52 protein-coding genes, 3 tRNA genes and 1 pseudogene are annotated in these 48,247 nt (G+C 50.7%); 28 read left to right on the plus strand and 28 right to left on the minus strand.

Annotated features, from left to right (window positions below):
• The first annotated feature begins 314 nt into the window (after positions 1–314).
• Positions 315–1,058 carry a hypothetical protein gene (locus tag AAIG39_RS22105; protein WP_343194752.1) on the plus strand — a complete coding sequence of 248 codons (744 nt, stop codon included), beginning with the start codon at positions 315–317 and terminating at the stop codon, positions 1,056–1,058.
• A gap of 233 nt (positions 1,059–1,291) precedes the next feature.
• On the opposite strand, the gene AAIG39_RS22110 is transcribed toward AAIG39_RS22105, so the two are convergent.
• The 6 genes from AAIG39_RS22110 to uvrY all read right to left on the minus strand — a co-directional run bounded on the left by AAIG39_RS22110 (position 1,292) and on the right by uvrY (position 4,832).
• A tRNA-Leu gene (locus tag AAIG39_RS22110) sits at positions 1,292–1,378 on the minus strand.
• 12 nt (positions 1,379–1,390) lie between these two features.
• Positions 1,391–1,464, minus strand: a tRNA-Cys gene (locus AAIG39_RS22115).
• Between the two features lie 52 nt (positions 1,465–1,516).
• Positions 1,517–1,592: transfer RNA gene (locus tag AAIG39_RS22120), tRNA-Gly, on the minus strand.
• A 149-nt stretch (positions 1,593–1,741) separates the two neighbouring features.
• Positions 1,742–2,290: a CDP-diacylglycerol--glycerol-3-phosphate 3-phosphatidyltransferase gene (gene pgsA, locus AAIG39_RS22125; RefSeq protein ID WP_047369806.1), complete on the minus strand. Its 549-nt coding sequence runs from the start codon at positions 2,288–2,290 to the stop codon at positions 1,742–1,744.
• A gap of 56 nt (positions 2,291–2,346) precedes the next feature.
• Positions 2,347–4,179 carry an excinuclease ABC subunit UvrC gene (uvrC, locus tag AAIG39_RS22130; protein WP_249572999.1) on the minus strand — a complete coding sequence of 611 codons (1,833 nt, stop codon included), beginning with the start codon at positions 4,177–4,179 and terminating at the stop codon, positions 2,347–2,349.
• Complete coding sequence (uvrY, locus tag AAIG39_RS22135; RefSeq protein WP_090087183.1) at positions 4,176–4,832, minus strand: UvrY/SirA/GacA family response regulator transcription factor; 657 nt, start codon at positions 4,830–4,832, stop codon at positions 4,176–4,178. The genes uvrC and uvrY overlap by 4 nt, the downstream gene beginning before the upstream one ends.
• Before the next feature lie 356 nt (positions 4,833–5,188).
• On the opposite strand from uvrY, the pseudogene AAIG39_RS25775 reads away from it, so the two are divergent.
• Positions 5,189–5,278, plus strand: a pseudogene (locus AAIG39_RS25775) (hypothetical protein); the annotation flags it as partial.
• A 12-nt stretch (positions 5,279–5,290) separates the two neighbouring features.
• Positions 5,291–5,515: a DUF2594 family protein gene (locus AAIG39_RS22140; protein ID WP_090087188.1), complete on the plus strand. Its 225-nt coding sequence runs from the start codon at positions 5,291–5,293 to the stop codon at positions 5,513–5,515.
• Positions 5,516–5,582: 67 nt separating this feature from the next.
• Here the strand turns inward: AAIG39_RS22140 and sdiA are convergent, their stop codons facing one another.
• The 7 genes from sdiA to AAIG39_RS22175 form a co-directional block, all read right to left on the minus strand.
• A complete protein-coding gene (gene sdiA, locus AAIG39_RS22145) occupies positions 5,583–6,305 on the minus strand; it encodes a quorum-sensing transcriptional regulator SdiA (protein WP_090087192.1) in 723 nt (240 codons plus the stop codon).
• A gap of 296 nt (positions 6,306–6,601) precedes the next feature.
• Positions 6,602–7,354, minus strand: a complete 753-nt coding sequence (tcyN, locus tag AAIG39_RS22150) for an L-cystine ABC transporter ATP-binding protein TcyN (RefSeq protein ID WP_090087194.1) — start codon at positions 7,352–7,354, stop codon at positions 6,602–6,604.
• Entirely contained in the window at positions 7,351–8,019 is a 669-nt protein-coding gene (tcyL, locus tag AAIG39_RS22155) for a cystine ABC transporter permease (protein ID WP_090087196.1), read from the minus strand. The genes tcyN and tcyL overlap by 4 nt, the downstream gene beginning before the upstream one ends.
• A 21-nt stretch (positions 8,020–8,040) precedes the next feature.
• Positions 8,041–9,027 carry a D-cysteine desulfhydrase gene (gene dcyD, locus AAIG39_RS22160; RefSeq protein ID WP_090087198.1) on the minus strand — a complete coding sequence of 329 codons (987 nt, stop codon included), beginning with the start codon at positions 9,025–9,027 and terminating at the stop codon, positions 8,041–8,043.
• Between the two features lie 100 nt (positions 9,028–9,127).
• Entirely contained in the window at positions 9,128–9,928 is an 801-nt protein-coding gene (tcyJ, locus tag AAIG39_RS22165) for a cystine ABC transporter substrate-binding protein (protein WP_090087527.1), read from the minus strand.
• 84 nt (positions 9,929–10,012) lie between these two features.
• Complete coding sequence (fliZ, locus tag AAIG39_RS22170) at positions 10,013–10,564, minus strand: flagella biosynthesis regulatory protein FliZ (protein ID WP_090087200.1); 552 nt, start codon at positions 10,562–10,564, stop codon at positions 10,013–10,015.
• 71 nt (positions 10,565–10,635) lie between these two features.
• Positions 10,636–11,355, minus strand: a complete 720-nt coding sequence (locus AAIG39_RS22175) for an RNA polymerase sigma factor FliA (protein WP_090087530.1) — start codon at positions 11,353–11,355, stop codon at positions 10,636–10,638.
• A gap of 162 nt (positions 11,356–11,517) precedes the next feature.
• Here AAIG39_RS22175 and AAIG39_RS22180 point away from each other — a divergent pair, with 162 nt between their 5' ends.
• On the plus strand, positions 11,518–12,336 hold the full coding sequence (locus tag AAIG39_RS22180; protein WP_343194753.1) for a hypothetical protein: 819 nt from the start codon (positions 11,518–11,520) through the stop codon (positions 12,334–12,336).
• 77 nt (positions 12,337–12,413) lie between these two features.
• Positions 12,414–13,613 carry a sulfatase-like hydrolase/transferase gene (locus AAIG39_RS22185; protein WP_249573002.1) on the plus strand — a complete coding sequence of 400 codons (1,200 nt, stop codon included), beginning with the start codon at positions 12,414–12,416 and terminating at the stop codon, positions 13,611–13,613.
• A 43-nt stretch (positions 13,614–13,656) separates the two neighbouring features.
• On the opposite strand, the gene AAIG39_RS22190 is transcribed toward AAIG39_RS22185, so the two are convergent.
• The 7 genes from AAIG39_RS22190 to AAIG39_RS22220 all read right to left on the minus strand — a co-directional run bounded on the left by AAIG39_RS22190 (position 13,657) and on the right by AAIG39_RS22220 (position 22,896).
• Complete coding sequence (locus AAIG39_RS22190; protein ID WP_041851812.1) at positions 13,657–14,049, minus strand: FAD synthase family protein; 393 nt, start codon at positions 14,047–14,049, stop codon at positions 13,657–13,659.
• Between the two features lies 1 nt (position 14,050).
• Positions 14,051–15,217: a DegT/DnrJ/EryC1/StrS family aminotransferase gene (locus tag AAIG39_RS22195; RefSeq protein WP_343194754.1), complete on the minus strand. Its 1,167-nt coding sequence runs from the start codon at positions 15,215–15,217 to the stop codon at positions 14,051–14,053.
• A gap of 4 nt (positions 15,218–15,221) precedes the next feature.
• Positions 15,222–18,659 carry an O-linked N-acetylglucosamine transferase family protein gene (locus AAIG39_RS22200; protein ID WP_343194755.1) on the minus strand — a complete coding sequence of 1,146 codons (3,438 nt, stop codon included), beginning with the start codon at positions 18,657–18,659 and terminating at the stop codon, positions 15,222–15,224.
• Positions 18,660–18,872: 213 nt separating this feature from the next.
• The gene (locus AAIG39_RS22205) at positions 18,873–20,150 is read right to left on the minus strand and encodes an ATP-grasp domain-containing protein (protein ID WP_343194756.1); all 1,278 of its coding nucleotides are present in this window, start codon (positions 20,148–20,150) and stop codon (positions 18,873–18,875) included.
• A 4-nt stretch (positions 20,151–20,154) separates the two neighbouring features.
• Positions 20,155–21,141, minus strand: coding sequence for a hypothetical protein (locus AAIG39_RS22210; RefSeq protein WP_343194757.1), 987 nt, complete (start codon positions 21,139–21,141; stop codon positions 20,155–20,157).
• Between the two features lie 7 nt (positions 21,142–21,148).
• The gene (locus AAIG39_RS22215) at positions 21,149–21,841 is read right to left on the minus strand and encodes a WbqC family protein (protein WP_249573007.1); all 693 of its coding nucleotides are present in this window, start codon (positions 21,839–21,841) and stop codon (positions 21,149–21,151) included.
• Between the two features lie 182 nt (positions 21,842–22,023).
• Entirely contained in the window at positions 22,024–22,896 is an 873-nt protein-coding gene (locus AAIG39_RS22220) for a flagellin N-terminal helical domain-containing protein (protein WP_343194758.1), read from the minus strand.
• A 334-nt stretch (positions 22,897–23,230) separates the two neighbouring features.
• Here AAIG39_RS22220 and fliD point away from each other — a divergent pair, with 334 nt between their 5' ends.
• The 4 genes from fliD to amyA all read left to right on the plus strand — a co-directional run bounded on the left by fliD (position 23,231) and on the right by amyA (position 27,000).
• Positions 23,231–24,664, plus strand: a complete 1,434-nt coding sequence (gene fliD / locus AAIG39_RS22225; protein ID WP_090087212.1) for a flagellar filament capping protein FliD — start codon at positions 23,231–23,233, stop codon at positions 24,662–24,664.
• A gap of 9 nt (positions 24,665–24,673) precedes the next feature.
• Positions 24,674–25,084 carry a flagellar export chaperone FliS gene (gene fliS / locus AAIG39_RS22230; RefSeq protein WP_085007045.1) on the plus strand — a complete coding sequence of 137 codons (411 nt, stop codon included), beginning with the start codon at positions 24,674–24,676 and terminating at the stop codon, positions 25,082–25,084.
• Positions 25,084–25,446 (plus strand): flagella biosynthesis regulatory protein FliT, encoded by a 363-nt coding sequence (gene fliT, locus AAIG39_RS22235; protein WP_343194759.1) that lies wholly within the window; start codon positions 25,084–25,086, stop codon positions 25,444–25,446. Before fliS ends, fliT begins: the two co-directional genes overlap by 1 nt.
• Before the next feature lie 66 nt (positions 25,447–25,512).
• Positions 25,513–27,000: an alpha-amylase gene (amyA, locus tag AAIG39_RS22240; protein ID WP_090087216.1), complete on the plus strand. Its 1,488-nt coding sequence runs from the start codon at positions 25,513–25,515 to the stop codon at positions 26,998–27,000.
• Between the two features lie 39 nt (positions 27,001–27,039).
• Here amyA and yedD read toward each other — a convergent pair whose 3' ends face one another.
• Positions 27,040–27,453: a lipoprotein YedD gene (yedD, locus tag AAIG39_RS22245; protein WP_041851821.1), complete on the minus strand. Its 414-nt coding sequence runs from the start codon at positions 27,451–27,453 to the stop codon at positions 27,040–27,042.
• 123 nt (positions 27,454–27,576) lie between these two features.
• On the opposite strand from yedD, the gene yedE reads away from it, so the two are divergent.
• Both yedE and yedF read left to right on the plus strand, forming a co-directional pair.
• The gene (gene yedE / locus AAIG39_RS22250) at positions 27,577–28,848 is read left to right on the plus strand and encodes a selenium metabolism membrane protein YedE/FdhT (protein WP_343194760.1); all 1,272 of its coding nucleotides are present in this window, start codon (positions 27,577–27,579) and stop codon (positions 28,846–28,848) included.
• Positions 28,845–29,075, plus strand: coding sequence for a sulfurtransferase-like selenium metabolism protein YedF (gene yedF / locus AAIG39_RS22255; RefSeq protein WP_343194761.1), 231 nt, complete (start codon positions 28,845–28,847; stop codon positions 29,073–29,075). The genes yedE and yedF overlap by 4 nt, the downstream gene beginning before the upstream one ends.
• Positions 29,076–29,158: 83 nt before the next feature.
• Here the strand turns inward: yedF and fliE are convergent, their stop codons facing one another.
• Positions 29,159–29,479 carry a flagellar hook-basal body complex protein FliE gene (gene fliE, locus AAIG39_RS22260; protein WP_090087220.1) on the minus strand — a complete coding sequence of 107 codons (321 nt, stop codon included), beginning with the start codon at positions 29,477–29,479 and terminating at the stop codon, positions 29,159–29,161.
• Positions 29,480–29,706: 227 nt separating this feature from the next.
• Between fliE and fliF the strand changes: the two genes are divergently transcribed.
• The 14 genes from fliF (at position 29,707) to rcsA (ending at position 41,307) form a co-directional block, all read left to right on the plus strand.
• Positions 29,707–31,398, plus strand: coding sequence for a flagellar basal-body MS-ring/collar protein FliF (gene fliF, locus AAIG39_RS22265; protein ID WP_090087222.1), 1,692 nt, complete (start codon positions 29,707–29,709; stop codon positions 31,396–31,398).
• Positions 31,388–32,395, plus strand: coding sequence for a flagellar motor switch protein FliG (gene fliG / locus AAIG39_RS22270; protein ID WP_090087224.1), 1,008 nt, complete (start codon positions 31,388–31,390; stop codon positions 32,393–32,395). The genes fliF and fliG overlap by 11 nt, the downstream gene beginning before the upstream one ends.
• Complete coding sequence (gene fliH, locus AAIG39_RS22275; RefSeq protein WP_090087226.1) at positions 32,388–33,092, plus strand: flagellar assembly protein FliH; 705 nt, start codon at positions 32,388–32,390, stop codon at positions 33,090–33,092. Before fliG ends, fliH begins: the two co-directional genes overlap by 8 nt.
• Complete coding sequence (fliI, locus tag AAIG39_RS22280) at positions 33,092–34,462, plus strand: flagellar protein export ATPase FliI (protein ID WP_085007043.1); 1,371 nt, start codon at positions 33,092–33,094, stop codon at positions 34,460–34,462. Before fliH ends, fliI begins: the two co-directional genes overlap by 1 nt.
• A gap of 21 nt (positions 34,463–34,483) precedes the next feature.
• Complete coding sequence (fliJ, locus tag AAIG39_RS22285) at positions 34,484–34,927, plus strand: flagellar export protein FliJ (protein ID WP_343194762.1); 444 nt, start codon at positions 34,484–34,486, stop codon at positions 34,925–34,927.
• Complete coding sequence (gene fliK, locus AAIG39_RS22290; protein ID WP_090087230.1) at positions 34,924–36,207, plus strand: flagellar hook length control protein FliK; 1,284 nt, start codon at positions 34,924–34,926, stop codon at positions 36,205–36,207. Before fliJ ends, fliK begins: the two co-directional genes overlap by 4 nt.
• 104 nt (positions 36,208–36,311) lie before the next feature.
• Positions 36,312–36,791, plus strand: a complete 480-nt coding sequence (gene fliL / locus AAIG39_RS22295) for a flagellar basal body-associated protein FliL (RefSeq protein ID WP_085007041.1) — start codon at positions 36,312–36,314, stop codon at positions 36,789–36,791.
• 4 nt (positions 36,792–36,795) lie between these two features.
• Complete coding sequence (gene fliM, locus AAIG39_RS22300) at positions 36,796–37,800, plus strand: flagellar motor switch protein FliM (RefSeq protein ID WP_047369776.1); 1,005 nt, start codon at positions 36,796–36,798, stop codon at positions 37,798–37,800.
• Positions 37,797–38,210, plus strand: a complete 414-nt coding sequence (fliN, locus tag AAIG39_RS22305) for a flagellar motor switch protein FliN (RefSeq protein ID WP_047369775.1) — start codon at positions 37,797–37,799, stop codon at positions 38,208–38,210. The genes fliM and fliN overlap by 4 nt, the downstream gene beginning before the upstream one ends.
• An 8-nt stretch (positions 38,211–38,218) precedes the next feature.
• A complete protein-coding gene (gene fliO / locus AAIG39_RS22310) occupies positions 38,219–38,593 on the plus strand; it encodes a flagellar biosynthetic protein FliO (protein ID WP_343194763.1) in 375 nt (124 codons plus the stop codon).
• Positions 38,593–39,330, plus strand: coding sequence for a flagellar type III secretion system pore protein FliP (gene fliP, locus AAIG39_RS22315; protein ID WP_343194764.1), 738 nt, complete (start codon positions 38,593–38,595; stop codon positions 39,328–39,330). The genes fliO and fliP overlap by 1 nt, the downstream gene beginning before the upstream one ends.
• A 9-nt stretch (positions 39,331–39,339) precedes the next feature.
• The gene (gene fliQ, locus AAIG39_RS22320; RefSeq protein ID WP_090087234.1) at positions 39,340–39,609 is read left to right on the plus strand and encodes a flagellar biosynthesis protein FliQ; all 270 of its coding nucleotides are present in this window, start codon (positions 39,340–39,342) and stop codon (positions 39,607–39,609) included.
• A gap of 7 nt (positions 39,610–39,616) precedes the next feature.
• Positions 39,617–40,402, plus strand: a complete 786-nt coding sequence (gene fliR, locus AAIG39_RS22325) for a flagellar biosynthetic protein FliR (protein ID WP_090087236.1) — start codon at positions 39,617–39,619, stop codon at positions 40,400–40,402.
• A gap of 281 nt (positions 40,403–40,683) precedes the next feature.
• Entirely contained in the window at positions 40,684–41,307 is a 624-nt protein-coding gene (rcsA, locus tag AAIG39_RS22330; RefSeq protein ID WP_343194765.1) for a transcriptional regulator RcsA, read from the plus strand.
• Between the two features lie 41 nt (positions 41,308–41,348).
• Here the strand turns inward: rcsA and dsrB are convergent, their stop codons facing one another.
• On the minus strand, positions 41,349–41,537 hold the full coding sequence (gene dsrB, locus AAIG39_RS22335) for a protein DsrB (protein WP_090087239.1): 189 nt from the start codon (positions 41,535–41,537) through the stop codon (positions 41,349–41,351).
• Between the two features lie 128 nt (positions 41,538–41,665).
• On the opposite strand from dsrB, the gene yodD reads away from it, so the two are divergent.
• Together yodD and AAIG39_RS22345 are read left to right on the plus strand one after the other, a co-directional pair.
• A complete protein-coding gene (yodD, locus tag AAIG39_RS22340; RefSeq protein WP_090087242.1) occupies positions 41,666–41,896 on the plus strand; it encodes a YodD family peroxide/acid resistance protein in 231 nt (76 codons plus the stop codon).
• A gap of 289 nt (positions 41,897–42,185) precedes the next feature.
• The gene (locus AAIG39_RS22345; protein ID WP_090087244.1) at positions 42,186–43,025 is read left to right on the plus strand and encodes a mannosyl-3-phosphoglycerate phosphatase-related protein; all 840 of its coding nucleotides are present in this window, start codon (positions 42,186–42,188) and stop codon (positions 43,023–43,025) included.
• Here the strand turns inward: AAIG39_RS22345 and dgcQ are convergent.
• From dgcQ to AAIG39_RS22360, 3 genes are all read right to left on the minus strand, one after another.
• On the minus strand, positions 42,980–44,692 hold the full coding sequence (dgcQ, locus tag AAIG39_RS22350; RefSeq protein ID WP_343194766.1) for a cellulose biosynthesis regulator diguanylate cyclase DgcQ: 1,713 nt from the start codon (positions 44,690–44,692) through the stop codon (positions 42,980–42,982). The genes AAIG39_RS22345 and dgcQ overlap by 46 nt on opposite strands.
• A 103-nt stretch (positions 44,693–44,795) precedes the next feature.
• Positions 44,796–44,978, minus strand: a complete 183-nt coding sequence (locus AAIG39_RS22355; RefSeq protein ID WP_090087249.1) for a YodC family protein — start codon at positions 44,976–44,978, stop codon at positions 44,796–44,798.
• A 79-nt stretch (positions 44,979–45,057) separates the two neighbouring features.
• Complete coding sequence (locus AAIG39_RS22360; protein WP_343194767.1) at positions 45,058–45,969, minus strand: DUF808 family protein; 912 nt, start codon at positions 45,967–45,969, stop codon at positions 45,058–45,060.
• A 192-nt stretch (positions 45,970–46,161) separates the two neighbouring features.
• Here AAIG39_RS22360 and yedA point away from each other — a divergent pair, with 192 nt between their 5' ends.
• Positions 46,162–47,073, plus strand: a complete 912-nt coding sequence (gene yedA / locus AAIG39_RS22365) for a drug/metabolite exporter YedA (protein ID WP_343194768.1) — start codon at positions 46,162–46,164, stop codon at positions 47,071–47,073.
• Between the two features lie 3 nt (positions 47,074–47,076).
• On the opposite strand, the gene AAIG39_RS22370 is transcribed toward yedA, so the two are convergent.
• A complete protein-coding gene (locus tag AAIG39_RS22370; RefSeq protein ID WP_090087256.1) occupies positions 47,077–47,541 on the minus strand; it encodes a very short patch repair endonuclease in 465 nt (154 codons plus the stop codon).
• An 18-nt stretch (positions 47,542–47,559) separates the two neighbouring features.
• On the minus strand, positions 47,560–48,247 hold a 688-nt coding region (locus tag AAIG39_RS22375), incomplete at its 5' end, for a phosphohydrolase (RefSeq protein ID WP_343194769.1).

The raw sequence follows: 48,247 nt of genomic DNA on the forward strand, positions 1-48,247 counted from the left end.
ATACTCTCCCGAACCGGGGGGATGAGAACCCCCGACCGGGGGTCGACAACCGGCGCAGCCGGTTGGACAGATGACGAGCCCGCGAGGAATCTGCCCGCAGGGCGAGCGAAGCGAGTCAATCCCCCCCTCACCGCCATCATTTCAGATAAGAGCCTGTACGAAAGTACGGGCTTTTTTCTTTTATACTCTCCCGAACCGGGAGGATGAGAATCCCCGACCGGGGTCGACAACCGGCGCAGCCATTATTATCCTCATGTATCTGCAATAATACATATGAAGCTTTAATCATTTCGGGATGTGGGCCAGGGTAAAGAATGGAGAGGCTGTTCGACGCATACAGGCAGATATTACAGGAACTTGATGTCCGGTCATTTGACCTGCAAGAGGATCAATACTCAGGCGTGTTTTTACCTGCCCCTTTTGAAGAGTACTGGCATTCGCCGGTAAAAATCATGCTGGTTGGGCGCGAAACCGCTGGCTGGAATACGATGAATGGTAAGAACAGGATGTCACGGGTGCTGGGGCTTATACCTGGAATCACCATTGAGCAGGTGATTCAAGAGGCTGTAGACCGTTACAGGCAGCATCTTTCACTTAATAACGATGGAACCCTCAACCTCAAATCACGTAGCCGCTTCACTCAGTATTATTTCCGCCTTGCCCGTGAGTTGAATATCCCCCCTCAGTCTATCGTCTATGCCAATCTACTCGCGTGGGATTACGACAGACTAACCCCACTCACTCGCCCTGAGAATGAAGTAAAGGAAGTGATATCGGCCTCACTGCAATTGCTGGCGGTACAGATTAAACATCTGAAGCCCAATTTCATTATTTTTGCATCCGGTGCAAGGAGAACAGATTGCATCATCAAACGTTTACTGACTGAGTATTTGGATGGTTATGAGACTGTGTCCGTCACGCCCGGGAGGCTATGGGAATTTAAAACGGGTAATGCGGTAGGTTTCAGAATAGCTCATCCGAGGGCTATGCGCGGGCATCAGAAATACAGAGAGCAGGTGATTGAACGCATTAAGCAACTTTGTACTACGGACTGCTAGTGCATTACAGATAATCCAACAGGCATTCTGAGCTTATCTTCCTGGAGAAGTACCAGAAAGCAGGCGAGGTGCCCCATTCTGTTACTGGTGATAGGGACTTATCGACATTGCAGGCCAGAGATCGCACTTTATTGCTCCCCGTGAGCACAGGGCGTGAATTTCAGGCACAAAAAAACCACCCGGAGGTGGTTTCACGACACTGCTTATTGCTTTGATTATTCTTATCTTTCCCATGGTACCCGGGGCGGGACTTGAACCCGCACAGCGCGAACGCCGAGGGATTTTAAATCCCTTGTGTCTACCGATTCCACCACCCGGGCTCGGGAAGAAATTGGAGGCGCGTTCCGGAGTCGAACCGGACTAGACGGATTTGCAATCCGCTACATAACCGCTTTGCTAACGCGCCAGATTCTTCGGGCCTTGCAGCCAACACCCGCAACATGCCGGTGCTTTTAAACTGGAGCGGGAAACGAGACTCGAACTCGCGACCCCGACCTTGGCAAGGTCGTGCTCTACCAACTGAGCTATTCCCGCAATATCAAGTTTTGTTCTAATCACTTGATTTTCTTATCTTCTGGCGAGCTACGCTGCCGTCCGATGCGATGCATTCTACTTACCTGACGCACTGAGTCAACGATATTTTTCAAAACCCGGATCGTTTGCTGAAAATTAACGCGAAACGATCACTGTTCAAGCAAATCTCCACGAGCAGCGTTCAAATATTGCAGCATCGACCACAGTGTCAGTACCGCAGCAATCAGGAAAAGGCCAATTCCCGCCCACTCTACCCATTCGTTTGGACGCCAGAGCATCCAGACCAGTGCGGTCATTTGTGCGGTTGTTTTCACTTTACCGATCCATGAGACGGCAACACTGTTGCGTTTACCCAGCTCCGCCATCCATTCGCGCAGGGCTGAAATAATAATCTCACGGGCAATCATGGTCGCCGCCGGCAACGTCACCCACCAGGTGTGGTAATGCTCTGCTACCAGCACCATTGCGATAGCGACCATCACTTTATCTGCCACCGGGTCCAGAAATGCGCCAAAACGCGTGCTCTGGTTCCAGCGGCGCGCAAGGAAGCCGTCAAACCAGTCTGTTACTGCGGCAACCAGAAAAATCAACGCGCATGCGAACGAAGCCCATTGAAAAGGCAAGTAAAATGCCAGAACAAAAAACGGGATTAGGATGACGCGAAACAGGGTAAGCAACGTAGGGATATTAAATCGCATAATGACGGTAACTATCTGTTGTCAGTAAATTTTGACCCTATGTTGCTACAGAGCCCTTAATGTTTCAACGAGTAGTAGATCTTTTCTGCCAGACCTTGCGAGATACCCGGCACTTTTGCAATTTCCTCGATACTCGCATTCAGCAAGCCCTGCAGCCCTCCCATGTACTTTAACAGTACCTGGCGACGCTTTGGACCAACGCCTTCGATAGTTTCCAGGGTGCTGGTATTCTTCACCTTTGCCCGCTTTTTACGATGCCCACTGATTGCATGATCGTGCGACTCGTCGCGAATATGCTGGATCACATGCAGCGCCGGTGAATCTGGCGGCAGACTGAACCCTTCGCCTTCGGGCTCAAAAAACAACGTCTCAAGCCCCGCTTTGCGGTCAGTACCTTTTGCCACACCCAATAGCAATGGATGATGTTTATCCCACGGGACGTCGAGTTCAGCAAAAACCGTTTTGGCCTGCCCTAACTGCCCTTTCCCGCCGTCGATCAAAATCACATCCGGAATTTTATTCTCATCAATCGCCTTCCCGTAACGACGACGCAGTACCTGATTCATTGCTGCGTAATCATCGCCGGGTGTGATACCAGTAATGTTATAGCGGCGGTATTCCGCTCGCACGGGCCCGTTGGCGTCAAATACCACACAGGAGGCCACGGTCTGCTCACCCATGGTATGGCTAATATCAAAACACTCCATGCGCTTCACTTCAGGCAGTTTCAGCAAGGCTGCCAGTGCCGTCAGGCGTTGATTGACAGTCGACTGCTGCGATAATTTCGTGCTGAGCGCCGTCGCGGCATTAGTACGCGCCAGTTTCAGATAGCGTGCACGATCGCCACGCGGTTTGGTCTGGACATTAACTTTGCGTCCGGCAAGCACCGACAATGAATCCGCTAACAGCGTTTTGTCATTGAGGTTGAAATCAAGCAGGATCTCACCCGGCAGAGTGCGCATCTGGCTCCCCTGCAAGTAAAACTGCCCGACGAAGGTTTCCACCACCTCACCAAGCTCAGTACCATTCGGCACTTTAGGGAAATAACTGCGGCTACCTAATACCTTGCCCTGCCGAATAAAGAGCACATGCACGCAGGCCATACCCGCATCGAATGCCACCCCGATCACGTCCAGATCGTCTCCGGTGTTTGAGACAAACTGTTTTTCGGTTACCCGGCGTACGGCCTGGATTTGATCGCGAATACGCGCCGCCTCTTCAAATTCCAGCGCCTGGCTGGCTTTTTCCATTCTGGCAATCAGTTTCGTGAGCACTTGGTCATCTTTACCGGCCAGGAACAGACGCACGTAATCCACTTGCTGTGCATACTCCTCTTCGCTGACGAGGCCTGCCACGCAGGGGCCGAGGCAGCGGCCAATCTGGTATTGCAGACACGGGCGAGAGCGGTTGCGATAGACGCTATTTTCGCACTGGCGAACGGGGAAAATTTTTTGCAACAGTGCCAGCGTTTCCCGCACCGCATAACCGTTTGGAAACGGGCCAAAGTACTCCCCTTTGGCATGCTTCGCACCACGGTGCATCGCCAGACGCGGATGCGTATCACCGCTCAGGAAGATAAAAGGATAGGATTTATCATCGCGCAGCAATACGTTGTAACGCGGCTGATAAAGCTTGATGTAGTTGTGTTCCAGCAATAGCGCTTCCGTCTCGGTATGCGTTACCGTGACATCAATCTGCTGGATCTGCGCAACCAGCGCCTCTGTTTTTCGCGAGGCGAGATTGCTGCGAAAATAGCTGGAAAGGCGCTTTTTAAGATCTTTTGCTTTGCCAACATAGATAACCGTGCCACCGGTGTCATACATACGGTAGACACCCGGTTTGCTGGTCACTGTTTTGAGAAAGGCTTTTGAATCGAAAACTTCATTCACTGACTTGCTAACGTCTCCGCATTGCACAGACCATGGCGAATCGCCAGGTGAGTCAGCTCCACGTCACCATGAATGTTCAATTTACTGAACATGCGATAGCGATAGCTGTTCACCGTTTTGGGGCTGAGATTCAGTTGTTCAGAGATCTCATTGACCTTCTGACCTTTAGTGATCATCAGCATAATCTGCAATTCGCGTTCAGACAAACTATCAAACGGAGAGTCAGTTTTTTCCGGTTCAATCTGGCTGAGAGCCATCTGCTGAGCGATATCAGACGCAATGTATCGCTGTCCGGAATGGACGGAGCGAATCGCATTGACAACTTCCTGCGGGGCAGCGCCTTTGCTGAGATAACCTGACGCGCCAGCTTGCATCACTTTCGCCGGAAGCGGGTTTTCTGTATGGATGGTAAGCATGATGACTTTGGTGTCGATATTCGCGCGCGCAATCTTGCGTGTGGCTTCAAGGCCGCCGATACCCGGCATGTTCATGTCCATCAACACAACGTCGACGGCATGTGCCCGGCACCATTTTACGGCATCCTCGCCGCAACAAACTTCGCCAGAAATTTTTATGCCTTTAATATCTTCGAGAATGCGTCGTATCCCTGCGCGCACCAGTTCGTGGTCATCAACAAGAAGTACGTTGATCAATGGAATATCTCCAGAAAAGGGATGACGCTGCTGCAAGCTAATTTTCACATACTAACGGTTTTTGCTGCGTTATTGAAAGTTAAAAAATGCCACTCATTCGATTTCGGTCTCGTTTTTGGAAATTAACCTGTACATTTTGTGGAAACTTCCCCAGCCCGCGCCGCATCTGGTTTATGTGTTTAAAAGTGCTTTTCGGAAAGTTGACGGAACGCACTTTTTTATTCTGAAGGGGAAATAGAAGCGGCGCTTTGTAACAATAATTAACCATCGCTCTACCTCTATTAAACATATATTTTGCCTGCATTATTAAAAATAAATATTCGGCTAATGTTTAATTTAATAAACCAGACAGCTCGCGCACAAAACAACCACTGCTATTTTTCCCCTGCCTTGTGGTATACTCCGCCGCTTTGACATTCACCGTCACGCTAAGCACGGTAACATAACGAGGTAAATAAATGAGCACACCTGATTTTTCCACTGCTGATAATAGCCAGGAACTGGCTCAGGAAGTCTCATGCCTGAAAACGATGATCACGCTGATGCTACAGGCTATGGGGCAGGCTGATGCAGGCCGCGTCATCATTAAAATGGAAAAACAGATCGCGACGCTGGAAGATGAAGCACAGGCGGCGGTGTTCGCCAACACGGTGAAGCAGATCAAACAGGCTTATCGCCAGTAAGTGAATCGGCTGGCAGCACAAAAGCTGGCAGCCGGTATATGTCTGTCACGCAGAACGAAGATGCCGATCAGATGATTCCCGTCGCCGCCGCATAACAGGCAATCTGCGTTTTATTCGGCGCGTTGAATTTTTTCTGCATGTTCTTTTGGTGAAAATTCACCGTATTCTCTGAGATGGACAAAATCATAGCGATTTCGGCCGATGTCTTACCTTCCGCTGTCCATTTCAGAATTTCTTTCTCGCGCTTACTGAATTTCATTTCCGGCGCAATGACCATATTGTCTCCCAGTCGGGAAAGCGTGATCAGGCTCTGTTGAATCAGTGTCTGCAGGCGCAGCTCAATCTCTTCATCATGCTGTGGATGATGGAGAATACTCGAGCGAGATACGGACAAGAATCCCAGCGCATGGTTTGGCAGCATCAAACACTGCGTAATCCCTTTGCGTAATCCAAAATCCCGTGCGGTATTCCATAATTCCGGTGTCTCGTGAAATAATTTGTCATTCCACGGCAAATGCCCATGAAGGAAATTTTCGGGTTTAAGCACCGGGTCAACAGCGAAATAATTTTCGGCCTGATAATGCGCCATCCAGGCATCCGGATACGTAGTGTGTACATTGATTTTCGGGCGCGTAAACGGCACCGGATGACGGACACACAGTGCAAAAAAATCAAATTCAAGCAGCTGCGTTTGCTGCTCTAACATTGAATATACATCTTCCTTGTCCGTTATCTCCTGAAAACGTAGCAGCATATCCCTGCGCCACGAGAAAAAGTCATTATCCCGCATACTGACCGATATCACCCCTGACAATAATAATCATTATTATGGATACATTAAATTAACACATAAATCTTTTTTATAAGTGTAAAATATCGGTATTAGCGGAAATCAGTAAAAATTTTCGTGGGTTATGGAGAGCAGCCAGGGCAGAAGGTACTGTTTTTGGCGGGAAAATGCGAAGACGATTGGTGCCAAATATCATTATCGGCAATGCATATGATTAAATGTGCACAAATAAATTTAACTTAAGTTGATGTTAATCACCGATCCGGACAGCGAGCTGCTGCCGAATCGGTAAGTCACTACTGCATCAGAAATTTTTCCAGAAATTGCTGTGTGCGTGGTTGCTGCGGATTCGCGAATAACGACTTCGCTGGCCCCTGTTCGACAATGCGCCCCTGGTCCATAAAGATAGCCCGGTCTGCCACATCGCGCGCAAAGCTCATTTCATGGGTGACAATCACCATCGTCCGTTTTTCCTGCGCCAGTTGCCTGATGGTGTTAAGCACCTCTCCTACCAGCTCAGGATCCAACGCCGAGGTCGGTTCATCGAACAGGATGACATCCGGGCGCATCGCCAGCGCACGGGCAATCGCGACACGCTGTTGTTGTCCGCCGGATAAACGCCGCGGATAACTGGTCTCTTTACCACTTAATCCGACTTTGGCCAGCAGCTCTCGTGCACGCGCTGTCGCGTCATCTTTCGCTTCCCCTTTCACAATGACCGGGCCTTCGATGATGTTTTCCAGGACCGTACGATGTGGAAAAAGGTTGAAGTTCTGAAACACAAAACCTACATGCTGGCGCAACTGGCGAATCAGGTTTTTTTGTTGTCCCAACGGTCTTGCCGTATCGATGGTCATATTACCCACCCGTATCGTACCGCTTTCAGGCTGTTCCAGCAGATTGATACTACGTAATAACGTGGTTTTACCGGAACCGCTGGGGCCGATAATTGCCACGACTTCCCCTTGCGCCACATCAAGGTCGATGCCGTGGAGCACCGTCTGACCGTGGAATTGTTTTACCAGGTTTCTCACTTCGATGGCACTCATTTCGGATCACGCTCCTGACGGTTCAACTGGTTTTCAAAATAGTTCTGCAACGCAGAAAGCACCGTCGCCATCACCCAGTAAATCAGCGAAGCAGCCAGATACATCGTGAACACTTCCAGCGTACGCGAAGTGATCAGCTGCGCCTGACGGAACAGTTCCGGTACCTGGATCGTCGCAGCCAGCGAGGTATCTTTCACCAGACTAATAAAGCTGTTAGAGAGTGGCGGCAGGGCCACACGGGCAGCCTGCGGCAGTATTGCGCGACGTAACGTTTGCCAGGGTGTCATGCCGATACTGGCGGCGGCTTCCCACTGCCCTTTATCAATAGACGAGATCGCCGCACGCAATGTTTCCGAGGCATAGGCGGCCGTATTGAGCGATAAACCGATCATCGCCGCCGGAATCGGATCCAGTTCAATCCCAAATTGCGGCAAGCCGTAGTAGATCATGAAAAGTTGGGCAATAAGCGGCGTACCGCGAAAAATCGAGATATAGATGCGCGCCAGCCAGCGCACAGGCAGCAGTGGAGAGAGGCGCATTAACGCCAGTATAAACCCCAGCAACAGTCCAAAGAACATGCCGCCGATACTCAGTTGCAGCGTAAATACCGCTCCTTTAAGCAGGAACGGTGCAGAGTCGATCACCAGTTGTAGACTTTCTTGCATTATGGTTGTTCTGCCCGGTAATTAAACATGTGGGTGATAGGCAAACAGCGCCGGAGCGCCACCGGTGTGGACAAATAATATCGGGCCATCATCTTTAAAACGCTTCCGCTCTATCCCATCGAGCAGCCCTGCCATCGCCTTGCCGGTATACACCGGGTCGAGAAGAATGCCTTCCAGCCGCGCAAGCAGTTTAATAGCCTCGTTTCCTTCATCGCAAGGCTGGCCGTAGCCCGGCGCAAAATAGTCATCCCAGAGGGTAATCTCTGCGCTGGCTTTTATGTCCAGCCGTTGCGCAATCTCCTGTTGCAAGGCCACGACTTTGGGCTTTTGGTCGGCAACAGTGCGTGATACCGTCACGCCGATGAGCTCTACATCCGGGAGCAGTTGCTCCAGACCAATCGCCAGCCCGGCATGTGTTCCGGCACTGCCAGACGCTACCACGACAGAAGAGAGTCCTACCGCCCCTTCACACTGCCGGGCGATTTCAAGCGCGCTCTCTACATAACCCAGCGCACCCAGTGCGTTTGAACCACCAACAGGAATCACGTAAGGGCGGAAACCCTGCGCTTCAAGACGCGTTGCCAGCTCGTCCAGTTGGCGTGTGGGATCGGTCAGCGCGTCGCACATTTCGATTTGCGCATTGAACAGGTCCAGCAGCAGACGGTTTCCGTTGGTCAGATAGTTTTCTGCGGTTGTGCCAATCGGGTTTTCCAGCAGCGCCACACAGTGCAGCCCCAGTTTAGCGGCCACCGCCGCCGTCTGGCGCACGTGGTTAGACTGAATAGCTCCAGCGGTAATCAGGGTATCAGCCCCTTCGCGCAGCGCATCTGCGGCGAGAAATTCCAGCTTACGCAGCTTGTTACCGCCCATCGCCATGGGGGTAACATCATCGCGCTTGATAAAAATGTCACGACCGAGGAAATCAGAAAAACGCGGCAGGTATTCCAGCGGCGTCGGCGCGCCGATAAATTCCAGACGGGGAAAACGGGTGAGATTTTGTAAGGACATCGATCCTCCGGTAGCGAGATATGAATTTTTTTTATTATGCACGTATACCGCGCGTAAATAAAAAAGGCGCTAAATTTAGCGCCTTTTTCTTACGGAGAGATTACTTCGTTACATCTGCGCCGAACCATTTTTCCGATAGCGCTTTCAACGTGCCATCTTTCTGCATCTCGGCAATCGCGCCATCAATGGCTTTCAGCAGGTCTTCGTTACCTTTACGCAGTGCGACACCCGCTTCCTGACGTGAGAAGGCATCACCCGCAACGGCCAACGTATTGTTGGTTTTTTTCACCAGATCAAGCGCGGCAAGACGGTCCACCAGAATGGCGTCAATGCGGCCTACGCGCAGATCCTGATATTTTGTCGGGTCATCATCGTAAGTCCGGATATCAACACCCTGCACGTTGGCGCGCAGCCACTCTTCATAGTTGGTGCCCAGGCCCACACCCACTTTTTTACCTTTCAGATCGGCAGAGGATTTGATGCTCTCTTCATTGCCTTTCTTCACAAGCGCCTGAATACCAGAGACGGTGTAAGGGGTGGAGAAATCATATTTTTTCTTACGTTCATCAGAGATCGTGACCTGGTTAATCACCACATCGATACGTTTTGAATCCAGCGATGCCAGCATGCCATCCCATTTGGTGGGTTTCAGGGCCGCTTTCACACCCAGATGTTTCGCCAGCGCATCGGCAAATTCAACTTCAAAACCGGTAAGCTTGCCATCATCCCCCTGAAAGCTGAACGGCGGATAGGTGCCTTCCAGCCCAACCAGCAGGGTGCCGCGCTCTTTAACTTTATTCAGTAAATTTTCAGCGGCGAACGTTTTGACGCTCATTCCCGCAACCAGCGCGACAGCCATAACCCCCATCAGCGCCTGACGACCCAAAAGTGCAAGTTTCATAGTGTCTCCGACCAGAAAATGAAGAGCATAACGAACGGTACCTGAATCATTTTCAGGCACCTGTGCGTTACATTTTATTCATTTTCAATATATATCAGATCGAGCACCGACAGCGATCTTTTGCGCAACGTTAAAGCGTGATTGTGCTTTAAATTGTGCGTACTTACGCAAGGCGATACGGTAATTATTGGTACTGGTGGTGGGTAACCAGGGCTCCAGATTCTCATCAGGATACCCTTCATCAAGAAGATCACGGGAGATATTAAGCTCACTTAAATGATTTCCGAGGCGGCGAAGACGAACGACGTATTCGCGCACCGTGCCATGGCTCATTTCAGTGTGATCGAACAGGAATTGTTTAAATCCAATGATATCGAAGAAATCACTTTGCTCTTTGCAATGCAGGTCACCGCAGAATCGGCAGAGCGCTACCCATTCTTTTTGCTCCTGCTGCCAGGCAGCCTCATCCAGAAGCATGTCCAGGCGTGATATTGCAATTTTGTTCACAATTTCGCCTCGACGCACCAGGGTGATGCGGTCGAGTAATTTGTGACAATGTGCGCAATGCGTTTGGCTGTGTTTAAAGTCTTTTAAATAGCGGCTTAATGGCCGTCTTTTAGGTTGCTGCACCGTCATGATAACTCCTGGTTGTCAATGCGTTGTGCGGCATCTTTCAGGGGCGATCCAGTACAGATAGTCTCACCAACCTATAACTTACCCAGCTTTGTACGTAAACGCTTAATAGCCTGACTATGCAATTGGCTAACCCGAGACTCTCCGACGTCAAGAACAGCGCCAATCTCTTTAAGATTAAGCTCTTCCTGATAATAAAGCGTCAGAACCAGTTGTTCGCGCTCCGGTAAGGATTCAATCGCTTCCATTACACGGTGACGCAAATTACTTTCCATTAACTGGAATAACGGGTTTTCCTGTTGATGATCGTCAGTCACCACTTCGATACTGTCACCATGCTCTTCTCGCCATTCGTCATAGGAGAAAAGCTGGCTATTATTGGTATCAAGCAGCATCTGACGGTATTCTTCAACCGGAACACCGAGGCGTTGTGCGACTTCTGTTTCGGTCGCATTACGTCCCAGCTCTTGCTCAAGTTGCCCTATAGCCTGTGCTACTTCGCGAGCGTTACGCCGGACACTGCGCGGTACCCAATCACGGCTGCGCAATTCATCCAGCATAGCCCCACGAATGCGTTGCACTGCGTAAGTGGTAAATGCCGTTCCTTGCAGAGCGTCGTATCGGTCAACTGCATTCAGTAACCCGATCCCGCCCGCCTGTAGCAGATCGTCCAGTTCCACACTCGCCGGTAAACGCACCTGCAGGCGCAATGCTTCGTGACGCACCAGAGGTACATAACGCTGCCACAGCGAGTGTTTATCCATTACACCTTCAGCGGTATACAGTGAATTCACGATAAACAGCCCTGCGTTAGTTTGAGTTATCGGCATGATTATCCGATTCTGTAGCACTTTTAATCGGATGAATAGTGGGTGAAATGGGGGGTTATTTGCAGGGTTGTGTATCAGAGTTCATCTCATACTGTAAATGTACACTCCCATCCGCCCGGGCGCCGCATGATCAATGTATTAATTTCACCTGCTGGTACAGAAATCGGTCGTGAGATTTGGCTATCGCTTCGTTATGAAAAAACGGTGAAGCTATTTCTCGCAGGCTCCTGTTGTAACACCCCTGCCCGTAATAATATTCGGTGGCCTTTTATATTGCCAAAGGCCAGAAATGCAGACTGGCAACAGACATGTCGGGCGCTAAATGTATTATACGACATCCAGTTTTACTTTCCTGCGTATGGCACAAACCAAGTAGCTGACGCAGAGCATCTGACTGAAAAAACAGCAAAAAAATCAGTTTCAGATAGAGGTTATGGCACACCCTTTTTTTATAAATTTCAACCCCTGGTTAATACCCCGGCTATCATTTTCTCATCTGCTAACGATAACCCTGCGGAAGTGACTGAATGTCGGCTGCAATTTATTAAACCAGACGGTAAAAGCTACCATCGCGCCGTGCAGACAATTAAGGGCAAAGCCGCTTTAGAAATACAATTATGTGACAAGCATGCTTTGTCGATTCGGGTGTACTGCTGCGGTTATGAATATCGGGTTAGTAGTTTTGTTCATGAAAAATATGGCAATACTTTCCGTCAGCGTTCTTTTCAAAAAAGTATTCAAAACGGATTATCCCTTTATCCACCTTTTAGATACGAACATCACAAAACGCCGGTTACCGTTATGCGCAGGTCGACCGTTAAAGGTCAGCTCGTTAAGCGGCGACGCAGTGATTCTTTTTTTGGCAGAGCCAACCATTTAAGCCGCAATGATAAGATTACGGTGCATCGACATACAAACGTCATCTCAAAAGGGTGGCATTTATGAACGATCCGGAAGGCTTTCAACAACAGGTATTTATACCTTGATGTCACTATGACAGACCTTATTCTCAAGGAATAATCATGAAAAAAAACGTCGTTTTCATTCACCTCGAAAGCCTTAATCAGGCGATATACAGCCGTCGCCAGTGGTTTCCATGTCTGAACAGCCTGACGCCGCATACATTACGCTTGAATAATTTTATCTCATCAGCGACGTCCTCGTTTATGGCCGTCAGTGACTTACTGCACGGTGATGACGACATCCTTGAGCATAATGTGAATTTTGAGATAGGGTTGGTGCCGCGCCGTAAGTCGCCGTCTATGTTTGATGATCTGCATAACGCCGGTTACCGTACTGCCGGGCTGGGTTTCCCACAAAACGTGGTGAGTTTTGACATGATCTGGAGCGAGCGTGATCGCTTCAAATGGTATGACACGTCCAGCGAGATGCTGCATACCGCCGAGTCAATTATTGCTGACCATTCTCAGCCTTTCGCGCTGTATATCTGGAATCTGTGTAGTCACCTGTGCTACCAGGACGGTTACAAAGGCGCCAGCGATAATAGCTTCATCCGCTGGCAACGCGGTTATGAGAGTATGGATAATACCGTTGGCGATATCCTGCGCCTGCTGATGAACCATAAACAGATGGAAAATACCACGCTGGTTATCTTTGGCGATCATGGTGACGATTTCTGGAACCACGGCCTTAATGGTGGATTTGCTCACGCCATAGAACCCTATACCTCTTTGGTTCATACACCAGCATTTATCTACGACAGCAACTATAAAGCACGTGATATCAATCATCTGGTTAGCATGATTGATCTGAAAAAAACGGTCTTTGAAATGTTGAACATTCCGGTGACGGGTGAAGATAACCCTGCAAGCTTCTCTGCGCTTTCTGGTGACAGGAAATACAGTTATAGCCGTAACCTGTTTGCGGCCCAGACCGGTGAAACGCGCCATACCCCGCTGCGTAAAGGTTACTCCATCACCTCTGAACTTTTCCATCTGCTGTATGTGAATGGCGAGTACAAGATGTATGCATGGCAAGCGGACAGTGCAAACCAGTTCAACTTACTGGATTACCTGAAAACCGAAAATGGTAAAGCTTCTATCGATTATGAACGCCTTGGAGCAGGCAGAGCCGCAGGTGCGCATCCGCATGTTCAGTACTTCTTATATCCGGGTTGCGAAACGGTAATTGTGGAGGCGTTTGAAGAGATGTCATCCCTGTTACAACAGTGGATTGCGGACAAAAACAATCTGGTTGATTAACAGCGGAAATAAAAAACCCATCGTAATGATGGGTTTTTTATTATTAGCGCAGACGGGCAATCTCAATAATTTCGGTTGTCGAGATCGACGGGGTTCTCGGCAGGTAAACAACCTCGCACCACGGTTTAACCCAATCAAAACGCCCTTCCCAGTCATCGCCCATCACCAGTAAATCGGCGTTTTTCATCTCGATATATCGGGCCTTATCTTCCAGTGATTCTTCAATGAACACTTCATCCACGCAGCGCATTGAGCTGATAATTTTAACGCGGTCATCCTGGCTATAGAGCGGGTAGCGCTGCTTTTTTTTAAAGCTCAGCGCGTCAGAGGAAACACCCACAATAAGATAATCGCCAAGCTGAGCTGCGCGCTCAAGAATGTTCACATGTCCAATATGAAAGACGTCAAAAGTACCGAAAGTGATCACTCTTTTCATATCATATACCCGGCAATACTAATTTAAAGTCACAGTGGTCTGGAGAGATAGAGTGTCCCAAACTTTTCTCGCGAATAAGATCGGTAATCATATCGACTTCATCCAGCGTCAACGTGGGATAAATCGGTAAACAAAGCACCGAAGCAGATACTTTTTCAGCCACAGGCATCAGACCCGGCTGCGCGCTGGGTAATCCACGGTACATCGGGAATTCAGAAATCAGCGGGTAGAAATAGCGTCGGGTAAAAATATTATGCGGCTTGAGACTTTCATAAAGTTCATCTCGTGAGCAGGCAAAGATCTCATCGATAAATATCGGCGTATAAGCGTAATTCCACTCGATATTTTGCGGTTTATCCAGAATCCGTAATCCTTTAATGCCAGCGAGTTTTTCGACATAGCGCTTATAGATTACTTCACGGTTGAGTAAAGCCTGATCGATATGTTGCAACTGAAGCATACCAAAAGCGGCCTGAACTTCGTTCATTTTGCCGTTGATACCCGTCGCAACAACGGTAGTTTCATTTGCGAAGCCAAAGTTTTTCAGATCGTCGATGCGTTTTTTCATTTTCGCATCCTGACAAATAATGGCTCCCCCTTCGACTGTATTAAAGACTTTCGTCGCGTGGAAACTGAGGATCGACAGATCCCCATGAGTCAGAATGCTACTGCCATTTTCTTTTACGCCAAAAGCATGGGCCGCATCATAGATAACACGCAGATCGTACATATCAGCAATGCGCTGAATCTCATCCACATTACACGGAATTCCGTAGCAGTGGACTGGCAAAATCGCTGTTGTTTCCGGGGTGATCGCCGCTTCGATCTTACGCGGATCCATATTGCAGGTTTTTGGATCGATATCCACGAAAACCGGTTTTAACGAGTTCCAGAGGATGGTATGCGCCGTTGCCACGAAAGAGTACGGGGTGGTAATCACCTCCCCCTTTACTCTTAATGCCTGCAGTGCCGTTAACAACGCCAGCGTACCGTTTGAAAATAACGACAGGTACTCAACACCTAAATATTTCGCCAGCGCCGCTTCAAATTGCTGATGAAACGGACCAGAGTTGGTCAGATGTTTGCTTTGCCAGATCTGCTCCAGATAAGGAATAAACTCCTCAAGCGGCGGCAATAACGGGCTGGTTACATAAATATTATCGCGCATGGATTTACTCCTGGCTCGCCTCGATATCACTGATATCGAGGACAAAACTTTGCGGCTTCTTACCATCGCAGTAATTCTGCCAGATGGTACGGAGCAATTTTTCAAAGGTTCTCGAAGGAGAGACAACCTCGTTTTTCCGTTGCACAAAACGTTCACGCATATTTAAGCGGATAGCGTTCAACTCTTCTTTTTTATCTATCCATGCCAGAGCATGCTCGATATAAGCTTCCTCGTCTTTAACAAGGAATTGTTCAAGCTGATAGGCTTTGATTATCTCGTTACCCTGGCGACCGGCCATCGTTTTTCCGCTCAGGGTGAGCATCGGTACCCCCATCCAGACGGCGTTATTACTGGTAGTACCGCCGTCATACGGGAAGGTATCAAGCATAAGATCAATCTCAAGGTGCATGCGCATATATTCCGCAAAATGCGTTTTTGCACGGAAAATAAGCTGCTCGGACTTAACGCCCAGTGCCTCAAATTTTTCCCGCAAACGTGCGGAAACGTCTTCTGAGGGCATATAACCAATTAACATTCTGGCATCAGGCGCAGCAGTCAATATTTTGGCCCATGTGGCAACCACACCGTCGCTGATTTTTTTCGGTCGGTTAAGGCTACCGAAGGTAAATACGCCATTAGAAAGAGCGGGCAACGGATTCACATCCGGCACATTTTTCGGCGGCTCATACTGAACCGGCATTGGCATAAAGATCAGTTTTTCGGTGAACTGATCATCAAGTTCTCCCGGTTTCGCCATACCCGTGCCACAAATATGGTAATCCATAGCGATAAGGCCAGACGTACAGGGATAACCAATCCAGCCAAGCGTGACCGGTGCGGGTTTCAGTGCAAATGTCGCAAGGCGGTTGTAACCGGTATGGCCGGAAAGATCGATAAGAATATCCACGGCATCTTCATTAACGATGCGGGCGAGTTCCAGCGCGCTTTTCGTAAAGACATTGCGCCATTTTGTTGATGTTTTTTCGAAATATTCACTCACATCGTCATAAATTGGCGAGGTGTTGTAGATGTATAATTCATACTGTTCACGATTGAAATTTGCCCAGTATGGCTTAAGGAACCAGGTCACCGGGTGATGGCAAAGATCGCCGGATACAAACCCAATACGCAACGGGCGTTTCGGATCTTTACTGCCTGACCAGTTGAAGCGAGTTTTCTGCTCTTTAGCCCATTTCTCCGTCAACCGACCATATACGCGATGTTCTTCAAACAGGGCGGCGGGCTCTATATTTGCGCTATGGGACAACGCAAAATTCAGACGGCTGTAATTACCCTGATCTGATGGCATCAGTTTAATGGCTTTGCGAAGTAAGCTAATAGACTCTTCTACCCGCAGATTTTCCGCTACTAATACCGCGAGGTTAGCGACCATCCCTGCATTATTTGGCGTAATGGATAGCGCTTTTTTATAGCAATATTCAGCACTGGCAACCGCTTCATAATCAGAATACAGACGCCCCAGCGCATCCCAGGCAAGTGCATTACGCGGGTCTGCGCGCAGGATGGCGCGCACCACGCGGCCTGTCAGCCAGTCTTGCTGCAAATGCCACAGCGCCACAGCCAGTTCGAAATAGATGTCCCAACTGACAGAGGTAATACTCAGCGTGCGGTTAATCGCACCAATCGCTTTGCCGTATTCAGAAGTGCGGCTGTAAACACGTGAAAGTTCCAGCCAGGCATTCGGATTCGCTTCCATCTTACTGACCACATCCAGCGCCAGCTCTCTCGCTTTGTCAAACTCACTGTTGAGAATAAGCGAATCGAGACGATCAACGGTTTTATGGTCGACTGGCTGCATATCCTTTTTATCAAGCGGGAGAGTGTCCGCACGCAGATTTGCCCCTTCGAAGCCCCCATTCTGCGGCGCGCTGGAGAACAGAATGAGAGGCAGGATCGTGCCAGCCATTTCTTGTAACGTAGCGACTTTAATTAACGACTGATAATGTGCAATCCAGCTGGCAACGCTACCGGTCAACACCCCTTTACGACGCAAACCGTCTACCAGTTTAATGTCAGCGAACGCCAGATTATCTTTTTCCAGCACCGACACTTCCTGCGCGGTCAGCTCAACGGCTTCGTTCCAGAAGTTAAAGCCCGATTTTAATTGCTGGAAAGCCTGGCCAAAGATGGTGGTCAAACGCGGCGTTTTTTGTTCGTTGTAAACAGAAGGGATGCGCTGGAAATATAACCCCGCAGCACCCTGCATGAATAAGGCGCCCAAAGATAGCAACAGTTTTTCTTCATGCTCTGCTTTTTCGGTTTCAGGGGAGCGTGTGTGGAAGGCTAACTGCTCAAAGCTCATGCTAAGCGGCCATGCTTCACCCAAAGCATCCAGCACAGACAATGTGACCACATCATCGGTCGCAATAAAAGCACCGGACTCAGAACGCAGGCGATTATAAATCTTGCCGTTACCATCAATTTCGCGACGGAAGCTCGCCGCCCAGTGGAAATCCTGCAAACGGGTAAGATCGGGCTGAGCTGAAATTACCTGTGACTTAGCGGCGGTAAGCAAGCTAAAGCGTGAACGACGGTTAACAGAAAAATCGAGGTATTGCTGAACAAGTAGTTTATCCTTGTGAGGACACACGGCCTCGGAAAGTTCTGCCACCTTGTCGCCGTAATGCGCCGGACACTCTTTCCATGGGAAAAGGTCGCCAACATAGCATAGCCCGGAACGTGTAACGCTCTCATGGAAATCGACAAAGTAGCTGGCGTTGTTCATGCCGTGTAAATAACGCAAGGCGAAGGTTTCATCATCCATCGCCTCGGCTTCACTGATTAACTCTTGCAGCGCTTCGCGAGCCGGGTGTTGACTCATGCCCAACGAAAGCCATGTTAATGCCGCACGAGCGCTGCTTAAACGCAGTTCATCACTGTTAGCGTCGCGCGCATGCAGGGCGATTGCGTCCTGAATAATCTGGCTTACACCAGCACCAGGCTGGGTAAGCCACTCGGTCGCAACCACCCCCTGGGGGGTCAGATGCTGTTGGCAAAAGGCGAACAACGCTTCGCGCGTCTGGCTATCAAGCAGCGAGAAAATATTGTGAATGATGATGTAATCAAACTGAACACCAAGACCTGCCAGCAAATTTTCCAGGTCAGAGCAAAACAGCTGAGTATTTTTGATTCCCGCTAATTTGAACTGCAACTGCCCGGCATCAATTTTCTCCGGCGACAGGTCGATACCAATAATTTCGGCCTGCGGATAGGCGAGAGCAAAAGGCATAAGATGCGAAGCATCGCCGCAGCCAATATCCAGGATACGCGCGCGATCTGGCGCAGCGCCGTCAATACCATATAGCCAGGCGCTAGCCTGAATACGTGTTGCGCTGAGATAAGGAGCAACAGTGGTCGACTTAGGTATAGCGGAATTAACTGACGCTAAATTGAAACTTTGCGGTAAATCTAAAGAGAACACAGCGCTATCCTTTACAGTTTGGAAACCATTTTCCTCATCCTACCAGCGCGCTGTAGTGTCCATTGGCAGAGTAAACGTCAATAATAGGGGTAATTCTATCTATCAAAAAATGTGGCAAAGGGGCGCAACAAACACGCTGCGCCGCCAAAGTTCATGAAGAAAACTTACCAAATAAAATCAACAATATAGTTTAATTCGTGAAATGTAATTTTATTACTCCAGATAAAAATCGACGGCATCAACGTCCAGCACCAGAACATCATCCAGTTGTGCAACGTCCAGGCGCTCCGGAAAATAGTTATCAATGAAAATTGCCGGACCTTTTATATGCGTTGATTTTTTAACTGTGTCTTGCAAATGGATGATTTCATCAAATAACAGCGGTGAAATCGCCGCCTGTTTTAATGTCTCGAGCGGTTTTTTCTCGTGGCGGGTAATTAAATGCAGTGATTTACCATGGGCGCGACTTTGATACAAAAAAGCCAGTAGCACAGGGTTAGGTTGCTGACGAATAATCAGCGTATCATCCAGATCGACATAGACGCGCTGATATTGCAGCGTCGTGGCTGCGCGGGTGCGGATAGATCGCTCAATAAGCGTCACATGCGGCGTGACCAGCGGAATCACATCTCTTCCCATAAAATCATGCAATGCCATAAGCGGTAAATTAACACCGAGAGCGCGTTGGGCCACCATCGTCCCGGCGATGCGACACGATACTTCAAGTAATTTCCAGCGCTGCTCTCTGTCTTGTTTCAGCTGGAAAAACCAGGGACCTCTTAAAGTTAATCCGGCGTTAATTTCGCGTGCAATAGTGGCGATCTCGTCGTCAGGGGCGACACTTTGCGAACGCATCGTGATGCCCGCCCTTACCCGCTCACGCGTACGCGGCCCCACCCAGACGAGTTCGCCGCGCCGGTTGGTAAAACAATCCACCGTCAGCTCGCGGCCAGGCAAATATTCGACCACTACGGGCAGATCGCGACTGGCAATAGCTTGCGCCAGTTGCTCCTCATTCTCTGCAAGTGCGATGCCATTGCCCCCCTGGCCACAGTCAGGTTTAACGATAACCGGCCAGCTTTTCGGCATTTCTCCGATGGCGTAGACATGCGGAATCCAGCTTGCGCCAGCAAATCGCTTATACGTCAGGCTTTTACGACGAGCAATGCGCGTGGTTTCCCGATTGCCGTTAACGAGATAGCAACCGGATAAATCCCCCATTTCCGCCAGTTTTTCGCATACCGTATCGTGGGTAGCAAAAATGACGTCAATCTCATGGGTAATCAGCATCTCTCTGAAATAAGAATCAAATTCCGGTGCGTTGATAAAGGGAACATCACCAATATAATCCGCAAAATGAAAACGCCCGTGATCTTCGCAGCTTGATGCGCCGATCAGCCGGTTAATATGGAGCGAATAACGAAGCGATTGCGCGATCTCTCCTGCGTTTTCCGATCCGCAGGGGAAAACGAGCACATTTATTTTTTTCATTTTTTTATTCCTTAGCCTCAGCCGTAACCACAGACCTGACAATCTCACTAAGTTGCTTAATGTCCTCTTCGCTATAGCGCTGATCGCACGGCAATGGGATCATATAATTGACAAAGTTCGCCTCGATGCTGTCAGGCTCAACCCGTTCAAGAACTTCGCGCCAGTAGGTGGCGACATAAACGCCCCGGGCAATAAGCGCCTGATGTAATGCTCTTGTCGGGTAGAAAAACGGATAGCAAAATGGCCCGGCGACAGGGGCCTTTGAAAAACGGAATGCATTAAGAGAGCCCAGCGATTCACTCAACAGAGCATAATTCCGCTCGCGGACTTTCCTGATACGTTCGTAATCAACTGAACGCAATATTCGTTCCGTTAATGCGGACATTTTCCTGGCCGTGATGGTATGAAGCGCTGACTCCGCCTGCTGAAAATCGGCATAGCCTGCAGAAGTGCCATGCTCATGCTGAACTAAAAGATGGGAAAAATGATGGAGCGACTCCCGATCCTGAATATCAGGGAACGGTAAATCAATCTGTGTCTCCAGAAATCCACCATCAGAAACACCAAAAAACTTCCGCGGCGAATAGAGGTTGGCCAATGCCGGATATTGTTGCTGAAAAAATGCCTGAGAGTGATCGAAAATGATCCGTTCAGCAGGAATCATTCGCGAAAGCTTTTCTTTCTGCTCTCCACCCTGCCCCAGATAATCGACATAAAGAAGGCAATCTTCTTTTTCAAACGGCAAGGATAACAACGGAAGGTAATCGTCCGCGAGTCTGTACCAGACAATTTCTACCCTCGCGGCAACAACGGCATCAATAACACTCTGGCAAATCAGCCTGGGTAACCAGAGGCGCTGCGGCCGCACGCATCCTAAAAGATGATAAAGGGCACCGCGCGCCGAGTGGTACGCTCTGGCATGTGGGTAATAATGTGCGCCGGCAGGAGGTAATTCCAATGGGAAGTAACCGCCGAATGTTTTATTTGCCATTCTGAATTCAGTCAACGTAGCTAAAATTCTTTAATGCCTGCCTCACCTGCTCAGGCTCACAGTGCATCAAAACATCAATCATCGAAAGATAGGGCACAAAATCATGTGCGCCTTGTGAATATGCGGTGTTCTTCGCCTGCAAAAATCGCAGCGTAATACCGTGTTCAGCAAACGCTTTCGCACTGTATAAATGACGTCCCCCGGTACTGTTTACATACCTGTCGCCTTCCAGCGCTTTGCAAATACCAATGACCTTGTTCTCAGCATTTTCATTGCGATCATAAGTCAGGCTGGAGGATCGTACTATTTTTTGCTCCAGTCCAAGATAACCTGATACACCGTCAATCGCGACCTGGCAGCACGTTGTAATATCGCGATCTCTGTTCCATAACGCTTTTTCCACCAGTGGCATGACGTCAGTAAAATAAGGGGCTTTGCGATAACTTTGCTCGAGAGTTCGCGAGATTTTCTCAACGTGGACAGAGAATGTCAGTTCGCCGATTCGCCTGAATGATGACGCTGAGGGTACTGGTAACGTAAATCTCTGCGCCTGTCCATCAACAAGAATGCTGTTGCGATTGATATATCCCTGCTTGATAAAGTTAGCATCGTCGTAGAGCACGAAGACATCGGACTGATAGATAAGCTGGAAGTACCCTATCCATGGAAAAAAGTAGGGCTGCATTATGGCAACATTCATCTTCCTTTATCCTTATTATTACTGCCAACGCGCGAAAGAAAAATTATCGTAACATTGCGGTGCTTTCACCATAGAGCAAAAAGGCAGAGGATCGATATTCTGTTTATGAAATTAGCCGGCGTAAGGGCAAAAAAAAACCAACCCCGAAGGGTTGGTTTTCAGTGCCACATTGAAGCGTATTATTAACGCAGCAGGGACAGTACAGACTGCGGAACCTGGTTCGCCTGAGCCAGTACAGAAGTACCTGCCTGTTGCAGAATCTGCGCTCGGCTCATGTTAGAAACTTCGGTCGCGTAATCAGCATCCTGAATACGGGACTGCGCTGCGGACAGGTTAGTCACGGTGTTGTTCAGGTTGGAGATAGTAGAATCGAAACGGTTCTGAATCGCACCCAGGTCTGAACGCTGAGTATCAACAGCTTTCAGTGCATCGTCGATAGAGTTGAGTACGTTGGTTGCCAGAACGTCGAAGCCTTTAGCTTTGATGCTACGAGTTTCGCCAGAAGCCAGACCAGTGGTAACACCGGTGGTACCCGTTGCGTCGAATTTGTTCCAGCCGCTGTTGCCAGAGATGGTGATGTCGATTTTCTCGCCATCTTTAGAGCCAACCTGGATAGAGATAGTGGTTGCAGAGTTAGAACCAGCCAGGATTTTGATACCGTTGAACTGGCTCTGGCTTGCAACACGGTTGATCTCGTCCAGACGCTGGTTAACTTCAGACTGGATGGAGTCGATGTCGGAACCGGAGTTGGTACCGTTCTGAGCCTGAACTGCCAGCTCACGGATACGCTGCAAGTTGTTGTTGATTTCGTTCAGAGAACCTTCGGCAGTCTGAGCAATAGAGATACCGTCGTTCGCGTTACGAGAAGCCTGAGTCAGACCTTTGATGTTTGCAGTGAAACGGTTGGAGATTGCCTGACCAGCCGCATCATCTTTTGCGCTGTTGATACGCAGACCGGAGGACAGACGCTCAATAGCAGTGCCCAGCGCAGACTGAGATTTGTTCAGGTTGTTCTGAGTAGTCAGTGACAACAGGTTAGTATTGATAACTGCCATAATTACTTTCCTTCAAAAATTGATTTAGGGTCGGTGCCTAACACTTACGGCGTCTCTCACCGTCAACAAGGGTATCGGCGCATCTTCGAAGGACTTTAGAAATAATCGATAAAAACTTTTATCTCTTTGTTTTTAATATATTTAAATTTCTTAAAGCGTCTTTTTAGCTCAAAAAACCGCCTTTTCGTTGCGGTTTTTGTCTTCTACAATCCTCTTATTTACCACTAACTGCTCCCGCTTTTCTGTCGATTATTTTTTCATAGGGTGTGTAAACTTTTTGCTCGAGTTGCCGATAGAGAGTCAAGTTACACACAAGACGCAAAGGAAAACAGACATGGCTTCTATTAGTAACCTTGGTGTAGGTTCCGGTCTGGATCTAACCACGTTGTACAACAACCTGGAAGCAGCTGAAAACACCAAGCTGACAACGATTACCAACCAGAAGACCACATATACCGCTCAATTAAGTGCGTATGGTAAGTTGCAAAGTGCCTTAACCAGCCTGCAAACCGCAACAGCGGCGTTGGGTAAAGCAGCTACATGGAACTCAACAACAGTTAATAGTACTAACACGTCTTTCTCTACGGCCACGACCAGTGATGCAACCGTAGGGAATTATACTGTTAACGTAAGTCAGGTGGCGAAAGCGCAAGTACTGATGTCATCCAGTATTGCCAGCAATACCACACAGCTTGGCGGAACGACGACTGACAATACTCGTACTATTACCATTACCCAGCCGGGAACGAAAACGCCGCTGACGGTAAAATTATCAGATTCTGAAACGTCATTGACCGGTATCGCTAATGCCATCAACAAAGCGAATGGCAACGTTACCGCGACGGTAATGAAGGCAACTGATGGCGACTATCGCCTGATGCTGACCTCAAAATCGACCGGTACCGATTATGATATGACAGTCACCGTTACAGGCGATGATACCCTGCAACAGAAGATTGGTCATGACAGCAGCACGACTGCCCTTACCGTGCAGACACAGTCTCAGAATGCGAAGCTCTCCATTAATAATGTTGCGATTGAACGTGCAAGCAACACCATTACTGATGCATTGCCCGGTGTGACACTGACGCTCAAATCAAAAAGTACAGCAGATGAAACGCTGAGTATCGGCCGTGCAACGGACGCTAACACCACGGCTATTAATAACTGGGTTACCGCCTATAACTCACTGCAATCCACCATCGCAAGCGTAACGAAGTATGTTGCCGTGGATGCAGGTGCTGATAGCCAGTCCTCCAGTAACGGCGCGCTGCTGGGCGATTCGAACGTGCGTTCGATTCAATCGCAACTGCGTTCCCTGCTGACAGATGTACAAAGCCAGAGCGGCAATTACAAAATTCTGGCTCAACTTGGGATTACCCAGAATCCGGTCACCGGTTCCGATGGCTCAACCGGAACATTAACGGTGGATTCGACCAAGTTATCGAAAGCGTTAACCGACAACCCGGACCTGGTACAGGCCTATTTTATTGGTGACGGTAGTAAGACTGGTTTAGCGACCAAGATGAACAATACCCTGACGTCGATGCTGAGCACCGCGACAGGTAAAACGGGCGTTATCCAGAATGCGCAAGACGGTATTAACAAGACCATTAAGACTCTTGATCAGCGTTATACCGATATGGAAGCAACAATTGAAGCAACCATGGCGCGCTACAAGGCGCAATTTACTGCGCTTGACACAATGGTCAGTAAGTTAAACAGTACCGCAACTTACTTAACGCAGCAGTTTAGTTCCCGCAGTTAAGGATTTGATATGTATAGTCAAAGTGGTGCTAATTCGTACCAAAAAGTCGGGCTGGAAAGTGCTGTAATGAGCGCAAGCCCACATCAGCTTATTGTCATGCTTTTTGACGGGGCACATAGTGCCCTTGTCCGGGCACGACTTTTCCTCGAGCAAGGGGATTTGGTGTCAAAAGGCCAGGCACTTTCACATGCTATCAGCATTATAGATAACGGTCTCAAGGCAGGGCTGGACATGGATGTTGAGGGTGAGCTCCCTCGAAATATGGCATCGCTTTACGACTATATGGTGCGCCGTTTGTTACAGTCAAACCTGCATAACGACGTGGAAGGCATCATCGAGGTAGAGGGACTGCTGAACAATATCGCTGATGCGTGGAAACAAATTAACACATCGGCTTCTACTCATCAGGACATGCGTTGATGACTAACTTCATCCCATCTCTTACCGACTGGCATGCGTTGCATGCTCTGAGCATCACCATGCTAAATCTCGCCCATTCAGGTAAATGGGATGAATTGATTGAACAGGAAGTCAACTACGTACAGCTTGTAGAGAGTATTGCCCGCAATCCGATTTCACCAGGCAACAAACTACAAACTCAGCAGGCTAAAGAGCTGCTGGGAATGGTGTTGTCAAATGAAGCCGAACTCAAGGCGCTGTTACAGCACCGAATGGAAGAGCTGCGCCATCTGATTGATAAAACAGGTAAGCAACAGTCTCTGACCACAGCTTATGGTAATTTGTCCGGGAAAATCTTATTCCCAAATAATTTAAATCAGTAACCACCAATCTGATGGTTTTCTTCCATACTCCAGAAGTCCAATGACGCGACTTCTGGAGCAAGGAAGATGAACAACCCCACTTTATTGCAGACCTTTCACTGGTATTACCCCGACGGCGGCAAGTTGTGGCCTGAACTTCAGGCGCGTGCTGCCAGTTTAAGGGATCTTGGCATCAACATGGTCTGGTTACCGCCCGCGTATAAAGGCGCGTCCGGCGGCTATTCTGTGGGTTATGACACCTACGATCTCTTTGATTTAGGTGAATTTGATCAAAAGGGATCTGTGGCCACAAAATATGGCGATAAGGATCAGCTTCACGCCGCTATCGACGCACTCCACAGCCATGGCATTGCTGTTCTCCTGGATGTGGTTGTAAACCATAAAATGGGCGCCGATGAAAAAGAGGCGATTCGCGTTAATCGTGTGAACGAACAAGACCGGACACAAATTGACGACACCGTGCTGGAATGCGAAGCCTGGACGCGCTATACCTTCCCTGCCCGCCAGGGCAAATATTCAAAATTTATCTGGGATTTCAAGTGCTTTAGCGGAATCGACCATATTGAAAATCCCACAGAAGACGGCGTCTTTAAAATCATCAATGATTACACCGGCGAAGGCTGGAACGATCAGGTAGATGACGAGATGGGTAACTTTGATTACCTGATGGGGGCGAATATCGATTTTCGTAACCGGGCCGTGACCGAAGAGATCAAATACTGGGCGCGCTGGGTGATGGATCAGACGCACTGTGACGGTTTTCGCCTTGATGCCGTGAAACATATTCCCGCCTGGTTCTATAAAGAATGGATAGAACATGTTCAGGATGTGGCGCCTGAGCCCCTGTTTATCGTCGCCGAATACTGGTCTCACGACGTAGATAAATTGCAGCAGTACATTGATCAGGTTGAGGGCAAGACCATGCTGTTCGACGCGCCGCTGCATATGAATTTTCATGAAGCGTCAAAGCAGGGCAGCGACTACGATATGAGCCAGATTTTTACCGGTACTCTGGTAGAAGCAGACCCGTTTCATGCCGTGACGCTGGTCGCTAATCATGACACGCAGCCTCTTCAGGCGCTGGAAGCGCCGGTAGAAGCCTGGTTTAAGCCCCTGGCCTATGCCCTCATTCTGCTACGGGAAAACGGCGTACCGTCTGTGTTCTACCCGGATCTGTTTGGCGCAAGTTACGAAGATACAGGTGGCGATGGTGGAACACACCGTGTCGATATGCCAGTTATCGAAAAGCTGGACCAACTCATCCTTGCTCGCCAGCGCTTTGCCCACGGTGTGCAGAGACTCTGGTTCGATCATCCGAACTGTATCGCCTTTAGCCGTAGCGGGACGCAAGACAATCCTGGCTGTGTTGTCGTGATGTCTAACGGTGATGACGGCGAGAAAACGCTGAATCTCGGTGCGAACTACGGCAATAAAGTGTGGCGTGATTATCTGGGATATCGCCAGGAGAGTGTCACCACCGATGAAAACGGTGAAGGCACATTTTGCTGTGATGGCGGGAGTGTCAGCGTCTGGGTACTGGAAGAGGTGCTGTGATGAGTGCGCTGAGCGAAAGGACTCCCTCAGCGCCTTCGTTCAGGGTTTAACGCCAATAACCGTTTTCTTTGCCAGCGCCTGCGTGCACTCGACGGTCGGCTTATCAACCCGACGCAAGGTCATGCCGTCATACTCCAGCTGGCTACCGTCGCGCTCAAGGCGATAGATATCGCGCTGTTGCGTCACGTTATACCAGTCATCCCCTCTGGGCATCAGCTTGCCCGGTACCGCAATCACGCGTTGCCACTGACGGCAATCCAGCGTATCCCCTTCTGGAGTTATGATCAGCGAGGCAATAGCCTCAGGGCTGACCAGACTGCTTTGCGGTCCCACTGTCTGCCAGTTCCCCGCCAGCCCTTCCGGGGCCGGATGCTTGACCACCGAGGTAAAATCATCCACCTGAACGCAACCACTCAGTGCCAGCATTGCGCCAATAATCAGTTGTTTTTTCATCATCTTTCCTGCTTTTCGCGACAGAATGAGTGTGGCACTAAACGCCCTCGGCCACCAGGGTTTCATCATACCAGACCCGAATTTTGACTGAGTACAGGTTTCCATTCATTAAACACAGGTAATATGCGCGTCCCGGGCATTTTCCGGTTCATAACTTGTTGGTTCCTTCTGAGTTCAGAGGCTAATACCATGTCATGGCAACACATTAAAACGACCTTCCTGATTAAATTCTGGTCACCTGTTCCGGCGGTTATCGCAGCCGGGATCCTTTCCACCTACTATTTCGGCATTACCGGCACCTTCTGGGCCGTGACCGGGGAATTTACCCGCTGGGGCGGCCAGCTCCTGCAGCTGGCGGGCGTGCATACGGAGGAGTGGGGTTACTTCAGACTCATTCATCTTGATGGCACACCACTGACCCGGATAGACGGCATGATGATTATCGGCATGTTTGGCGGTTGCTTTGCCGCAGCCTTATGGGCAAACAACGTAAAACTACGCCTGCCGCAGCATCGTATCCGTATTATCCAGGCTATCGTCGGCGGGATTATCGCTGGCTTTGGCGCACGTCTGGCAATGGGCTGTAATCTGGCAGCCTTCTTTACCGGCATTCCACAATTCTCGCTACACGCCTGGTTTTTTGCTGTCGCCACGGCCATCGGTTCATGGATGGGCGCCCGCTTTACACTCCTCCCCCTGTTCCGCATTCCGGTAAAAATGCAGAAAGTCTCAGCGGCATCACCACTTACACAAAACGCAGACCAGGCGCGTCGGCGCTTCCGTCTGGGTATGCTGATATTCGCCGGGATGATTGGCTGGGCTCTGCTGACCGCCATGAACCAGCCGAAGCTGGGGCTGGCCATGCTGTTCGGCGTGGGCTTTGGTTTGCTGATTGAACGGGCGCAAATTTGCTTCACCTCCGCCTTCCGCGATATGTGGATAACGGGTCGTACGCTGATGGCGAAAGCCATTATTTTCGGCATGGCGGCCAGCGCGATCGGTATTTTCAGTTACATCCAGTTGGGTGTGGAAGCCAAAATCATGTGGGCCGGCCCAAATGCTGTTATCGGTGGCTTACTGTTTGGCTTTGGCATTGTGCTGGCAGGCGGCTGTGAAACCGGCTGGATGTACCGTGCCGTTGAAGGCCAGGTACATTACTGGTGGGTCGGTCTGGGTAATGTTATAGGTTCAACCCTGCTGGCTTACTTCTGGGATGACATCTCCCCTGCACTCGCCACAAACTGGGATAAAGTGAACCTGCTGAAAACGTTTGGTCCGCTCGGCGGATTGCTGGTGACGTACTCCCTGCTGCTTCTCGCCCTGCTCTTTGTTATTGGCTGGGAAAAACAGTTTTTCCGCCGCGCATCGCGGGCGGCAATTAAGGAGACCGCATGAATATCGTACCCGATTACCGTCTGGATATGACGGGTGAACCCTGCCCTTACCCGGCGGTAGCGACGCTGGAAGCACTGCCGCGGCTAAAAAAAGGCGAGATTCTGGAGGTCGTCAGCGACTGCCCGCAGTCAATCAATAACATCCCCGTCGATGCGCGAAACCATGGCTATACGGTACTGGACATCCAGCAGGATGGACCAACAATTCGCTATATGATTCAGAAATAGGGAAAACACGGCAAAAGGAAGGCTCACCGGAAATCTTTCGGTGAAAAAAGTGACTGCCCCGGATGGGGCAGTCAGTAAACAAACTAAACCTGCATATTCATGATGTCCTGATAGGCCGAAACAAGTTTGTTACGTACCTGGACACCCATCTGCAGGGAAATGGATGATTTCTGTAGGTCGGTCATTACGTCATTCAACGCCACGCCCGGTTCGCCAAGGGTGAATTTTTCAGCCTGAGTACGCGCTGCGGTCTGCGTATCGCTGATTCGGTCCAGCGCGGCATGCAATTGCCCGGCAAAACTCACCGTCTGAACGCTGTCAGCGTTATCAACACTTTGATTTTTCGCCAGACTTGCCGTCGACTGCAGTTGGCTGATAACGCTTTCTATACCCTGAATTGCCATGGATTATCCCCGGATGGTTTGATACGCGGATAAGGTTACCAGTTCGTCAATAAGATAATGGCGGTAAATAACGATAAAAAACCAGGTTATTTGAGGCATAGAAAATTCTGAATCATCAAATAATGGCATAGCCATGTTAATGGACAAATTTCGAGTTTGCCGATCCGGGAGTCTGTTTTGTTTCACTACTCAAATAACAACATCCACCCTGAGTTACGAGGTGCGCAATGAGTGCGACTGCAACTTCTGCACCACAGAATAAATCTCTGGAGTGGCTCAACCGCTTGCGCGCGAACCCCAGGATCCCATTAATGGTGGCGGCGGCAGCAGCCGTTGCTATCGTCGTCGCCATGGTACTGTGGGCAAAAAGCCCTGACTACCGCACCCTTTATAGCAACCTCTCCGACCAGGACGGCGGGGCTATCGTTACCCAATTAACGCAAATGAATATCCCCTACCGTTTCTCTGAGAACGGTGGGGCTATTGAAGTTCCGGCAGATAAAGTTCACGAACTGCGTCTGCGTCTCGCGCAACAGGGTCTGCCAAAAGGCGGTGCTGTCGGTTTCGAATTGCTGGATCAGGAAAAATTTGGCATCAGCCAGTTCAGCGAGCAGGTTAACTATCAGCGCGCGCTGGAAGGCGAACTGGCTCGCACCATTGAAACACTGGGTCCGGTGAAAACCGCACGCGTCCACCTCGCGATGCCAAAACCGTCTTTATTCGTGCGTGAACAAAAATCGCCCTCTGCCTCGATCACAGTCAACCTGGCACCGGGTCGCGCCATGGATGACGGTCAAATCACGGCGATTGTTCACCTGGTTTCCAGCGCCGTTGCTGGTCTGCCGCCGGGTAATGTGACCGTAGTGGATCAGAGTGGTCGCCTGTTAACGCAGTCGAACACCGCTGGCCGTGACCTGAACGATGCGCAGTTGAAATACGCAGCAGATGTCGAAGGCCGCGTACAGCGCCGTATTGAATCCATTCTTGCGCCCATCGTCGGTAACGGTAACGTCCACGCCCAGGTTACTGCGCAGATTGATTTTGCGAACAAAGAACAAACCGAAGAGCAATACCAGCCAAACGGCGATGCCTCTCAGGCGGTGCTGCGTTCTCGCCAGACCAATGAAAGCGAGCAGATTGGTGGAAGTTATCCGGGCGGCGTACCGGGTGCGCTGTCTAACCAGCCTGCCCCGGCCAATGCTGCACCGATAACCACGCCACAGGCGAATCAGCAGAACGGACAGCAAAATCAAAATGGTCAGCAGACGGCATCTTCAACCACAAACAACACAGTGCCGCGCAATACCACCCGTAACGAAACGGCAAACTACGAAGTAGACCGCACCATTCGTCACACCAAGATGAATGTCGGCGATATTGAGCGTCTCTCTGTGGCCGTAGTGGTGAACTACCGCACCCTGGCAGATGGCAAGACCGAAGCGCTGACCGCTGACCAGCTTAAGCAAATTGAAGACCTGACCCGCGAAGCCATGGGCTACACCGAAAAACGCGGCGATACCCTGAACGTGGTGAACTCACCGTTCAACGCAACCGACGATGTGGGTGGTCAACTTCCATTCTGGCAACAGCAGAGCTTCATCGATCAGATGTTGACTGCAGGTCGCTGGCTACTGGTTCTGATTGTCGCCTGGCTGCTGTGGCGTAAAGCAGTTCGCCCGCAACTGGTTCGCCGTCAGGAAGAGGCGAAAGCGATACAGGAAGCGCAGCGCGCTCGTGCTGAAATTGAAGAGTCCGTGGAAGTTCGTCTCAGTAAAGACGAACAACTCCAGCAGCGTCGTAATAATCAGCGTCTGAGTGCCGAGGTGATGAGCCAACGCATTCGTGAGATGTCAGACAACGATCCGCGCGTTGTGGCGCTGGTCATTCGCCAGTGGATGAGTACTGAAAATGAGCAATAATGCAACCGGCCTTACCGGTACCGATAAAAGCGTCATTCTGCTAATGACCATTGGAGAAGATCGCGCAGCGGAAGTGTTCAAGCATCTGTCCCAGCGGGAAGTGCAGCATCTCAGTACCGCCATGGCCAGCATGCGTCAGTTCTCTAATAAACAATTAGTGGAAGTACTGCAGGAATTTGAGGGCGAGGCGGAGCAATTCGCTGCGCTGAATATCAACGCCAACGACTACCTGCGTACGGTACTGGTGAAAGCGCTCGGCGAAGAGCGTGCCGCCAGCCTGCTGGAAGATATTCTCGAAACCCGCGATACCACAAGCGGTATCGAGACGCTCAACTTTATGGAACCACAGAGTGCTGCCGACCTTATTCGCGACGAGCACCCGCAGATTATCGCCACCATCCTTGTCCACCTCAAACGTGGTCAGGCTGCCGATATTCTTGCCTTGTTTGATGAGCGTCTGCGCCATGACGTCATGCTGCGTATCGCCACGTTCGGTGGCGTACAGCCAGCCGCGCTGGCCGAACTGACCGAAGTACTCAACAACCTGCTCGACGGCCAGAATCTCAAGCGCAGCAAAATGGGCGGCGTGAGAACGGCGGCGGAGATCATCAACCTGATGAAAACCCAGCAGGAAGAAGCTGTTATTTCTGCGGTTCGCGAATTCGATGGCGAGCTGGCACAAAAAATTATCGACGAGATGTTCCTGTTCGAAAACCTCGTGGATGTGGACGACCGCAGTATCCAGCGCCTGCTGCAGGAAGTGGATTCCGAATCCCTGCTTATCGCGCTCAAAGGCTCCGAAGCACCGCTGCGCGACAAGTTCCTGCGCAACATGTCTCAGCGTGCGGCGGATATCCTGCGCGACGACCTTGCCAACCGTGGCCCGGTCCGTCTGTCGCAGGTGGAAAACGAGCAGAAAGCCATTCTGCTTATTGTTCGTCGTCTGGCCGAAACCGGCGAGATGGTAATTGGCAGCGGCGAGGATACCTATGTCTAATGAATTGCCGTGGAAGATCTGGACGCCAGAAGACCTTGCTGTACCAGTACCGGAGTTTATCGCCGCCCTCTCCACTAGCGATGAACCGGGTGTAGAGGTCGAAGACGAACAATCTGCTGAGCAAAAGCGTCAGCAGCAGTTGGCTCAGATACAGATGCAGGCGCATGAAGCAGGCTATAATGCAGGTCTGGCAGAAGGCAGACAAAAAGGCCAGGAGCAAGGTTACCAGGAAGGCCTCGCTCAGGGCTATGAAAATGGTATGAACCAGGCGCGCCAGCAACAGGCACCTATCCATGCCCGCATGCAACAACTGGTTAGCGAATTTCAGTACACCCTGGATGCGCTGGACAGCGTGATTGCCTCCCGCCTGATGCAGATGGCGCTTGAAGCCGCGCGTCAGGTCATCGGCCAGGCCGCGTGCGTGGATAACGGCGCCCTGATTAAACAAATCCAGATGCTGCTGCAACAGGAACCTCTGTTCAGCGGTAAACCGCAGTTGCGCGTGCATCCTGATGATTTGCAACGCGTAGAAGAGATGCTTGGCGCGACACTTAGCCTGCATGGCTGGCGTCTGCGCGGTGACCCGACCCTGCATCCAGGTGGCTGTAAAGTCTCTGCCGATGAGGGCGATCTCGACGCCAGCGTGGCAACGCGCTGGCAGGAACTGTGCCGTCTTGCGGCACCGGGAGTCGTTTGATGACTGCACGTCTGACCCGATGGCTGACTTCGCTCGATAATTTCGAAGCCCGCATGGCGCAACTGCCATCCGTGCGTCGTTATGGTCGTTTGACGCGTGCTACCGGTCTGGTGCTGGAAGCAACAGGTCTGCAACTGCCGCTGGGCGCTACCTGCGTTATTGAACGTCAGGAAAACGGCGAAACCAGAGAAGTCGAAAGCGAAGTTGTCGGCTTTAACGGGCAGCGCCTGTTCCTTATGCCACTCGAAGAAGTGGAAGGCATCCTTCCCGGCGCTCGCGTCTATGCGAAAAGTATTCTTGGCGATGGTTTGCAAAGCAGCAAACAACTGCCGCTTGGCCCTGCCCTTCTTGGTCGTGTACTGGATGGTAGCGGCAAACCACTCGATGGCATGCCGACACCGGATACCGGTGAAACCGGCGCGCTGATCACCCAGCCGTTCAACCCGCTACAACGTACCGCTATCGAGCATGTGCTGGATACTGGCGTGCGCGCCATTAACGCCTTGTTAACGGTAGGTCGCGGCCAGCGTATGGGGCTGTTTGCCGGTTCCGGCGTGGGTAAGAGCGTTTTATTAGGCATGATGGCCCGCTATACCCAGGCTGACGTTATCGTGGTCGGGCTTATCGGTGAGCGTGGCCGTGAAGTCAAAGATTTTATCGAGAATATTCTTGGTGCCGACGGTCGCGCTCGTTCGGTTGTGATCGCCGCACCTGCGGATGTCTCGCCGTTATTACGTATGCAGGGGGCGGCCTACGCCACCCGCATTGCGGAAGATTTTCGCGACCGCGGTCAGCACGTTCTGCTGATAATGGATTCCCTGACGCGTTATGCGATGGCCCAGCGCGAGATCGCGCTGGCGATCGGCGAGCCGCCCGCCACCAAAGGTTATCCACCCTCCGTCTTTGCCAAATTACCGGCGCTGGTGGAACGTGCAGGCAATGGTATTAGCGGCGGTGGCTCCATTACCGCCTTTTATACCGTCCTGACCGAAGGGGATGACCAACAGGATCCTATTGCCGACTCAGCGCGCGCCATTCTGGATGGACATATCGTACTGTCCCGACGGCTGGCAGAGGCAGGACACTACCCTGCCATCGACATCGAAGCGTCTATCAGTCGTGCGATGACGGCCCTGATTACGGAAAAACATTACGCCAGAGTAAGAAATTTCAAACAGCTGTTGTCGAGCTTCCAGCGAAACCGTGATCTGGTGAGCGTTGGCGCATACGCGCGCGGCAGTGACCCGATGCTGGATAAAGCTATCGCATTGTGGCCGCAGCTTGAGGCTTTTTTACAACAAGGCATTTTCGAACGTGCCGGGTGGGAAGATTCAATACAAGCCCTTGAACTTATTTTCCCGAACGCATAACGCAGTGGGAGAGCGACGAATATGACGCAAATTAGCGCATTAACGACGCTAAAGGATTTGGCAGAGAAAGAAGTTGACGACGCAGCCCTGAGATTGGGTGAAATGCGCCGCGGTTGCCAGCAAGCGGAAGAGCAGCTAAAAATGCTGATGGATTATCAGCATGAATACCGCAACAACCTGAATAATGATATGAGCCAGGGGATTGGAGCCCAGCGCTGGCAAAACTATCAGCAGTTTATTCAGACGCTGGAAAAAGCCATTGAGCAGCATCGACAGCAACTGTTGCAGTGGAATGAAAAAGTTGACACTGCGCTGAATTGCTGGCGAGAGAAAAAGCAACGCTTGCAGGCATGGCAAACTCTGCAGGAAAGACAAAACGCTGCCGCATTACAGGCGGAAAACCGCCTTGATCAAAAGAAAATGGATGAGTTTGCACAACGCGCATCCCAGAGGAAAAATGAATGATCAACTTGCAGAAATTGCTTTCGACAGATGTGGATGCAACCTCCGGTGTGCAGACAGGTGTCGGCAAAACGAGCGGTGATACGGCACAAGATTTTCTTGCCCTGCTGGCAGGCGCCCTTGACGGGAAAACGCTTACCGGCACTGACGCTGAGGGCAAGACAACCTTAACCCTTGCCGACCTGCAAGCCGCCAGCGGCAAGTCGCTGAAAAATCTGCGCGCATTGTCTTCTGACGATGCGCAGAGTCCTGCACAGAAACTGGCAGATTTACTGGCCCGCCAAACGGCAAAAACGGATATCGATACACAGGTTACTGACGATAAAACCCAGGTGCAGGCGCTGTTATCGGGCCTGATGCCGGAAATCAAAAACGGCATTCTTGCTGTGCCCGGAAAAACTGATACAGCCGCTAATGCGACCACTGACGATGACAGCAGCGATTTAAGCGAAGAAGAGCTGGCGGGTCTCAGCGCTTTGATGGCAATGCTGCCCCATCAGCAAAGCGCACAGCTGGCACCGGCGAAATCGACCGCCGAGGTCGCTACCACCGCCACCAGCGCGTCGGGTACGACAAAACGTAGCGGAGTTGGCGTTGATCTTGCGACCCTGGCAGCCAGTGCACAAAAAGACGCTAACGCAAATACTGCAGCGCCAGGAACATCTGTGCCTGCCGATCATGACGCCGCACAACAGCAGGCGGGCATTTTTGGCAGCGCGCTGGCTCCCGCAGCGAAACAAGATGCGGACAATGCCACGATGACCATCAATACAACCGCCAGTATCGCGCCGGTTGTCAGTAATGCCTCATCAGCCCAGGCCAGTGCGCCGATCTCTTCTGCCGTTCTGAGTGCACCGTTAGGCAGCCATGAGTGGCAACAGACGCTCAGCCAACATGTCACTATGTTTACCCGTCAGGGTCAGCAAAGCGCCGAGTTGCATCTGCACCCGGAAGATCTTGGCCAGGTGCAAATTTCCCTGAAACTCGATGACAATCTGGCACAAATTCAAATGGTGTCGCCGCACAGCCACGTTCGTCAGGCGCTGGAGGCTGCACTGCCTACACTGCGGACATCGCTGGCTGAGAACGGCATCCAACTGGGCCAAAGCAGCATTAGTAGCGAGAGTTTTGCCGGGCAGCAACAATCTTTCTCTTCGCAACAACACTCTTCGCGCACAGGTGGCGGAAGCAATCTGGCAACGGAAGATGATGAGCCACTGATCGCCCCTGCAAGCCTGCAATCGATGGCGCGTGGTAATGGTGCGGTCGATATCTTTGCCTAAACGCCAGAGGTAGCATGGTTATCTCCGTCTTTTCCGCGCTTTGACGCGGACAGGACACGGGATAATCAGACTATGAGCAGTACCTAACAGGAAGCACGTATCAGATGACTGACACCGCTATCAACAAAAAAAAACGTAAGCGTAAAATCTGGATCCCGCTATTGGTGTTAATCACCCTCGCTGCATGCGCGACTGCTGGCTATAGTTACTGGCGTATGCAACAGCATCCGTCCACGGACGCGAAAGCGGAGGCAGAAGCCCCGCCGCCGCCTCCTGCACCTGTATTCTTCGCACTGGATACCTTTACGGTAAACCTGGGCGATGCGGATCGTGTGCTGTACATCGGCATCACGCTGCGTCTGAAAGATGACGTCACGCGTGCCAGACTGAGCGAATATTTGCCAGAAGTTCGTAGCCGTTTGCTGTTGCTGTTCTCACGTCAGGATGCCTCAAAGCTCGCCACTGACGAAGGTAAGCAGCAACTGGCTACAGCGATTAAAGAAGCAATCGCAACACCGTTAGTGGCAGGGCAACCGAAACAAGAAGTCACTGACGTTCTTTATACAGCTTTCATTCTGCGGTAAAGACATGGGCGATAGCATTCTTTCTCAGGCCGAAATCGACGCGCTGCTCAACGGAGACAGCGACACGAGCGATGCTCCGAAGCCAGGTGCAAGCGGCGATAGCGATATTCGTCCCTATGACCCGAATACCCAGCGCCGCGTAGTACGTGAACGTCTGCAGGCGCTGGAAATTATTAATGAACGTTTCGCGCGCCAGTTCCGTATGGGGTTGTTTAACCTGTTGCGTCGTAGCCCGGATATTACCGTTGGCGCGATCCGCATTCAGCCCTATCACGAGTTTGCGCGTAACTTGCCGGTTCCGACCAACCTTAACCTTATCCACCTTAAGCCACTGCGCGGTACGGGATTGTTTGTTTTCTCCCCAAGCCTGGTCTTTATTGCTGTAGATAACTTATTTGGTGGTGACGGGCGATTCCCGACGAAGGTGGAAGGCCGCGAGTTTACGCATACTGAACAGCGTGTCATTAACCGCATGTTGAAGCTGGCGCTTGAGGGCTACAGTGACGCATGGAAAGCTATCCATCCGCTGGACGTTGAATATGTACGTTCAGAGATGCAGGTTAAGTTCACCAATATCACTACCTCACCTAACGATATTGTGGTGAACACGCCATTCCACGTGGAGATTGGCAACCTGACGGGTGAATTTAATATTTGTCTGCCATTCAGCATGATAGAGCCGCTGCGTGAAGTGCTGGTCAACCCGCCGCTGGAGAACTCCCGCTCGGAAGATCAGAACTGGCGAGATAACCTGGTGCGCCAGGTGCAGCACTCTGAGCTGGAACTGATTGCTAATTTTGCTGATATTTCACTGCGGCTGTCGCAGATACTTAAGCTCAAGCCCGGCGATGTCCTGCCGATCGAGAAACCCGATCGCATCATTGCGCATGTGGACGGAGTGCCTGTACTCACCAGCCAGTATGGCACGCTAAATGGTCAGTACGCCCTGCGTGTCGAGCATCTGATTAACCCGATTTTGAATTCGCTGAATGAGGAACAGCCCAAATGAGTGATATGAACAATCCGTCCGATGAAAACAGTAGCGCAATGGACGATCTGTGGGCTGACGCGTTGAACGAACAAAAAACCACGACCAGCAAAAGTGCAGCTGACGCTGTCTTTCAGCAGCTGGGCGGGGGCGACGTCACGGGTAGCCTGCAGGATATCGACCTGATTATGGATATCCCGGTCAAACTGACCGTAGAGCTTGGCCGTACGCGTATGACCATTAAAGAGCTGCTGCGTCTGACGCAGGGTTCTGTGGTTGCTCTTGACGGTCTGGCCGGTGAGCCGCTGGATATCCTGATCAACGGTTACCTCATTGCACAAGGCGAAGTTGTGGTCGTTGCGGATAAATACGGCGTACGTATTACCGATATCATTACCCCGTCTGAGCGCATGCGTCGCCTGAGCCGCTGAGGCCACCCATGAAAACCCAGGCCACGGTGAGCCAGCCGTCAAACGTACCGGGTTCGCCACTGCTGCAAGTCAGTGGCGCACTGGTGTTGATTCTGGCGATAATTTTTATTGTCGCCTGGCTGGCGAAGCGTCTGGGATTTGCCGGTAAATCTGCGGGAAGCCGTGGACTAAAAGTCAGTGCCACTACCTCCGTAGGGCCACGTGAGCGCGTGGTCATTGTTGAGGTGGAAGATGCGCGCCTGGTTCTGGGCGTTACCCCTTCGCAGATTAATTTGCTGCATACGCTTCCTCCGACCCCCGCCGACAATGAAGACATGAAAGAGAAGACCCCGGACTTTCAGTCCGTGATGAAGAATTTGCTTAAGCGTTCCGGGAGAACCTGATGCGCCGTTTGTTACCTTTCGCGCTGGTCGGATTATGGCTGGCTGCCCCTGCCGCATTTGCTCAACTCCCGGGCCTGGTGAGTCAACCGCTGGCCAACGGCGGACAAAGCTGGTCTCTGCCAGTACAGACACTGGTCTTTATCACATCACTGACCTTCCTGCCTGCCGTACTGCTGATGATGACCAGTTTTACCCGTATCATCATCGTGTTTGGTCTGCTGCGTAACGCCCTGGGTACGCCTTCCGCGCCGCCAAACCAGGTTATGCTGGGGCTGGCGTTGTTTTTAACCTTTTTTATTATGTCGCCGGTCATCGATAAGATTTACGCCGACGCCTATCAGCCCTTTAGCGAAAACAAGATTTCCGTCGATGTGGCGCTGGAGCGCGGCGCGCAGCCGCTGCGTGAGTTTATGCTGCGCCAGACGCGCGAAGCCGACCTCGCCCTCTTCGCCCGCTTATCCAATAGCCCGCCGATTCAGGGGCCGGAAGCTGTCTCTATGCGAATCCTGCTGCCAGCCTATCTGACCAGCGAGCTAAAAACCGCCTTCCAGATTGGTTTTACGATCTTCATTCCGTTTTTGATTATCGATCTGGTGATCGCCAGCGTCCTGATGGCGCTGGGGATGATGATGGTGCCGCCTGCCACTATTGCGCTGCCCTTCAAGTTGATGCTGTTCGTGCTGGTGGATGGCTGGCAACTGCTGGTCGGTTCTCTGGCACAAAGTTTCTACAGTTAGGAGTGAAAGATGTCACCTGAATCGGTCATGATGATTGGCACCGAGGCGATGAAAGTTGCCCTCGCGCTCGCCGCTCCGTTGCTCCTGGTAGCCCTGGTGACGGGTCTGATTATCAGCATCCTGCAGGCCGCTACGCAGATTAACGAAATGACACTATCGTTCATTCCAAAAATCATTGCGGTGTTTGTGACTATCATCATTGCCGGGCCGTGGATGCTCAATCTGCTGCTGGATTATATGCGCACGTTATACAGCAACCTGCCCTATATGATTGGATAGGCTCCGCATGTTTCATGTCACCAGCGATCAATGGCTTCAATGGCTCAGCATGTATTTCTGGCCCTTGTTGCGCATTATGGCGCTGATTATGACCGCCCCGATCCTGAGTGAGCGCTCTATCCCCCGGCGCGTAAAAATGGGGTTGGGTCTGGTGATTACCTTTATCGTCGCGCCGACACTCCCCCCGGTCAACGCAACCATGTTTTCCGCGAATGGCTTATGGCTGGCGATACAACAGCTTCTGATTGGCATTGCGCTTGGTTTTACTATGCAGTTTGCCTTCGCGACCATCCGTTATGCCGGCGAGTTGATTGGTTTACAGATGGGTCTGTCGTTCGCGACCTTTGTCGATCCTGCCAGCCACCTCAACATGCCTGTCCTCGCCCGCTTCATGGACATGCTGGCCATGCTGCTGTTTTTAGTTCTCAATGGCCATCTGTGGCTGATTTCGATGCTGGTGGATACCTTTCATACGCTACCGATAGGCGGAGATCCGGTGAACAGTGACGCGTTTATGGCCATTACCCGCTCCGCGAGTATGATTTTCGTTAATGGCGTTATGCTGGCATTACCCATCATTACCCTGCTGCTGACCATTAACCTGGCGATGGGTTTATTGAACCGAATGTCTCCACAATTCTCCCTTTTTGTTATCGGTTTCCCGATTACATTGACGGTCGGTATTTTGCTCATGGTTGCCATGATGCCATTAATCGCGCCTTACACCGAACGTGTATTTGGTGAGATTTTCAATCTATTAGCCGATATAGTCGGTGAACTGCCAAAGAAATAACAACCCATACTTTTTATATAGTCTTCCTAAGGAAATTCCTAAAATCAATTCAAGGAATCACCCCCTACGATATACCTGACGCGGGTTAATTGTTTTTAAGGTTCTCACAGAACACAACATTTACTTTACTTTGAGATGATTCCTGGCAAATTATACGTAACTTTACGGGATAGTGGTTTCGCCTGAGGTCGTCCTGCTCATTGTTTATTACTTTTTTGCCTGGTGGTTCAGGGACCTCTGGCGAGGGTGAATTATCGTTACGCATTGAGTGAGGGTATGCCATGTCAACGATTATTATGGATCTATGCAGTTATACCCGGTTGGGACTAACGGGGTATCTCGCAAGCCGGGGGGTAAAAAAACGAGAAATTAACGACGTAACAACCGTTGATGAACTCGAATCGGCATGTGTGGCACTACAGCCCACGGTGGTGTTTATTAATGAGGACTGCTTCATTCATGATCCTGTCAGCAGTCAGCATATAAAAGAAATCATTACTCAACACCCCCGGACGTTATTTATTGTATTTATGGCAATAGCTAATATCCACTTTGATGAATATTTGTTAGTCCGCAAGAATTTATTGATCAGTTCAAAGTCAATAAAGCCTGAGTCGCTGGACGATATTTTGGCTGACTATCTTAGTAAAGAGAAAAAGAGTATTGGGCACATTAATTTACCCACGTTATCACTGAGCCGGACGGAATCCAGCATGCTCAAAATGTGGATGTCTGGGCAGGATACCATCCAAATATCCGATCAGATGAATATTAAAGCTAAAACGGTATCATCTCATAAAGGTAATATTAAAAGGAAAATTAAAACGCATAATAAGCAGGTGCTCTATCATGTCGTTCGTCTGACCGATAATGTGACCAGCGGTATCTTTGTAAATATGCGATAAGACTTTGAAGGATCACCCTCCTGAACGGAGGGCGAATAAAATTAATCACTGAGTTCAACAAAAATCCCGTCCGGGTGACCTTTTTCATTAAAGAACCAGATACCGAGCGGGTAATCATCAAGTGACACCAGGTACATCGTACCTTCATTGAATTCTTCAATAGCCAGCACGACACCCGGACGGCGCGGACCACCGTCCGTCTTGACCGTAACCCGATCGTTTACCTTCATATCCATCCTCCTGTTTCATTTGTGCCAGTGTAGAACAATTCTCAATAACTGGCAGCCTCCTCACGTTTGGCTGGCTATTTTTTCTACCGACTATACTTGTTGGTGGGCCTGACGATGAGGTGAGACGGATGAGTACAGTGAAAGAGTACAGCGACACCGCAAAGCGGGACGTTAATGTCGACGTTGATGCCCTGCTGGCTGCAATAAACGAGATTTGCGAGAGCGAAATCCATCGGGTCGCTGATGACGATGGTCAGCGCGTTAGCATCGATGGGCGGGACTACCACACCTGGCGTGAACTGGCGGAGGCGTTCGAGCTTGATATTCACGACTTTAGCGTGACGGAAGTGAATCGCTAGAAAGAAAAAATCCCGGCCATGGGGTGGCCGGGATAAAACTTGCTCTCGCAAGAAGCACTTGAAAATTCGTTACACCAGGGAATCTGATGTAACTGGCACCATATCCTCAAACTTATTGCATGACAAGGTAATATTCCTGACCTGAATAATTTAGTGGCGCAATATTTCCATCGCGGGCAAATCTATCAACGCCCGCGCCATGCCGCTTATCTGTATTTGATACTGATTTTTCGCTGAGTGGCCTTACGTAAAAATGAGATTTGTCTTACCTGACTGCAAGGAGCAGACCATGCCAACCCTTGACGACCCATTGCTGGTGTTTTCCGATGTTGACGGCACACTCCAGGATAGCCACACCGGCGACTGGCAACCGGCGGCTGACTGGCTTGCCCGACTTCGTCGACACCATATTCCCCTGATCCTCTGCAGTAGCAAAACTGCCGCTGAGATGATTGCAGTGCAACGCATGGTGGGTCTGGAAGGCCTGCCCTTTATTGCCGAGAACGGCGCTGTCATTCAGCTTGATGAACACTGGCAGGATCACGAAAACTATCCGCGCATTATTACAGGCTCTTCCCACGACGAGATTGCTAAAGTTCTCAGCGAATTGCGCAGTCGCGATGGCTACAAGTTCACAACCTTTAGCGAAATGGACGAACACATTCTCGCTGATGTCACCGGTCTTCCTCCTGCACAAGCTTCGCTCGCCCGTTTGCAGGAAGCGTCTGAGACTTTAATCTGGCGGGATAGCGATGAACAGATGCAGACGTTCGATGCCGAACTGGCCCAGCTCGGCTTACGTTTCGTGCAGGGAGCAAGGTTCTGGCATGTCCTTGACGAGCGTAGCGGAAAAGATCAGGCAGTGAACTGGTTAATACGCCAGTACCGTCATTATGACGGTACGAGCCATATCACTATAGGGTTAGGAGATGGCCCCAACGATGCGCCACTGTTGGATACCGTCAATTTCGCTATTGTAGTAAAAGGGCTGAACCGCCAGGGGATCCGCTTGCAATATGATACGCCAGGGCGGGTATACCGCTGCGCCCTTGAAGGCGCAGCGGGGTGGCGAGAAGGAATGGACTATGTGTTAGGTAATGGCGACACGCCGTCTTCGGCGCAAACCTGATTGCGGCCATTATTTTTTGCCTGATACAAACGACTGTCGGCAACAGACTGGAGATGTTCGAAGTCATAGTTGCCGCTTTCCTGCGCGCTACACACCCCGAGTGAGGCAGTAACACGAATGGTCTTGCTCTTTTGCACAAAAATTTCTTTGCCGCTGATACGCTGGCGGATTTTTTCTGCAACAGCGGTCGCATCCGCAAGTGTCGCACCAGGGAGCAATACGCAAAACTCTTCCCCTCCGACACGCCCGGCCACGTCCTGCTCGCGGATCGATTTACCAATCAGGCCCGCGGCATAAGACAACACCAGGTCTCCTGCCTGGTGACCGAAGCGATCGTTGACGCGTTTAAAATGGTCGAGATCGATTTGAATCACCGAGAGCGGGAGATTTTGCGCCGCGCACTCATTTGTCAGGGTTCTGGCGCGTTCAAACAACGCGCCGCGATTATTCAGCCGTGTTAATGGGTCATACCAGGCCTGCCATTGCAATGTATGCTGGAGCTGGAACATATTGCTGACCATCCGCCGGATCACGCCCCAGGAGAGCAGCAGCATGGTGGTGAACAGGAGCCACAATAAGGCCAGGGCGATACTGATACTGCCAAAATCACCACGTAAACCCTCACGCAGCGTTTGGATACGTAACACACTGCCTTCGAAATGTTTGAGTTTTTCCCAGCTCACGAATCGCGTCCCCAAACGCAAGCCGCCCGCGGTATCTTTGGCCATCTCCCGTTTCAGTTGTGCGCGCTCCTCGCTGGAAAATTGTTGCCCCGCAGTTCCGTGCTCTGCGGTTGTGGTTAGCAAAGCAAACTGCGCATCGTACAACTGATATTCTCCCTTATCCTGACTCTGGCGCGCTTCCGTCAGTAGTGCCTTCATTGATGACACAGGAAAACTCATTGATAGCACGCCATACCAGTAATTTTGATAATCCAGAGGAACACTGGCGGTCACCATTGAATCAGCAAGGCTCACTTCATGTGCTTCGTCACTAAACCAGCGTACACCGCGCAGTTTGTTTTCACGCTCGCTTTGTCCGGTAAACCAGGGGCTGGTCAGGTACTGGTAATAGTGCTGAACAATTTCATTATTGTTCCCGACAGGTAATGTGGAGATAAAAAAACCCGCCCGGGAGACATACAGCGCGCGGCGCGGAAACATAGTGGCGCTGGAGGAAAAACGGAACAGATAGCCGAGCTCCATCGCGGCAGTCAGTTCATTATGCAATAACGGATTGTCACGGCTTAGCGAGGCGCTTTGACCAACAAAATAGTCTGACACGCCATATAAAGGCAGCGTCCGGCGGTTATCGAGGCCTATTTGCCAGTAAGGAAGGATGCGCTCCTGTTCAAACTCCGCCTGTATGTTACGTAAAACATCGAAAGCGAGCGGTGTTTGTACCGCAGACTGCATGCCGTTGCGAAAAAATAGCAGACGATCGATGCCTACCTGCATCTGCCTGTCCAGCACATTAGCAACATTATCCAGCGCGTTACGCTGACTGACGACATACGCGCCTTTCATCACAATGACTTCACGCCATGTCAGTACCGTAGAACAGACCAGCACAATAACAAAACAGAGATTCACGACCCGGCTGGGAACAAACCAGGTTTTGACAAACGCAAGTCGCGGAGGACTTTTAACGACTTTATCCTGCCCCACAAAGACTCCATGAATAAACGCAACGCTGAATGCGTTATGCGATTGCCAACGGCAAATAACTAAAAGAAGAAAAACGCCCGGGCATGCCGGGCGTTTGAGATGGCTATGCCTCTTCGCAAAGCTTTCGTCCTTCACCGGGAACCAGTTCATCTTCCCGAAAGGCTTCACGTTTTACGACGTAACCGTCATACCAGCGACACTCCACCATCCCGCTGGAATAACCAGTAACAATCATGCACTGCCCACCATTTTTTGCTTTTACTTCATCACTGATCAAAAAGACCATCTTTGCCTCCTGTATCAGGGTGAAACGATTTCACCTTAGACGAAGTTTCAACCTTTTGCGTAGTGGCAAAATCGAGAATTCAGGCATGCGTTCCACGCAAGCGTGCAATAAGTCTCACCGCCGATAACACTATCGCGCCGATGATAAAACCTAAAACCAGATTAGCCAGCACAGGAAGCAATGCCGCAACCAGGGTATTACTGCCTTGCGCCATGTGTTCAATGGCGTGGTGTAATGGCGCGACACCATGTACCACAATGCCACCGCCAACAAGGAACATTGCCAGCGTCCCGACGACAGACAATATTTTCATTAGCCAGGGCGCAATAAATAACAAGCTTTTACCCAGCGCCTGGGCCAGCGCGGCGCGTTTTTCTGCCAGCCAGTAGCCCATATCGTCCAGCTTGACGATAATGCCCACCAGACCATATACCCCAATCGTGACCAGTACCGCAATTCCGGAAAGAATCAGTACCTGATTTAACAGCGGTGCTTCGGCCACAATCCCCAGGGTGATGGCGACAATTTCTGCCGACAGAATAAAATCGGTGCGAATTGCGCCTTTAACCTTATCGCGTTCGAATTCGCGCGGATCTTGTGAAGCCATCGCGTTCAGCCGCTGCTCGCGCGCTTCCTGCGTTTCTTTATGTTTACGGGCCTCAAAGCTGTGCAGTACCTTCTCGACACCCTCAAAACATAAAAACGCCCCGCCAATCATTAATAGCGGCGTAACGGCCCAGGGGATAAAAGCACTGATCAACAGTGCCAGCGGCACCAGAATCACTTTATTGAGCAGTGACCCTTTTGCGACGCTCCAGACGACGGGTAATTCACGGTTTGCGCGTACGCCGGTGACCTGTTGGGCATTAAGGGAAAGATCGTCACCCAGTACGCCAGCGGTCTTTTTTGCCGCCAGTTTACCCATCACAGAGATGTCATCCAGCAACGTGGCTATGTCATCAAGTAAAGTTAATAAGCTACTACCTGCCAAAATGGTCTTCCTTATTGATTGTCTGCATTTTTTTGCCTGTTGATGCTCTTAGTATGATGTAAAAAAGCAACAGCGAAAATCCTCAAGCGCAAGACAACAAAAATTTAACAGATAAAATACAATTAACCGCTCGCCAGGGCGATAGTTTTGACGTTTACTATATGCCTCCTTTTTATTTTGCTGTGAGTGAGTATGCGTTTCAGGCAAGTTTTACCGCTTATTGGTGCACTTTTCGCGCTGTATATTATTTGGGGTTCCACGTACTTTGTTATTCGCATCGGGGTTGAAAGCTGGCCACCGTTTATGATGGCTGGCGTGCGTTTTCTGTCTGCCGGCATTTTACTCATGGCATTCTTGCTCATTACTGGCCATAAACTTCCCTCGCTGCGTCCCCTGCTTAACGCGGCACTGATTGGCGTGTTATTACTGGCCGTAGGCAACGGTTTTGTGACCGTAGCGGAACATCAGAATGTCCCTTCCGGCATCGCTGCCGTCGTCGTAGCGACCGTTCCGCTCTTTACGCTCTGCTTTAGCCACTTCTTTGGTATCCAGACCCGTAAATTAGAGTGGATGGGCATTGCTATTGGCCTTGCGGGTATCATCCTGCTTAATAGCGGCGGCAACCTGAGCGGTAACCCGTGGGGGGCGCTGATGATCCTTGTCGGCTCGCTGAGTTGGGCATTTGGTTCCGTCTACGGTTCACGTATTGAATTACCCACCGGCATGATGGCTGGCGCAATCGAAATGCTGGCAGCAGGTATCGTGTTGCTGGCCGCTTCCGTGCTCAGCGGCGAGAGGATGACCACATTACCGACGATGCAGGGCTTTATGGCGGTCGGCTATCTGGCCATATTCGGTTCCGTGATTGCCATCAATGCCTATATGTACCTGATACGCAATGTCAGTCCGGCTATTGCCACCAGCTATGCCTACGTTAACCCGGTTGTGGCCGTTTTGCTTGGCACCGGTTTTGGCGGCGAACATCTTTCCAGCATCGAGTGGCTTGCGCTCGGGATTATCATTATGGCTGTCGTACTGGTTACGCTCGGGAAATACCTCCTCCCTGCCCGACCCGTGGTTAGCCCTTGTGAAGCGGAAAAGTAGCGTTCATTGATGAATGCCTAGTGTGTCGATCTGCGCGGTGTCGCCTCCCCCGCAGATCCACTCCTCAAGCCGCTCAGCCAGGGCATCGTCCGTTAATTTAAGCCGCCCGCGTAGCGCACATTCCCAGACAATCAGTACCCGCCACCCCTGTTCTCGCAGCAATGCACTATCGCGGCTATCACGCAGGACGTTTTTACCGATTTTTTCCAGCCAGAATTCAGTACGTGTCGCAGGGACTTTAAATAAATAGCAATCGTGGTGGTGCCAGAAACAACCGTGGGTAAAAATTACGGCGCGATACTCGTCCAGCACAAAATCAGGGCGTCCAGGTAACGCGGCATCCTGGACACGAAATGTCAGGCCAAGCGCGTCCAGTAGCGAAGCAAGCCGTTTTTCGATTGCCGTGTCACGGGTAGCAATGGCACGCATGTTTTTGCTGCGCGTCGCTTTATCGTGAACATCTGCCATTCGCTCCCCCTCGCGCCATTAGCCTGGTTTATGATGACAAAAACGATGCAATATATCGTTATCCAGCCCGTGGTAATCACCCTGTAATTCCGCGCTGATTTTTGCCATAAACTGCACCAGATAATCGGCATTATGTTGCGCCAGCGCTCTCCCCTTTTCCGTCTGCATTGTGGCGGGCAAGGTCAGCAACTTGGTTCGAAAATGGTCCAGTGCATAGCGTTTATCATTGAGTTCACGCCCGTCGGCAAATGGATCGCGACTATCAAATAAGGCCACACCCAGCGAACCGGCAACGGCAAAAACGCGCGCCAGACCGATGGCGCCTAACGCTTCAAGCCTGTCGGCATCCTGAACAATTTTCGCTTCCAGCGTTTGTGGCGCGATCCCGGCACTGTAGCTGTGCGCCTCAATAGCGTGACGTACCGCGGGGTGGCGTTCTTCCGGGAAAGATGGAAAATCCGAGCGCAGAATAGCTGTCGTTTTTTCCGCCGCCATACGTGAAGCTAACGAACGCTGCGGATCATTTTTTGCGAGGCTGACGATATCGTGAAAATAGCAGGCGGTCAGAATCACCAGCGCATCAACTTCCTGCCCCTCCATAAGATGCCGGGCGGTACGCCAGACCCGGCGAAAATGGGCGACATCGTGGGCTGCATCAGCCTGCGTATAATGTCGTTCGAACCATGCGTCGAAGCGCTGCTGCCAT

The sequence above is a fragment of the Phytobacter palmae genome, from assembly GCF_039409775.1.
Classification (GTDB): Bacteria; Pseudomonadota; Gammaproteobacteria; order Enterobacterales; family Enterobacteriaceae; genus Phytobacter; species Phytobacter palmae.

What these genes read in the sequence shown, in the direction of transcription:
- yodD (WP_090087242.1), top strand. Translation starts at nt 41,666, where the DNA reads ATGAGTACAGTGAAAGAGTACAGCGACACCGCAAAGCGGGACGTTAAT.
- fliH (WP_090087226.1), top strand. Translation starts at nt 32,388, where the DNA reads ATGTCTAATGAATTGCCGTGGAAGATCTGGACGCCAGAAGACCTTGCT.
- AAIG39_RS22185 (WP_249573002.1), top strand. Translation starts at nt 12,414, where the DNA reads ATGAAAAAAAACGTCGTTTTCATTCACCTCGAAAGCCTTAATCAGGCG.
- fliK (WP_090087230.1), top strand. Translation starts at nt 34,924, where the DNA reads ATGATCAACTTGCAGAAATTGCTTTCGACAGATGTGGATGCAACCTCC.
- tcyJ (WP_090087527.1), bottom strand. Translation starts at nt 9,928, where the DNA reads ATGAAACTTGCACTTTTGGGTCGTCAGGCGCTGATGGGGGTTATGGCT.
- AAIG39_RS22140 (WP_090087188.1), top strand. Translation starts at nt 5,291, where the DNA reads ATGAGCACACCTGATTTTTCCACTGCTGATAATAGCCAGGAACTGGCT.
- fliT (WP_343194759.1), top strand. Translation starts at nt 25,084, where the DNA reads ATGACTAACTTCATCCCATCTCTTACCGACTGGCATGCGTTGCATGCT.
- fliQ (WP_090087234.1), top strand. Translation starts at nt 39,340, where the DNA reads ATGTCACCTGAATCGGTCATGATGATTGGCACCGAGGCGATGAAAGTT.
- fliP (WP_343194764.1), top strand. Translation starts at nt 38,593, where the DNA reads ATGCGCCGTTTGTTACCTTTCGCGCTGGTCGGATTATGGCTGGCTGCC.
- AAIG39_RS22105 (WP_343194752.1), top strand. Translation starts at nt 315, where the DNA reads ATGGAGAGGCTGTTCGACGCATACAGGCAGATATTACAGGAACTTGAT.
- sdiA (WP_090087192.1), bottom strand. Translation starts at nt 6,305, where the DNA reads ATGCGGGATAATGACTTTTTCTCGTGGCGCAGGGATATGCTGCTACGT.
- AAIG39_RS22205 (WP_343194756.1), bottom strand. Translation starts at nt 20,150, where the DNA reads ATGAAAAAAATAAATGTGCTCGTTTTCCCCTGCGGATCGGAAAACGCA.
- AAIG39_RS22180 (WP_343194753.1), top strand. Translation starts at nt 11,518, where the DNA reads ATGATCAATGTATTAATTTCACCTGCTGGTACAGAAATCGGTCGTGAG.
- fliF (WP_090087222.1), top strand. Translation starts at nt 29,707, where the DNA reads ATGAGTGCGACTGCAACTTCTGCACCACAGAATAAATCTCTGGAGTGG.
- dsrB (WP_090087239.1), bottom strand. Translation starts at nt 41,537, where the DNA reads ATGAAGGTAAACGATCGGGTTACGGTCAAGACGGACGGTGGTCCGCGC.
- fliN (WP_047369775.1), top strand. Translation starts at nt 37,797, where the DNA reads ATGAGTGATATGAACAATCCGTCCGATGAAAACAGTAGCGCAATGGAC.
- AAIG39_RS22220 (WP_343194758.1), bottom strand. Translation starts at nt 22,896, where the DNA reads ATGGCAGTTATCAATACTAACCTGTTGTCACTGACTACTCAGAACAAC.
- fliD (WP_090087212.1), top strand. Translation starts at nt 23,231, where the DNA reads ATGGCTTCTATTAGTAACCTTGGTGTAGGTTCCGGTCTGGATCTAACC.
- tcyN (WP_090087194.1), bottom strand. Translation starts at nt 7,354, where the DNA reads ATGAGTGCCATCGAAGTGAGAAACCTGGTAAAACAATTCCACGGTCAG.
- fliL (WP_085007041.1), top strand. Translation starts at nt 36,312, where the DNA reads ATGACTGACACCGCTATCAACAAAAAAAAACGTAAGCGTAAAATCTGG.
- fliO (WP_343194763.1), top strand. Translation starts at nt 38,219, where the DNA reads ATGAAAACCCAGGCCACGGTGAGCCAGCCGTCAAACGTACCGGGTTCG.
- yedA (WP_343194768.1), top strand. Translation starts at nt 46,162, where the DNA reads ATGCGTTTCAGGCAAGTTTTACCGCTTATTGGTGCACTTTTCGCGCTG.
- fliZ (WP_090087200.1), bottom strand. Translation starts at nt 10,564, where the DNA reads ATGACGGTGCAGCAACCTAAAAGACGGCCATTAAGCCGCTATTTAAAA.
- AAIG39_RS22195 (WP_343194754.1), bottom strand. Translation starts at nt 15,217, where the DNA reads ATGCGCGATAATATTTATGTAACCAGCCCGTTATTGCCGCCGCTTGAG.
- fliR (WP_090087236.1), top strand. Translation starts at nt 39,617, where the DNA reads ATGTTTCATGTCACCAGCGATCAATGGCTTCAATGGCTCAGCATGTAT.
- AAIG39_RS22210 (WP_343194757.1), bottom strand. Translation starts at nt 21,141, where the DNA reads ATGGCAAATAAAACATTCGGCGGTTACTTCCCATTGGAATTACCTCCT.
- AAIG39_RS22190 (WP_041851812.1), bottom strand. Translation starts at nt 14,049, where the DNA reads ATGAAAAGAGTGATCACTTTCGGTACTTTTGACGTCTTTCATATTGGA.
- yedF (WP_343194761.1), top strand. Translation starts at nt 28,845, where the DNA reads ATGAATATCGTACCCGATTACCGTCTGGATATGACGGGTGAACCCTGC.
- fliJ (WP_343194762.1), top strand. Translation starts at nt 34,484, where the DNA reads ATGACGCAAATTAGCGCATTAACGACGCTAAAGGATTTGGCAGAGAAA.
- yedD (WP_041851821.1), bottom strand. Translation starts at nt 27,453, where the DNA reads ATGAAAAAACAACTGATTATTGGCGCAATGCTGGCACTGAGTGGTTGC.
- fliE (WP_090087220.1), bottom strand. Translation starts at nt 29,479, where the DNA reads ATGGCAATTCAGGGTATAGAAAGCGTTATCAGCCAACTGCAGTCGACG.
- fliG (WP_090087224.1), top strand. Translation starts at nt 31,388, where the DNA reads ATGAGCAATAATGCAACCGGCCTTACCGGTACCGATAAAAGCGTCATT.
- fliM (WP_047369776.1), top strand. Translation starts at nt 36,796, where the DNA reads ATGGGCGATAGCATTCTTTCTCAGGCCGAAATCGACGCGCTGCTCAAC.
- yedE (WP_343194760.1), top strand. Translation starts at nt 27,577, where the DNA reads ATGCGCGTCCCGGGCATTTTCCGGTTCATAACTTGTTGGTTCCTTCTG.
- tcyL (WP_090087196.1), bottom strand. Translation starts at nt 8,019, where the DNA reads ATGCAAGAAAGTCTACAACTGGTGATCGACTCTGCACCGTTCCTGCTT.
- AAIG39_RS22345 (WP_090087244.1), top strand. Translation starts at nt 42,186, where the DNA reads ATGCCAACCCTTGACGACCCATTGCTGGTGTTTTCCGATGTTGACGGC.
- rcsA (WP_343194765.1), top strand. Translation starts at nt 40,684, where the DNA reads ATGTCAACGATTATTATGGATCTATGCAGTTATACCCGGTTGGGACTA.
- AAIG39_RS22370 (WP_090087256.1), bottom strand. Translation starts at nt 47,541, where the DNA reads ATGGCAGATGTTCACGATAAAGCGACGCGCAGCAAAAACATGCGTGCC.
- AAIG39_RS22355 (WP_090087249.1), bottom strand. Translation starts at nt 44,978, where the DNA reads ATGGTCTTTTTGATCAGTGATGAAGTAAAAGCAAAAAATGGTGGGCAG.
- dcyD (WP_090087198.1), bottom strand. Translation starts at nt 9,027, where the DNA reads ATGTCCTTACAAAATCTCACCCGTTTTCCCCGTCTGGAATTTATCGGC.
- pgsA (WP_047369806.1), bottom strand. Translation starts at nt 2,290, where the DNA reads ATGCGATTTAATATCCCTACGTTGCTTACCCTGTTTCGCGTCATCCTA.
- amyA (WP_090087216.1), top strand. Translation starts at nt 25,513, where the DNA reads ATGAACAACCCCACTTTATTGCAGACCTTTCACTGGTATTACCCCGAC.
- AAIG39_RS22215 (WP_249573007.1), bottom strand. Translation starts at nt 21,841, where the DNA reads ATGAATGTTGCCATAATGCAGCCCTACTTTTTTCCATGGATAGGGTAC.
- fliI (WP_085007043.1), top strand. Translation starts at nt 33,092, where the DNA reads ATGACTGCACGTCTGACCCGATGGCTGACTTCGCTCGATAATTTCGAA.
- fliS (WP_085007045.1), top strand. Translation starts at nt 24,674, where the DNA reads ATGTATAGTCAAAGTGGTGCTAATTCGTACCAAAAAGTCGGGCTGGAA.